The 57,486-nt window shown below is 58.9% G+C and carries 54 protein-coding genes (2 of these 54 only partly in view); 17 read left to right on the top strand and 37 right to left on the bottom strand.

The window, feature by feature from the left end; genetic code table 11:
• A protein-coding gene (locus tag MSL71_RS18770) for an alanine/glycine:cation symporter family protein (protein ID WP_180143349.1) crosses the window boundary here: on the top strand, positions 1-606 show its 3' end. 741 nt of this gene lie to the left of the window's left edge; 606 of the gene's 1,347 nt are visible here — the last part of the coding sequence; its start codon lies beyond the left edge, outside the window; it ends in the stop codon at positions 604-606.
• 89 nt (positions 607-695) lie between these two features.
• Here the strand turns inward: MSL71_RS18770 and MSL71_RS26975 are convergent, their stop codons facing one another.
• Both MSL71_RS26975 and MSL71_RS26970 read right to left on the bottom strand, forming a co-directional pair.
• Complete coding sequence (locus MSL71_RS26975; protein WP_425484441.1) at positions 696-947, bottom strand: DUF3179 domain-containing (seleno)protein; 252 nt, start codon at positions 945-947, stop codon at positions 696-698.
• Positions 948-953: 6 nt separating this feature from the next.
• Entirely contained in the window at positions 954-1,331 is a 378-nt protein-coding gene (locus MSL71_RS26970; RefSeq protein ID WP_180143345.1) for a DUF3179 domain-containing (seleno)protein, read from the bottom strand.
• Positions 1,332-1,659: 328 nt separating this feature from the next.
• On the opposite strand from MSL71_RS26970, the gene MSL71_RS18755 reads away from it, so the two are divergent.
• Entirely contained in the window at positions 1,660-2,046 is a 387-nt protein-coding gene (locus tag MSL71_RS18755) for a hypothetical protein (protein ID WP_180143343.1), read from the top strand.
• Between the two features lie 58 nt (positions 2,047-2,104).
• Here the strand turns inward: MSL71_RS18755 and MSL71_RS18750 are convergent, their stop codons facing one another.
• The 10 genes from MSL71_RS18750 to hisD (MSL71_RS18705) all read right to left on the bottom strand — a co-directional run bounded on the left by MSL71_RS18750 (position 2,105) and on the right by hisD (MSL71_RS18705) (position 12,652).
• Positions 2,105-2,728 carry an arylesterase gene (locus MSL71_RS18750; protein WP_180143341.1) on the bottom strand — a complete coding sequence of 208 codons (624 nt, stop codon included), beginning with the start codon at positions 2,726-2,728 and terminating at the stop codon, positions 2,105-2,107.
• A 217-nt stretch (positions 2,729-2,945) separates the two neighbouring features.
• Positions 2,946-3,581, bottom strand: a complete 636-nt coding sequence (locus tag MSL71_RS18745; RefSeq protein ID WP_281374535.1) for a GntR family transcriptional regulator — start codon at positions 3,579-3,581, stop codon at positions 2,946-2,948.
• A gap of 259 nt (positions 3,582-3,840) precedes the next feature.
• On the bottom strand, positions 3,841-4,593 hold the full coding sequence (gene cuyB / locus MSL71_RS18740) for a cysteate racemase (RefSeq protein WP_180143337.1): 753 nt from the start codon (positions 4,591-4,593) through the stop codon (positions 3,841-3,843).
• 175 nt (positions 4,594-4,768) lie between these two features.
• The gene (cuyA, locus tag MSL71_RS18735) at positions 4,769-5,770 is read right to left on the bottom strand and encodes a D-cysteate sulfo-lyase (RefSeq protein ID WP_180143334.1); all 1,002 of its coding nucleotides are present in this window, start codon (positions 5,768-5,770) and stop codon (positions 4,769-4,771) included.
• A gap of 108 nt (positions 5,771-5,878) precedes the next feature.
• Positions 5,879-6,259 (bottom strand): RidA family protein, encoded by a 381-nt coding sequence (locus tag MSL71_RS18730; protein ID WP_180143332.1) that lies wholly within the window; start codon positions 6,257-6,259, stop codon positions 5,879-5,881.
• Positions 6,260-6,376: 117 nt separating this feature from the next.
• Entirely contained in the window at positions 6,377-7,660 is a 1,284-nt protein-coding gene (locus tag MSL71_RS18725) for a TRAP transporter large permease (RefSeq protein WP_180143330.1), read from the bottom strand.
• A 12-nt stretch (positions 7,661-7,672) separates the two neighbouring features.
• Entirely contained in the window at positions 7,673-8,221 is a 549-nt protein-coding gene (locus MSL71_RS18720; protein WP_180143328.1) for a TRAP transporter small permease, read from the bottom strand.
• Between the two features lie 83 nt (positions 8,222-8,304).
• The gene (locus MSL71_RS18715) at positions 8,305-9,300 is read right to left on the bottom strand and encodes a TRAP transporter substrate-binding protein (RefSeq protein ID WP_180143327.1); all 996 of its coding nucleotides are present in this window, start codon (positions 9,298-9,300) and stop codon (positions 8,305-8,307) included.
• A 739-nt stretch (positions 9,301-10,039) separates the two neighbouring features.
• Positions 10,040-11,248 carry a DegT/DnrJ/EryC1/StrS family aminotransferase gene (locus MSL71_RS18710; RefSeq protein ID WP_180143325.1) on the bottom strand — a complete coding sequence of 403 codons (1,209 nt, stop codon included), beginning with the start codon at positions 11,246-11,248 and terminating at the stop codon, positions 10,040-10,042.
• Between the two features lie 93 nt (positions 11,249-11,341).
• A complete protein-coding gene (gene hisD, locus MSL71_RS18705) occupies positions 11,342-12,652 on the bottom strand; it encodes a histidinol dehydrogenase (RefSeq protein WP_180143323.1) in 1,311 nt (436 codons plus the stop codon).
• A gap of 1,106 nt (positions 12,653-13,758) precedes the next feature.
• Here hisD (MSL71_RS18705) and MSL71_RS18700 point away from each other — a divergent pair.
• The 3 genes from MSL71_RS18700 (at position 13,759) to MSL71_RS18690 (ending at position 19,106) form a co-directional block, all read left to right on the top strand.
• Positions 13,759-15,105 carry a uroporphyrinogen decarboxylase family protein gene (locus MSL71_RS18700; RefSeq protein ID WP_180143321.1) on the top strand — a complete coding sequence of 449 codons (1,347 nt, stop codon included), beginning with the start codon at positions 13,759-13,761 and terminating at the stop codon, positions 15,103-15,105.
• A 214-nt stretch (positions 15,106-15,319) separates the two neighbouring features.
• Positions 15,320-17,065 (top strand): ASKHA domain-containing protein, encoded by a 1,746-nt coding sequence (locus tag MSL71_RS18695; protein ID WP_180143319.1) that lies wholly within the window; start codon positions 15,320-15,322, stop codon positions 17,063-17,065.
• Between the two features lie 1,045 nt (positions 17,066-18,110).
• Complete coding sequence (locus tag MSL71_RS18690; protein WP_180143317.1) at positions 18,111-19,106, top strand: TRAP transporter substrate-binding protein; 996 nt, start codon at positions 18,111-18,113, stop codon at positions 19,104-19,106.
• A 395-nt stretch (positions 19,107-19,501) separates the two neighbouring features.
• On the opposite strand, the gene MSL71_RS18685 is transcribed toward MSL71_RS18690, so the two are convergent.
• A complete protein-coding gene (locus MSL71_RS18685) occupies positions 19,502-19,864 on the bottom strand; it encodes a hypothetical protein (RefSeq protein WP_180143315.1) in 363 nt (120 codons plus the stop codon).
• Here MSL71_RS18685 and MSL71_RS18680 point away from each other — a divergent pair.
• The 5 genes from MSL71_RS18680 to MSL71_RS18660 all read left to right on the top strand — a co-directional run bounded on the left by MSL71_RS18680 (position 19,847) and on the right by MSL71_RS18660 (position 26,094).
• Positions 19,847-21,244 (top strand): trimethylamine methyltransferase family protein, encoded by a 1,398-nt coding sequence (locus MSL71_RS18680; protein WP_180143313.1) that lies wholly within the window; start codon positions 19,847-19,849, stop codon positions 21,242-21,244. The genes MSL71_RS18685 and MSL71_RS18680 overlap by 18 nt on opposite strands.
• 595 nt (positions 21,245-21,839) lie before the next feature.
• Positions 21,840-23,216 (top strand): monomethylamine:corrinoid methyltransferase, encoded by a 1,377-nt coding sequence (locus tag MSL71_RS18675; protein ID WP_180143311.1) that lies wholly within the window; start codon positions 21,840-21,842, stop codon positions 23,214-23,216.
• A gap of 138 nt (positions 23,217-23,354) precedes the next feature.
• The gene (locus MSL71_RS18670; RefSeq protein WP_180143309.1) at positions 23,355-24,008 is read left to right on the top strand and encodes a cobalamin B12-binding domain-containing protein; all 654 of its coding nucleotides are present in this window, start codon (positions 23,355-23,357) and stop codon (positions 24,006-24,008) included.
• A gap of 371 nt (positions 24,009-24,379) precedes the next feature.
• Entirely contained in the window at positions 24,380-25,276 is an 897-nt protein-coding gene (locus tag MSL71_RS18665; protein WP_180143307.1) for a GTP-binding protein, read from the top strand.
• 89 nt (positions 25,277-25,365) lie between these two features.
• A complete protein-coding gene (locus tag MSL71_RS18660) occupies positions 25,366-26,094 on the top strand; it encodes a DUF1638 domain-containing protein (protein ID WP_180143305.1) in 729 nt (242 codons plus the stop codon).
• 39 nt (positions 26,095-26,133) lie between these two features.
• On the opposite strand, the gene MSL71_RS18655 is transcribed toward MSL71_RS18660, so the two are convergent.
• The 8 genes from MSL71_RS18655 to MSL71_RS18620 form a co-directional block, all read right to left on the bottom strand.
• A complete protein-coding gene (locus MSL71_RS18655) occupies positions 26,134-26,364 on the bottom strand; it encodes a VF530 family protein (RefSeq protein WP_180143303.1) in 231 nt (76 codons plus the stop codon).
• 212 nt (positions 26,365-26,576) lie between these two features.
• A complete protein-coding gene (locus MSL71_RS18650; protein WP_180143301.1) occupies positions 26,577-27,308 on the bottom strand; it encodes a type 2 periplasmic-binding domain-containing protein in 732 nt (243 codons plus the stop codon).
• 653 nt (positions 27,309-27,961) lie between these two features.
• Positions 27,962-29,272, bottom strand: a complete 1,311-nt coding sequence (hisD, locus tag MSL71_RS18645) for a histidinol dehydrogenase (RefSeq protein WP_180143299.1) — start codon at positions 29,270-29,272, stop codon at positions 27,962-27,964.
• Between the two features lie 492 nt (positions 29,273-29,764).
• Positions 29,765-29,902, bottom strand: coding sequence for a hypothetical protein (locus tag MSL71_RS18640; protein WP_175469871.1), 138 nt, complete (start codon positions 29,900-29,902; stop codon positions 29,765-29,767).
• 202 nt (positions 29,903-30,104) lie between these two features.
• Positions 30,105-30,938, bottom strand: coding sequence for a zinc transporter ZupT (gene zupT / locus MSL71_RS18635; protein ID WP_246317825.1), 834 nt, complete (start codon positions 30,936-30,938; stop codon positions 30,105-30,107).
• A gap of 76 nt (positions 30,939-31,014) precedes the next feature.
• Positions 31,015-31,692: a DUF2293 domain-containing protein gene (locus MSL71_RS18630; protein WP_180143298.1), complete on the bottom strand. Its 678-nt coding sequence runs from the start codon at positions 31,690-31,692 to the stop codon at positions 31,015-31,017.
• A gap of 65 nt (positions 31,693-31,757) precedes the next feature.
• Positions 31,758-32,606, bottom strand: a complete 849-nt coding sequence (locus MSL71_RS18625) for a hypothetical protein (protein WP_180143296.1) — start codon at positions 32,604-32,606, stop codon at positions 31,758-31,760.
• A gap of 126 nt (positions 32,607-32,732) precedes the next feature.
• Positions 32,733-33,422: a hypothetical protein gene (locus tag MSL71_RS18620; RefSeq protein ID WP_180143294.1), complete on the bottom strand. Its 690-nt coding sequence runs from the start codon at positions 33,420-33,422 to the stop codon at positions 32,733-32,735.
• A 313-nt stretch (positions 33,423-33,735) separates the two neighbouring features.
• Here MSL71_RS18620 and rapA point away from each other — a divergent pair, with 313 nt between their 5' ends.
• The 3 genes from rapA to MSL71_RS18605 all read left to right on the top strand — a co-directional run bounded on the left by rapA (position 33,736) and on the right by MSL71_RS18605 (position 37,999).
• Positions 33,736-36,510: an RNA polymerase-associated protein RapA gene (gene rapA / locus MSL71_RS18615; protein WP_180143292.1), complete on the top strand. Its 2,775-nt coding sequence runs from the start codon at positions 33,736-33,738 to the stop codon at positions 36,508-36,510.
• 175 nt (positions 36,511-36,685) lie between these two features.
• Positions 36,686-37,153 carry a hypothetical protein gene (locus MSL71_RS18610; protein WP_180143290.1) on the top strand — a complete coding sequence of 156 codons (468 nt, stop codon included), beginning with the start codon at positions 36,686-36,688 and terminating at the stop codon, positions 37,151-37,153.
• Positions 37,154-37,156: 3 nt separating this feature from the next.
• Positions 37,157-37,999 carry a DNA ligase gene (locus tag MSL71_RS18605; RefSeq protein WP_180143284.1) on the top strand — a complete coding sequence of 281 codons (843 nt, stop codon included), beginning with the start codon at positions 37,157-37,159 and terminating at the stop codon, positions 37,997-37,999.
• A gap of 9 nt (positions 38,000-38,008) precedes the next feature.
• Here the strand turns inward: MSL71_RS18605 and MSL71_RS18600 are convergent, their stop codons facing one another.
• The 5 genes from MSL71_RS18600 to MSL71_RS18580 form a co-directional block, all read right to left on the bottom strand.
• Complete coding sequence (locus MSL71_RS18600) at positions 38,009-38,593, bottom strand: manganese efflux pump MntP (protein ID WP_246317824.1); 585 nt, start codon at positions 38,591-38,593, stop codon at positions 38,009-38,011.
• 93 nt (positions 38,594-38,686) lie between these two features.
• Positions 38,687-39,304 (bottom strand): fused DSP-PTPase phosphatase/NAD kinase-like protein, encoded by a 618-nt coding sequence (locus MSL71_RS18595; protein ID WP_180143282.1) that lies wholly within the window; start codon positions 39,302-39,304, stop codon positions 38,687-38,689.
• 40 nt (positions 39,305-39,344) lie between these two features.
• Entirely contained in the window at positions 39,345-39,680 is a 336-nt protein-coding gene (locus MSL71_RS18590) for an AzlD domain-containing protein (RefSeq protein WP_180143280.1), read from the bottom strand.
• A complete protein-coding gene (locus MSL71_RS18585) occupies positions 39,677-40,384 on the bottom strand; it encodes an AzlC family ABC transporter permease (RefSeq protein WP_180143278.1) in 708 nt (235 codons plus the stop codon). Before MSL71_RS18585 ends, MSL71_RS18590 begins: the two co-directional genes overlap by 4 nt.
• Positions 40,385-40,546: 162 nt before the next feature.
• On the bottom strand, positions 40,547-41,893 hold the full coding sequence (locus MSL71_RS18580) for an OmpP1/FadL family transporter (protein ID WP_180143276.1): 1,347 nt from the start codon (positions 41,891-41,893) through the stop codon (positions 40,547-40,549).
• Between the two features lie 605 nt (positions 41,894-42,498).
• On the opposite strand from MSL71_RS18580, the gene MSL71_RS18575 reads away from it, so the two are divergent.
• From MSL71_RS18575 to MSL71_RS18565, 3 genes are all read left to right on the top strand, one after another.
• Positions 42,499-43,974 (top strand): aspartate aminotransferase family protein, encoded by a 1,476-nt coding sequence (locus MSL71_RS18575; protein WP_180143274.1) that lies wholly within the window; start codon positions 42,499-42,501, stop codon positions 43,972-43,974.
• 67 nt (positions 43,975-44,041) lie between these two features.
• Positions 44,042-44,680, top strand: a complete 639-nt coding sequence (locus MSL71_RS18570; RefSeq protein ID WP_180143272.1) for a class II aldolase/adducin family protein — start codon at positions 44,042-44,044, stop codon at positions 44,678-44,680.
• A 12-nt stretch (positions 44,681-44,692) separates the two neighbouring features.
• Positions 44,693-45,358, top strand: coding sequence for a class II aldolase/adducin family protein (locus tag MSL71_RS18565; protein WP_180143270.1), 666 nt, complete (start codon positions 44,693-44,695; stop codon positions 45,356-45,358).
• A 34-nt stretch (positions 45,359-45,392) separates the two neighbouring features.
• Here MSL71_RS18565 and MSL71_RS18560 read toward each other — a convergent pair whose 3' ends face one another.
• Together MSL71_RS18560 and MSL71_RS18555 are read right to left on the bottom strand one after the other, a co-directional pair.
• The gene (locus MSL71_RS18560) at positions 45,393-45,986 is read right to left on the bottom strand and encodes a TetR/AcrR family transcriptional regulator (RefSeq protein ID WP_180143267.1); all 594 of its coding nucleotides are present in this window, start codon (positions 45,984-45,986) and stop codon (positions 45,393-45,395) included.
• A gap of 25 nt (positions 45,987-46,011) precedes the next feature.
• The gene (locus MSL71_RS18555; protein ID WP_218951077.1) at positions 46,012-47,619 is read right to left on the bottom strand and encodes a xylulokinase; all 1,608 of its coding nucleotides are present in this window, start codon (positions 47,617-47,619) and stop codon (positions 46,012-46,014) included.
• Between the two features lie 257 nt (positions 47,620-47,876).
• Here MSL71_RS18555 and MSL71_RS18550 point away from each other — a divergent pair, with 257 nt between their 5' ends.
• Positions 47,877-48,554 carry an HAD family hydrolase gene (locus MSL71_RS18550; RefSeq protein WP_180143263.1) on the top strand — a complete coding sequence of 226 codons (678 nt, stop codon included), beginning with the start codon at positions 47,877-47,879 and terminating at the stop codon, positions 48,552-48,554.
• Between the two features lie 25 nt (positions 48,555-48,579).
• Here the strand turns inward: MSL71_RS18550 and MSL71_RS18545 are convergent, their stop codons facing one another.
• The 9 genes from MSL71_RS18545 to MSL71_RS18505 all read right to left on the bottom strand — a co-directional run.
• Positions 48,580-51,063, bottom strand: coding sequence for a diguanylate cyclase (locus MSL71_RS18545; RefSeq protein ID WP_180143261.1), 2,484 nt, complete (start codon positions 51,061-51,063; stop codon positions 48,580-48,582).
• A 339-nt stretch (positions 51,064-51,402) separates the two neighbouring features.
• On the bottom strand, positions 51,403-51,945 hold the full coding sequence (locus MSL71_RS18540; protein ID WP_180143259.1) for a hypothetical protein: 543 nt from the start codon (positions 51,943-51,945) through the stop codon (positions 51,403-51,405).
• A gap of 24 nt (positions 51,946-51,969) precedes the next feature.
• Entirely contained in the window at positions 51,970-52,920 is a 951-nt protein-coding gene (locus MSL71_RS18535; protein ID WP_180143257.1) for a UbiA family prenyltransferase, read from the bottom strand.
• Complete coding sequence (gene coxB, locus MSL71_RS18530; protein ID WP_246317823.1) at positions 52,913-53,527, bottom strand: cytochrome c oxidase subunit II; 615 nt, start codon at positions 53,525-53,527, stop codon at positions 52,913-52,915. The genes MSL71_RS18535 and coxB overlap by 8 nt, the downstream gene beginning before the upstream one ends.
• 78 nt (positions 53,528-53,605) lie before the next feature.
• Entirely contained in the window at positions 53,606-53,881 is a 276-nt protein-coding gene (locus tag MSL71_RS18525; protein ID WP_180143255.1) for a cytochrome C oxidase subunit IV family protein, read from the bottom strand.
• Between the two features lie 10 nt (positions 53,882-53,891).
• Positions 53,892-54,488: a cytochrome c oxidase subunit 3 family protein gene (locus MSL71_RS18520; protein WP_180143253.1), complete on the bottom strand. Its 597-nt coding sequence runs from the start codon at positions 54,486-54,488 to the stop codon at positions 53,892-53,894.
• Positions 54,485-56,125 carry a cytochrome c oxidase subunit I gene (locus MSL71_RS18515; protein WP_180143251.1) on the bottom strand — a complete coding sequence of 547 codons (1,641 nt, stop codon included), beginning with the start codon at positions 56,123-56,125 and terminating at the stop codon, positions 54,485-54,487. The genes MSL71_RS18520 and MSL71_RS18515 overlap by 4 nt, the downstream gene beginning before the upstream one ends.
• 141 nt (positions 56,126-56,266) lie before the next feature.
• The gene (locus MSL71_RS18510; RefSeq protein ID WP_180143249.1) at positions 56,267-57,115 is read right to left on the bottom strand and encodes an SCO family protein; all 849 of its coding nucleotides are present in this window, start codon (positions 57,113-57,115) and stop codon (positions 56,267-56,269) included.
• A protein-coding gene (locus tag MSL71_RS18505) for a DOMON domain-containing protein (RefSeq protein WP_180143247.1) crosses the window boundary here: on the bottom strand, positions 57,112-57,486 show its 3' portion. The gene runs 171 nt beyond the window's last position; 375 of the gene's 546 nt are visible here — the last part of the coding sequence; its start codon lies beyond the right edge, outside the window — the gene reads right to left on this strand; its stop codon occupies positions 57,112-57,114. Before MSL71_RS18505 ends, MSL71_RS18510 begins: the two co-directional genes overlap by 4 nt.

Genomic DNA, 57,486 nt, shown 5'->3' with positions numbered 1-57,486 from the left:
GCCTTCAACCCCACGGCCGCCACCGGCGGGTTCCTTGGCGCGGGCGTCATGCTGGCCATCCGCATGGGCGTTGCCCGCGGGGTCTTCTCCAACGAATCCGGCCTCGGCAGCGCGCCCATCGCGGCCGCCGCAGCCCAGACCAAGCATTCCGTTACCCAGGCCCTGGTCTCCATGACCCAGACCTTCATCGACACCATCATCGTCTGCTCCATGACCGGCCTGGTCCTGATCATCACCGGCACCTGGTCCAGCGGCAAAAACGGGGCCGAGCTCACCACCTTCGCTTTTCAGGGCGCCCTGCCCGGCGGGGGCCTCATTGTTACCATCGGCCTCATCCTCTTTGCCTACTCCACCATCCTCGGCTGGTGCTATTACGGCGAGAAATCCATTGAATACCTTCTCGGCGAAAAAGCCATCATGCCCTACCGCGTGATCTTCGTGATCTTTGTGGGTATCGGGGCCACCCTGAAGCTCGACCTGGTATGGACCCTGGCCGACATCTTCAACGGGCTCATGGCCTTCCCCAACCTCATCGCCCTTCTTGCCCTGACCCCCGTCATCATCAGCGAAACCCGGGACTACTTCGACAACCATTACAGGAAGTAGCCCTTAAAGGCCCCTGCAACAAAAAAACCCGTCCCCTTTCAAAGGGGACGGGTTTTTGTTTTTTGTACTGCCCGAAGACGCCATCCGACTCAATCGGCGATCCGGGTCTTTGGGTGTGCCTTTTCCCACAGGTACCATGAGGTGTCCTCATGGCCGATCTCCGGGAGCCGCTTACCGGCATGGGGCCCGTCGATGGCCAGGAGCCCCTTTCCATCGGGGTACCACAGGCTTCGGCTCTCCTTGTCATAAAGGACAAAGGTGTCCCCATAGGTCCACCCCGAAGGGGCAAGGGTCAGGGGCTCCCCGTCCAGTTCTCGGCTGTACACAGCCGACAGGTCCACGAGGGGTCAGTATGCCGCCGCAACCCAGGCATCTTTCAATTGGGTATTCAGGATCTCATGGAGCGACAGGATCCTTACCGAAACAGCCCGGGCATCCTCATCCGAACCAAAGCCGATGACCCTCTCCCGGTCCCGGACATCAGCCGGTGCCGAGGAGAAAGCCCTCTCATCCAGGGGAACGATGGCATCCTTTCCAATGCCGTATTGGAACTTGTCCGGCTCAAAGCCCAGGGTCTCGGCGTGGGTCACCTCCCACCGGTCTCCCAGGCGGTCCACGATCCACACACGGTCTCCCCTGCGCTCCACCTGTGCCGCCCATGCCGGGGCACTCCATATAAGCAGGGCCAGCACAAGGGCCCATGCACGTTTCCATCTGATGTTCATTGCAAGCCTTCCTTTGCCCGATTCCGGGCGCATCATACGACCAGTATACCATGGGGTACCCTGCCCGGTCACCTGAGGGCAAAGCTTATCAGGGTCAATGCATTTAAAAAATCAGTTGCCTCCGGCGGGTCGCTTTTTGAAAAAAGCTCCGCAAAAACGTTCCAATAAGCGCCTTAATAAAAGAAAAGGGGCTATGCCCTGCAAGGGACGCACCCTCAGAAAACAAAACCTGTTTGTCTAACTTTTCAACAGTTTGGCCACCGGAGGCTGCCATCCTAACCTGAAAAACTGCCAAGAACGCCCCTGCCTCCTGTGATACACTGAGACCATGGAAAACAAACCCACATACGAAGAGCTGGAAGCCAAGGTCCGCAGCCTCACTGCCATGCTTGAGGATGAAGGCCGCGTGGTGCAATGGGAGGTCCTGGGGCACCTGGCCCTTGCCTGGGACCGGGACGGCCCCCCGGGAATCGTCGAAAACCGGGACCTGGCAGAAGCCCTGGGCCTGGGCAAAGCGGCCATAGCCGTGGCCTTGAAACAGCTGTCCACCCTGGGTATTACCGACCACGACACCATGGGGTATGCCTCGTACCTGACCCAGGAAGGCTACGACATCGCCAAACGACACGACCGCACCGTCCCCATCGAGGAGCAGATAACAAAGGCAAAAGGGGGAAGGATCAAAGGGAGGTGGGGGAAAAAGGCTAAGGGCTAAGGGCTAAGGGCTAAGGGGATGGTGGATTTGAAAGGCGCAGCGCACAAGGGATAAAAACTCAGGGAGCGAGATAGGGTTTGAGGGCCTTGAAAAAATGGTCTGCCATGATGCCGTACCCTTTGTCGTTGGGGTGGATTCTGTCGCTCATGAGGCCGGGCTTGCCCAGAATACCCTCGAAGATGTCGGGCACCAGCACCGCGCCCATGGCGTCGGCTGTCTCCCGGTACCCCGCGCCAAAGTCGCGCCCCCAAAAAGGGATGTCGATGCCTCCCAGGATCACCATGGCCCCACTCTCTTGAAGCACCCCGATGATGGACGCCAGGTTTTGAAAGGCCTGATTCCTGTCCACCCCGTTTTTCAGGTCATTGCCCCCAAGGGTGATGAGCACGATGCCGGGATCGTATCCCACCACATCATCAAGCCGCGCCATGGCGCTTTGGGTCGTCTCCCCGGGGACACCGAGGTTGATGACCTCCCGCCCGATACGCGCCGAGAGCTGGTCAGGATAGGAACCGCCTTGCCCGGCGCCGGTCCCGGAGGTGAGGCTGTCGCCGAATGCCACGATGGTGTGATTAACGGGAGGGGCGTTGCGGATGGACCGATGCGTGCCCGGCCTGCGAAGAGACCAGACAACGGCAACAAGAATCAAAACGATGGCAATGGAGAGGATGCGTTTGTTCATGGCCGCCCTCAGTCAGGGCCGCCCCAGGGCAACCCGTTCAGCACATCTGTACAAAGGAAAATCTGGCACCGTCAGAAAAAAGCGGTTCGGCAGACACAGCGAAGACAAAAACACTCAAACGCTCTGCGCTATGCCGCCTTCTCTCAAGCGCAGCGATTCAGAAGCGGCTGCCGCCCACGAGCCCCGAACACGCGTCAGGGGCGTCCGTGATGGCAGATTAAACGGGCTTTCGAATGAGACGGGAAAAAGAGCGTTCCACCACCTCAAGGCCGCTTCGGATGTTGCTCTGGAGTACGGAGCGGACCTGCTCCTCATCCTTGGCCTTGATGGCCGCAAGGATCTGACCGTGTTCGAAGGAGAACTTGTGGCAGTCGGTGATCTCCTGACGGTAGAGGTTGAGAAAGGTCTCCACGGATTCGATGAGCTTATAAACGATGGAGCAGAGGTGGGGAAGATTGGACGCCTCGTAGATGGTCTTGTGAAACTGGCGGTCCAGGGTGTAAAAATCGGCGTCCACGCTGGCCATGCGGCTGTGAAGCTCTTCGAGTTCGGCGATCTTTTCGGGGGAGATGTTGTGCATCGCCTCCACGGCGAGCTGGGATTCAAGATCCACGCGCATATCGAAGATAATGGCAATCTCCTTGCGCGAAGGCGGGCTGGCCACCACGGCGCCCTTATAGGGAATGTTCTTCACCAGGCCAGATCGGTCAAGGCGCATCAACGCTTCCCGGATGGGCCCTCTGCCGATGCCCAACTCCGTTTCAAGGTCCGACAGCACGAGCCGGGTGCCGGGCAACTTCACACCCGTAAGAATCATATCACGAATCTTTTCATAAGCCACAAGGGACTTCATCGAAGATACATTGTTGTCCAAAGTCTTTTCTCCTGCCAGTCGGAATCTTAAAGTACGCGACGTAAGTAAAACAAATAAAAGGGGGCGCTGCCCGAAACAGGCGGCCCGGGAAAACAGGTTACTCCTCAGGGAGCAGTTTGCCCCGCCGCTGGAAACGCGGCAAACGACAAGGGTGTGTGAAAGGGTCGCAAGGGCAAGATAGATTGCGTCAAACTCTCCTTTTTAACACACCCTTGTTTATTTCGTACAGCCCTCTTTGTCAAGGCGCGGATAGCTCGGTATGGGGCATCTTCCCTTCACGGGCAACCGCCACAATCTCCCGGGCAAGAACATCGGCTGCATCCACGCTGCGGATGGGCAGCTCGCCCCCGCCGATGATGCCAAGTTCGGTGCACCCGAGGATACCGACTTCAGCGCCCTTGGACGCCAGGTGGGCACAAATGTCCGAAAAGTCCTGCCGGACTTTGTCCCCGGTCTCGCCGGCCTTGACACGACGGATCACCCCCAGGAGCTGATCCTGAACCGGTGCGTCGGGGTAAACCACATCCACGCCACGTGCGGCAAACCGGGTCTCATAGAGTTTCGTGATCAGAACGGCCGTGGAGGCAAGGACCCCCGCCTTTTTGATACCCGGGTTGCTGGTCACCACTGTCTCCACCACAAGGTCCACCAGATGGACCACGGGAATGGAGACCGCATCGGCCACATTGTAATAATAGTGATGGGCCGTGTTGCAGGGAATCACGAGAAAATCGGCTCCCCAGGCCTCGAGGCGCTTGCCCATGTCGGCCATGCAGGGCCCGGGATCTTCCCCGTCCCCGTCGATGATGGCCTTCATGCGTGAAGGCACCTTGGGGTTGTTGTCCACGATGCATCGAAGGTGATCGACATCATCCAAAGCAGGGGTCAGGGCGATGATGCGCTGCATCAGGTCAACCGTCGCTTCAGGCCCCATGCCTCCCAGGATTCCCGGAATTTTCTCCGCTCCGGGCTGCTGACACGTTTTTTCCATCTTGTCTCCCAAAGACCGGATCGGCCGATTGCCAGCCATCCGGCATCACGTCGTATGGTGTCCCATACAAACCAAAGCCCCATAAACGAAATGCCGGGACGGCCCAAAGCCGCCCCGGCAGGAAAAGCACAGGCTGCACACTGATCCTCTAAGGAGCAGTGGTCATCCTAACACGCTACGCACGGAAAGTGTCGAGGTATGCGTAGAGGGCGGGGGAACCGCCGGTGTGCAGGAACAGCACGTTGGAACCTTCGGGGAAGGCGCCTTTGCGTACGAGGTCAATGAGACCTGCGGCAACTTTACCGGTGTAGACGGGGTCGAGGAGGATAGCTTCCTCGGCAGCGAAGAGCTTCACTGCTTCTACCATGGCATCGGAGGGTACGGAGTAGCCGGGGCCAACGTACTCGCCGTAGCACTTAACAGCGTCACGCTCAACGCCGCCTTTGATGCCCAGCAGCTCAGCAGTTTCCTGGGCCAGCTTGTACACATTAGGCTCCTGATCGGCTGCAGGCTTGGATACGTCGATACCGGAAACGGGGATGTTGGCGTTGGTGCCGGTCATACCGACAACCATACCGGCGTGGGTACCAGCGGAACCGGAGGGAACAACCACGTGGTCGATCTTGAGGCCCATGGTGTTGAGCTGGTCCATCATCTCTTCGGCACATGCGGCATAACCCAGGGCGCCGATGGCGTTGGAAGCACCGCCGGGGACGATGTAGGGTTTTTTACCGGCAGCTTTGAGCTCGGCTGCGGTTTTTTCCATTTCAGCCATCATGTCGGAACCACCCTCAACAACACGCTTGGTTTTAACGCCGAGCAGTTCGAAGAGGAAGTTGTTGCCGCTGCCGTCTTCTTTGTAAGTGCCTTTTACGCGTTCTTCGAGGACGAGGTGGCACTCGAGGCCTTCTTTGGCAGCCCAGGAAGCAGTCAGACGGCAGTGGTTGGACTGGATGGCACCACAGGTAATGATGGTGTCAGCACCCTTTTCCAGAGCGTCGGCAATGCAGAAGTCAAGCTTACGGGTCTTGTTGCCGCCGGAAGCACCGGGGAGCAGGTCGTCACGCTTGACGAAAAGGTTCACTTTGCCGCCGAGGGCTTTGCTGAGGTTTTTCATGGGCTCAATGGGAGTCTGACCCTGGAGGTAACCACGACGGGGAAATTTAGTGAAATTCATTTTCGTTTAGTCCTTACTAATAAGTAATGAATATTTACCGGATCTATCTGCAAGGTCCGTCAGTCGGGCGAGATGAACACCATCGTCGCCCGAAACTCTTTTTTCGTTTTACAGTGCGATGATCGCTTCGACTTCGATATCGGCGCCCAGGGGCAGCGCAGCAACCTGGAAGGCGCTGCGAGCGGGGAAGGGCTCGGGGAAGTACTCGGCGTAGACGGCGTTTACCGCCTGGAAATCAGCGATGTTTGCCAGGTACACGGTGGTCTTCACGGTCTTGGCAAGGGTGGTGCCGGCTTCTTCAGCGATGGCGGCCAGGTTCTTGAAAGAAGCATGGGCGCGCGCTTCGATGGAGCCTTCGGGCATTTTGCCGGTGGCAGGGTCGATGGGAAGCTGGCCGGAAGTAAAGAGAAGTCCACCGGCAACCACTGCCTGGGAATAAGGACCGACTGCGGCGGGCGCATTGTCCGTATGAATTGCTTTTTTGCTCATGGTTTACTCCATGTTTCACGTGCGTCCGCATAAGTCTGCGTAAACACGTTTTGGTTGCACGTTATATATAGGCGCCGACCGAGTCGGCGCGTGTTGTCACAGAAAAGGCCCGGTGGATTAGAATCCCATGGCCCGGGGCAGCCACATCACGATGGAGGGGCAGTAGGCCATGATGAGAATCACACCGATGGTAATTGCGCAGAAGGGAAGAGCCTTCACCGAGATCTCTTCCAGCGTCACCCCTCCGATACCGGAGGCGATGAACATGTTCTCTCCCAGAGGCGGTGTGGAGAAACCAACGCCGCAGCAGCAGACCAGAACGATACCGAAGTGGATGGGGTCCACGCCGAGGCCGGTCATGATGGGCAGAAGAACGGGGGTTACCAGCATGATGATGGCCAGGGTCTCCATGAACATCCCCATGAAGAGGAGGAAGAGAACGACCAACAGCCAGATAACATGGACGTCGGAGGTCACGGAGAGCAGCAGCTCGGCAATCATGTCGGGAATGCGGTACTGAACCAGGAGGCGACCGAAGGCGTAAGCGGTGAACATGATCACAAGCACTCGACCGGTAAGCCAGCTGGTGGTTTCAAGGGACTCCATGAGTCCTTTGATGGTGAGCTCCTTGTAGATGAAGATGCCCACGAAAAGCGTGTAGAAGATGGCCACAATGGCTGACTCGGTGGGGGTAAACATACCGGAGTAAATACCGCCGAGAATAACCACGGGCGCCAGGATGGACCAGAAACCTTCCTTCACGGTTTTGCCAACGTGCCTTAAAGAGAGGCTGGGCATGCCCTGGCCGTACCCTTTGCCGCGGCAACGGAACACATGAACGATGATCAGGCCCACGGAGATGAGAAGGCCGGGCACAACGCCCGCCATGAACATCTCGGTAATGGATTCCTGGGCAGTAACGCCATAGATAACCATGGGGATACTGGGGGGAATGATGATGCCCACACCGCCGGATGCGGCGGTGGCAGCCGATGCGTAGCCGGGATCGTACCCGCGCTTGATCATGGCCGGAATCATGAGCATGCCCACAGCCGCTGTCGTGGCAGGGCCGGAGCCGGAAATCGCACCGAAAAAGATACAGGCCAGGGTGGTGGAGATGGCAAGGCCGCTGTCAAGGGACCCGACCATGGACTCGGCCACCTTCACGAGTCGACGTGAGATGCCCGCACTCTCCATCAGCGCTCCGGAGAGCACAAAGGCCGGAAGGGCCATGATGGGGAACTGGTTGACCGAAGAAAATGCAACCTGTACGAGGGTAGAAAGGTCCTGACCTACCGTAAAGAAAGCCGCCATGGCTGCCACACCGAGTGACACCATGATAGGCGCGCCCATAAAAAGCAGAGCAGCGAAAGAAATGAACAGAATACCTGCAGCCGACATGTCCTTTTCCTCCTAAGACTTTTCTGCTTCAGAGAGCATTTTTTGGGTTTCCTCAAGATCCACGGAATCAACATCCTTGATTTCGATTTTGAGAATGTACTTCATGATGTCCACCTGAATGATTCGAATGGTCATCAGGGCAAAGCTGATGGGAAAAATCCAGTAGACATAGGCCATGGACCATTCAAGGGCGGGAGAATGAAAGGGAAACTCGGTCAGATCTCGAATGACCTCGATACTCTTTTTGATCATCACCACGTTGAAACAGACCCAGATCAGGTCTGTCACGATCATCGCAACATCCTGCGCCACCTTGGGAAGCAGCTTGAACTGAATCATCACGCGGTTGTGAGCTGCCAGTCGAGCTGCATAGGCTGCGCCGAAAAAGACGAACCAGACAAACGCAAATCGGGAAATCTCTTCACTCCAGGGAATAACGTAGTTGAAGCAGACTCGAAGAGCGATCTGAAGAAAAAGAATGACAACAAAGAAGCTAAGTAAAATCTGGCATACATAGCTTTCAATATTATCTAAAAATTTAAGCAAGCGCTTTGCAAACATGGGGCCTCATCTCCTCACCCGGTTGAGCTCCGGGCGGCAAAAGGGATCGTAGAGTCCCTTTTGCCGCCTTTTCTAATCAGTTACTACTGCTTACCGAGAGCCTTGAGAACCAGGTCGACGTTCTCTTTGCCACCGATGAAGTCGTAGTACTCAGGCCATACTTTTTCGATGGCCAGTTTTTTCCACTCGGCTTCGTCTTCGAGAGTGCTGACTTCAACACCACCCTTGATCATGCCCTGCTTGGCATGCTCAGCTTCGAGAATCTGGAAAGCGATGCAGTACTGCTGCGCTTCGATACCGGCACGGGTGAGGATGTTGCGGGTTTTCTCGTCGTACTTCTTCCAGGAACGCTCGCCCACGATGAGGGGCTGCAGGGAGTACTGGTAGTGTACTTCGGTCAGGTAATCCTGAACTTCATGGAACTTGGTGGTGTAGTTTACGATGTAGGGGTTTTCCTGACCGTCGACTACACCCTGCTGGAGGCCGGTGAAGGTCTCAGACCAAGCCATGGGCACGGGGTTCGCGTCCCAGGACTTGAGGGTTGCCATGATGATTTTGTTCTGGGGGATCCTGATCTTGAGGCCCTTCACGTCTGCAAGCTTCTTGACGGGACGCTTGGAGTTGGTGATGAAGCGGAAGTTGGAGTAGGTCCAACCCAGAATACGGAAACCGCCCTTTTTGATGGCCAGCTCGTTCCAGTGAGCACCGAGACCGCCGGTGGTTGCCTGGATAGCGTCGTAGTGGCTTTCAATAAGGTAGGGCATGGTGAGGGTACCGAGCTGCTTTACGAAAGGTACGGCGTTACCGACACCGATGAAGGCCATATCAAGGGTACCGCGACGAGAGTTCTGGAGCATCTCGGTCTCGGTTCCAAGTGCGCCGTTGGGGAACAGCTGAACTTCGATTTCACCTTCGGAAAGGGACTCGACAAGCCATTTGAACTGCTTGGCCATGGCTCCCTGGTCCGATTCGATGGCATCGCCCATACCCACTCGGAAAATCTGCTTGGCGGATGCACCCTGAACGGTCATCACCATGGCGAGAACTGCGATGGCGGTGATACATAATTTCCTGAACATCACTTCCTCCTAACTTCGTTGTGTCAAAGGTTCCGCCACCCTTCCCTGGAGGCCGGAGCTCAACTTACACATATCAAATGTATACATTTGACATATACAGAGTAATCCGGTCCCTGGACCCCAATGAAGGAGACGGGTCCCCTGTTGCCAGGGGACATCTTCGCATGCGGGCCACCCCCGCACGCAAAACGTGACATGCTGAGTCTCAGCTGGCAAGCGTTTTGTTACCGTTTTTTACGCCGTGGGCTGTGCATGCTGTGGTGAATCACGCAGTGCCCTTAAAAACGGAGACGGGAAACAACCCATTCCAACTTCGCCTGCACGACCCGCCCCTTTCGGGGAGGCCGCTTTCAATTTACATGCTGCCCCCGCCCCTTGCTGAGGGATCGAGACATCATCAACCATGATGCTGCCGCATGACGGGTGCCATCTCATATGGCGCTTGCGCAATCGCCATGGTCTCTGTCGGTCTGGCCACTGACTTCGGGGCCGGGCGGCAGAAACGTGTGGACGGTACCCTTATATGAAGCTGAGGCGGCTCATTTCCCCCTAAAATCCAGGGGGCGCCGTGTGGCCCTTGAAGGGCCCCACATCTCCGCATCAGCATGCAAAAAACTCAATCACCGGATCCTCAGACATTCAACCGAGCAAGGATCACGCATCCACCCTTCTTTATTCAAAAGCAAATTTAGGACAGGAGGGGCGAAGGGGGGAGCCCTTCCTGTCCCACACTGCTGATCTAAGAGAGGGTCTCTTCGGCAACATCCCGAAGAATCTCTACAATCAGCCGACAGTCGTCCAGATCAAAGGTCAGGGGTACCCGCATGTCGCACATAACGGCGAGAACGCGGTTGGTCTCTTTGAGTTCCGGAAGATTGCCGAAGTATTTCCAGCTCCCGTAGGCGCTGGTAAATCCAACGGGTTCTGAATCACCGAACCATTTCAACTCCACACCGCGCTTCAGGGCGGCTGCCAGGAAGTTGCGGATGGTGGTCTCGTTCTGGCCCACAAGGGAGAACTGAATGGAGCTTCCCACGTAGGTCTCTTTTTCAGGACGCTTGGGACAGGTCACCCCGGGGATTGAATTGAATCCCTCTTCAAGGACCTGGTACCTCTCGTTCCAGCGCTTGCACTGGTTGTCCAGATCGCGCAGCTGGAAGCGAAGCAGGGAAGCCCGGAGGTTGTCCATGCGGCTTGAATAGTTGGGGGTGAGCTTTTTGACCTTTTCGAACACCTCCATGCCGGGACGCGAGGTGTGCTTCTCGTAAAGCATGTAGGAACCGGAATGGATGATGGCGCGGGCAATGACATCGGGATCATCGGTGGTCAGCAGACCGCCTTCCCCGGAGTTCATGTGCTTGTAGGTCTGGGTGCTGAAGCAGCCCACTTTGCCGAAGGAGCCGGACTTCTTGCCGTCCCAGTACGCTCCCATGGTGTGAGCGCAGTCCTCGATGAGAACCAGTCCGTGCTTTTCACAGATCTCCATCAGGCGATCCATGTCGGTGAGGTGACCGCGCATGTGAGAAATGAGGAACCATTTCACATCGGGATCAGCCGCTTTTTTCTCCAGATCCACAAGGTCGATGGTGTAATCGTCGGTGATCTCCACCAGGACGATTTCGGCACCGGCGTTGTGGATGGCACCGGGAACCGGAGCCAGGGTGTAAGCGTTGCAGAGGATCTTGTCTCCGGGCTCGACCCCAACGCTCTTCAATGCGAGGTACATGGCCATGCCGCAGGAGGCGCAGGAGAGGCAGTACTTTGCACCCATATAGGCTGCAAACTCCTCTTCAAGAAGAGCGGCTTCGCCCTTCTCACCGGCGCTGACATTGTAACGGTGAAGTTTGCCCGTGCGCATGATCTCCACGGCACGTTCGATGGACTCTTCACTGATGGGTTCCTGCTGAGTAAATTCCTTGGTAAACCGTTTGACGGATGCGTTTCCCATGCGACCTCCTGAATATCTCAAAATCAGGGGCGGGAAGCGAGCCGACGCTCCCCGCCCCATATCGTCTACCATCGGCGCAAAGCCGAACAGACCTTAGTACTTGGTCTGGTTGTACACTTCAAAATCCCACTCTTCGTTGGGGAAGAACTTGCGCAGACGCCAGTCGCAAGCACGGGCGTGGCCTTCCATACCTTCCACTCGGGAGAGACGGGAAGCAGCACCGCTGACAACCTTGTTGGCCTCGGGCTTGATCTCCTGGTAGGTCATGATCTTCAGGAACTTGTGTACGTTCAGGCCACCGGACATGTAACCGGCCTTCTTGGTGGGAAGGATGTGGTTGGTGCCGGAGCACTTGTCGCCCTGGGGTACGGTGGACCCTTCGCCGAGGAAGAGTGAACCGTAGTTGGTAAGACGCTGGGTCCACCAGTCGAGGTCTTCGGCCATAACCTGTACGTGCTCGGAAGCGTACTGATCGCTGACCTTGGCAACCTCTTCACGGTCTTCGCACAGAACGATCTCACCGAAATCCCTCCAGGAGGTGGCGGGGGTATCGGGGTCGGGCATGTCGGCGATGACTTTGGGCATCAGCTCGTTGACCTTTTCGGCCAGCTCGCGGCAGTCGGTGTGGAGCCATACGGGGGAGTCGAGGCCGTGCTCTGCCTGGGATACCAGGTCGATGGCAACGGTCATGGGATCGGCGGTCTTGTCGGCGATCACAGAAGACTCGGTGGGGCCGGCGAAAACGTCGATGGCGCAGCGGCCGGTACCGGCCAGGATGGCTTTGGCTTCAGCAACAAAGGCGTTGCCGGGGCCTACGAGGATGTTGGCGGGTTTGCCGGAGAAGAGACCGAAGGCCATGGTGGCGATGGCCTGAACACCACCCATCTCGATGATGATATCGGCGCCGGCAAGTTCCATGGCGTAAACCACGGCAGGGGCGATGCTCTCACCACGGGGGGGGGAGCAGGCAACAACGGTTTTTACGCCGGCAGCCTTGGCAGTGGCAACACTCATGATGGCGGAACAGGCGTGGGCGAAACGACCGCCGGGAACGTAGCAACCGGCGACTTCCATGGGGATGACCTTCTGGCCGAGGCGAACGCCTTCGAGGGTCTCTTTCTCGAATTCAACGATGCTCTCACGCTGAGCCTTGGCAAAACCGAACACCTGGTCGTAGGCAAACTGGAGGTCGTCCTTAACACGCTGGGGGACCTGGGCGATGAGGGCCTGCTTCTTCTCCTCGGAAAGGATGAAGTCACCTTCCCAGTTGTCGAATTTTTTGGCCAGTTCGCGAACCGCTTCTTCGCCGCGGGCCTCAATGTCCTTGAGGATCCCTTCAACGATGACGCGCTTCTGGTCGCTTACTTCTTCAAAGCTGAGTTCTGCTTTTTTAATGTACTCCATTGCAAAAAATCTCCGTAAGTAGATCGCTTTGTATATTGGATGTCAGAAATTTCCCGTCGGTATGAAGTAAATTAGCCAGGCCAGATGAACATTGTCAATGATTTTATAAAATCTTTTTAAAAATTTCTTTAAACTTTCGTTAAAACATTTTGATCAGCTTTAAAATCCGAACGAAATATCCGCAATAGATCCAAATAGATGCTACCGACATGCTAAACGTTCCCTCACCCGTACGGCGGTTGTCCGAACACGAAACAGCGATCCACGTTCCATTTCCGGTCCGGGCCACGTCCCATTGCCCACAGGAGCAACAGCGCTAGAGGAACATCATACCACATGGCCCACCCACCACATATATTTAATGGTATAAGAGAAGAGGCTTTCTATATTATAGAAAGCTATGCAACAAATTCCCACATTATAGAGCAGGCATCAAGGAGAGATGCTTTCCTCAACCCTTCCCTGTGGGCCGATACGCCCTTGCGGACATTTCCGGCACATTTTTTGAATATCCCATAGACAAAACATTGCCGGCCCAATTCCACGGGAAACGCAAAACGGCCCGGACATGTGAAGGGGCCCCTGGGACAAACCCACGGATAGCAAAGCCGTCCAGGGCCCATTGCCGATTCCGGCGGGGACACACCCTGCGCCCCCACGGAGCCATTCTGTCAATGCACAGCGGCAGCGGCATGGCACGCCGGCATCGAAATAGTTCGAATATTTCGAAACGCCCCTACCCTTCCACCGACAGTCGGTTGCGGGGCAGGCCCTCACCGAGGGGCCGGCGGCACATGTACTCAAACAGCCAAACAGGAGCAGATAATAAGCAGGACAAAACCGACAACAAAAAGGAGATGTTCAGTAAAACAGCCACACCCCGCGACATCAAGATGCCGCACAACCCCTTAAAGATTTGCGTAAAATATTTTATAAAAAACGTTTTAACATTTTGTTGAATTTTTTTCATAAAAGAACTTGACGACCCACATAAAAAGCTCCATAAACTTAGTCAAACGAGCCGAGGGAACATTTTCAACCACCCGCCCATCGGCATCGGATGTGACCAAAAAAAGCCAACACGTTTAGATTTCAGGAGGTGTAGTATGGACGGCAAATCTCTCATCTTAAAAGCACTCAACCACGAAGAGGTTCCCCGCACACCCTGGGTCCCTTACACAGGGGCCCAGATCGCAAACCTCAAAGGGTATGCTGCCGATGAAATTTTCAAAGATGTCGACAAACTGGTCGAATGCCTTCTGGAAGCTGAAGCGCAATACGCACCGGACGGACTGCCCGTGATGTTTGACCTGCAGGTGGAAGCCGAGATCCTCGGATGCGACCTCAAGTGGTACCCCAACACCCCTCCCACGGTCTGCAGCCATCCCCTTGCAAACGATTTTACCGTCCCCACACAGCGCCTGACCAAAGAAGACGGCCGCATCCCCATCATTATGGAGGCCACCAGGCGCCTCAAGGAAGCCAAGCCCAACATCGCCCTCTACGGCCTGGTCTGCGGCCCCTTCACCCTGGCCTCCCACCTTCGGGGCACCAACATCTTCATGGACATGTACGACCAGCCCGAAAAGGTCAAAGAGCTCATCAACTACTGTGAAGAGGTGGTCAGCGAATACGCGGGCTTTCTCATGGACGCGGGATGCGATGTCATCGGCGCCGTAGACCCCCTGGTCTCCCAGATCTCTCCGGCCTCCTTTGAGCAGTACCTGACCGAGCCCTTTTCCGCCTTCTTTGCCAAGGTCCGCGAACGCCAGGTTCCCTCCAGCTTCTTTGTCTGCGGCGATGCCACCAAAAACATCCCGGCCATGTGCAAGACCTGCCCGGACGCGGTTGCCATCGATGAGAACGTGGACATCGTGGAGGCCAAGAAGGTCACCGACGAACACGGCATCCTCATCTCCGGCAACCTTCAGCTCACAATCACCATGCTCTTCGGCACCCAGCAGGACAACCAGCAGGCCGCCATCGACCTCATGGACGCCCTGGGCACCAAAGACTTCATCCTCGCCCCGGGCTGCGACATGCCCTTTGGCGTTCCCCCGGAGAACATCGTGGGCGTGGGCATGGCTGTCCACAACAAAGAGGCGGTGCGCAAGGCCCTTTCCACCTACATCAAAAAAGACGAACTCCCGGAAGTCGAGCTGCCCGACTACGACAGCCTGGACCACGTCCTCATCGAGGTGGTCACCATCGATTCCCAGACCTGCGCCGCCTGCGGGTACATGGTGGCATCCGCCAACGCCGCCGCCGCCCCCTTCGGTGACAAGGTCAAGGTGGTGGAGCGCTCCATCATGTATCCTGAAAACGTGGCGTTCATGAGCAAGATCGGTTTGGCCAACGCACCGGCCATGCTCGTTCACGGCGAAATCAAGCACATCTCCCTGATTCCCACCAGCGAGACCTTGACCGCTGAAATCAAGGCAGCTATGAAGTAACCTGACCACGCCGCGGGAGGCCATGCGCCTCCTGCGGCGACCGCGATTGTTTCGCTTAAACCGACCGACGGGTGGCGCACCGGAAAAGCCCGAAGCCCCGCACCACCCGCACAACGCAAGGGCATTCTCCATCCCAAGCCCCACACCCTCTCCACCGTGGCCGTTTCCGACCGAGAATCCCGCCCAAGGACCTTGTGTCCCCAGGAATACGACCATGACCGTTACCATCACCGTCACCCACGATAAAAAAGAGACCGCCCTTGAGGTCCCCGAAGACAAACCCCTTGTCGCAGCCCTGCGGGAAGCCCGGCTCATCGTGGCCCCTTGCGGCATCGGCAAATGCGGAAAGTGCAAGATCATCTGCCACACCGACCCCACGGACGAAGAGCGAAGCCTCTTAACGCCCATGGAGCTGGAGGCCGGTATCCGCCTTGCCTGCTACACCTGGCCCGAAGAGGGCATGCACATCACCGTTGCGGACCGACAGAACCTCAAGGTCCTGACCCGCTTTCGAACGGAAAGCTACGACCATGTGCCCGTCCTGACCAAGCGCCCGTTCCAGGCAGAGGCCCCGGCCATCCTGGATCAGTCCCCGGACCTGGACCGCCTCATGGCCGCCGCAGGCGCCAAGGCCCACGCCCTGCCCCTGGCCCAGCTGTGCACACTCCCTGATTTTCTCCGCCGCCACGGGTTCGCCGGACAGGCCGTCCTCCACGGCGAGACCCTGGTGGGCGTCAGCGACGAAGAGAGTCACCTGGGCCTCATCGTGGATATCGGAACCACCACGGTTGCGGCCATGCTCGTGGACCTGAACACCGGAAGCACCGTGGGTGTCAGCGGATCCCACAATGCCCAGGCCCCCTTCGGCGCCGATGTGATGACCCGCATCCAGTACAGCATGGAACACGGCACCGAGCCCCTCACCACCGCCGTTACAGACCAGCTCAACACCCTTTTGGCAGGACTCCTTTCCGGGGCAGGCGTCAGGGACGTCAGCCTCATCGCCCTGGCAGGCAACACCACCATGATGCACCTGCTCTGCGGCATCTCCCCGGAGTTCATCAGCAAGGCCCCCTTTATCCCCGCCACCTTAAACGGGATGCACATGCCCGCCCGGGACCTGGGCATCCTCTCCGACGGCCGTGCCTTCCTCCTTCCGGGGGTTTCCGCCTATATCGGGGCCGACATCGTCGCCTCCCTTCTGGCCACCGGGGCCATTGGCAAGGAAAAGACCTTCCTGCTGGCCGACATCGGTACCAACGCAGAAACGGTCCTTTACGCCAACGGCATCTGCTATGCCTGCTCCGCTGCGGCCGGGCCCTGTTTTGAAGGTGCCAACTTAAGCTGCGGCATGCCGGGCCAGCCCGGCGCCATCGACTCGGCGTTCAAAACCGACCAGGGCGTCGGGGTCACCGTCATTGACGACCGCAAAGCCACAGGGATCTGTGGCTCCGGTGTCATCGACACCATCGCCCTGCTCCTGGAGGAAGGCGCCATGGACCCCACGGGACGACTTCAGGCAACAGGCCCCCTGGCCGATAGCATTGACGGAGAGAAAAACGAAATCCGCCTTCACCTCACCCCGGAGGTGGCCCTCACCCAGAGAGACATCCGGGAGGTTCAGCTGGCCAAGGCCGCGCTCCGGGCCGGCATCGAGATTCTCATGCAGGAGGCGGGCATCACCTGCGAAGACATCGATACCCTCTACCTGGCCGGCGGCTTCGGGTCGGCCATCCACCCGGAGAGCGCCGCGCGCATCGGCATGATCCCCCACGGGCTCCTCAACAAAATATCGGTGCTGGGCAACGCGGCCTCCTTCGGCGCCCTTCGCTATGTCACCGAAGCCAGGGCCGTTGAGACAGCCGATGCCATCCGAAAAAACACCCGTCACATCGAGCTGTCGGCACACAAGGGATTCAGCGGCGAGTACATGAACCGCATGGTCTTTGTCGAGGATTAGGGCTATGCCCTAAAATAATACATAACGATACTCCGCCTCAAATTCGGTATGTGTCGAAGCAGCGATCAAAAAATCATGCTGAGGACTTATGGGATGATCCCGTCATGTATAGTTTATTCTTGGCATGGCCCTTAAGTTCCCCCGGTGCACACACCCCCATCTTCCAATGCACACCAAGCGCGACCCGCTGAGCAAACCCGGCCCCTTCCAGGAGGCCGGGTTTCTTGTTTCCTTCCCAGCCCGAAACCCGTCACTGCCATGCGGCTCACCCCATGACAAAAAACGGCACGCAAAACACACCGGGCACCTCCCCCGCCATGGGTTCCCAGCATTTCCTCCCCCGGAAAGCCACCGGGTTTCAAAATGAACATAGGGGTGTTTCGAAATAGTAGAAGAATTGCTACATCAAGGATTACCGATCCTTAACCCGGCCTGGGGGCAGATTTAGAAAACCCGCGCGCCCATGGCCCCTCCTCACCACCCGGCCCACGAGGTACGCTGCGCCCGAAACCCTGTTTTGCCTCATATTCACCGTCGCCTCCCATGACCGTGGCCGGGAACTGTCAAACCCGACCTCACCCGACACACCCGTACGATGGACAAATAATGTTCCCCTGGTACGGATATTGCTCATTATCAGGCTATCCATTCAGAAGGACGCCGGGCCATTCACCTTCCGGCAACGGCCCTTTCGCTTGCGGCGCACTCAACGAAGATTCAACGCACGCAGGCGCTGATGGTCAGGTTCGGTTGGCACGCCAGCCCGATTCGCCATCGTTTTGCTGCATCCACACTGCCCGTGATGCACGCCACCACAAAACGATCTTCGAATCCGGCTGTTCAGCTTTCTGAACTTTTTCTACCCTTCCTGTGTGCGGGGCTGGCCCGCACGGGAAGACGTCCCTGGCATTCCAGGGACAGGAGGCCTTTTTCCGGAAGTCCGGACTCCCCGGCACGCACCCAGGCAAGATGCGTGAATGAGGTGCCTGGAATCAGCCGGTTCCCCGGTAAGGCAATGAGTCAACAACTACGTTAGGAGGAAGTGATGTTCAGGAAATTATGTATCGCTGCCATCGCAGTATTCGCCATGGTCATGACCGCACAGGGTGCATCCGCCAAACAGGTTATCCGGGTCGGCATGGGTGATGCCCCGGATTCGGACCAGGGGTACGGTGCCCGGTTCTTTAAGCAGGCGGTGGAGTCTGAGTCCAATGGTGAAATTGAAGTGCAGCTTTTTCCGGGGGGCCAGCTCGGCACGGAAACCGAAATGCTTCAGAACGTCCGTCGCGGGACCCTTGACCTCTGCTATGTGGGTATCGGCAACGCCGTACCCTTTGTCAAAGAGCTCGGCACCCTGACCATGCCGTACCTCATCGAGAACCACTACGATGCCATCAAGGCAACCACCGGCGGCCTTGCCACCCACTGGAACGAACTGTGTACCAAAAAAGGCGGATTCCGCATCCTGCACTGGGGATATTCCAACTTCCGTTTCATCACCAACTCCAAGCAGCCCGTCAAGAAGCTCGCGGACATCAAGGGGATGAAGATTCGAATTCCCCAGAACAAAATCCTCATGGCCACCTACAAGTCCTGGGGAGCCAACCCTGTTCCCATGGCCTGGTCTGAAACCTTCACCGCCCTGCAGCAGGGCGTTGTTGACGGCCAGGACAACCCTTACATCGTTAACTACACCTCCAAGTTCCACGAAGTTCAAAGCTACCTGACCGAGGTGCACTACCAGTACTCCCTCCAGCCCATGCTCGTGGGAGAGCGCACCTGGAAGAAGTGGGACGCCAAAACCAAAGAGCTTATCGCCCGTGCGGCCCAGGAAACCCAGCAGTACTGGATCGCCTACCAGATCCTCGAAGCAGCCAATGCCAAAGAGGGCATGATCAAAGGCGGTGTTGAAGTCAGCACCCTCGAAGACGAAGCCCAGTGGAAAAAACTGGCCATGGAAAACGTATGGCCCGAGTACTACGATTTCATCGGCGGCAAAGAGAACCTGGACATGGTCCTCAAGGCCCTCGGAAAAAAGTAACCCACTGAAGATGATGTGCGGCCGGGGCCTTGCCCGCAAGGCCGCCCTCCTGCCGCACAACCCATCCTGACCACAGGGGGGAGAGCCCATCTCCCCCCTCCCTTTTTTTCTCCTCCCCCTTTCATACGTCCCCCGAAGCGGATGCGCCTTGTCCCACCCTGCACCCGAAGCCCCTTTTATCCGCCGTTGAGCCCCCTTGGCCCTTTCCTCTTTTTCCATTGTCGCCAAGATGTTCGAACACCCATTTCTGGCATGGTTGTTGCTCATATAAAATAGTCAAACACCAAGGGAACGCCGAGCCCGTCATAAAGGAAAAGAGAGGGCTTCGGTCATCCCGGCGGCAGCAACCGGCCGAAGGCACGTAAACACTGGAAAAAACGAGCGTCGACCCCCGATCAGAGCAACACAGGGCCGGCGCAGCCCATCCAGCGAGCCACGGCGACCATGGGAGACAGATTCGAGTTTGTAGTAAAACTTCGAAACTTTTCAACTCCCCCCATACGCACCACCGGGAAGACCCTTTCGGATGAACCGGAGCCAGCAGGAGTAAGGAACAGACCGCCAACGAAGCCGGTGGTTCCCGCAGCCTGGATCCGACTGCGAACTTTTATAAAAAAGACGTTCATCAGCGCGGCAATGGCGACAACGCCCCAGAAGGCTGAAACACCCCGCGCACCACTTGAGGAGGAGGTTGTTTTTAAATGCTGAAATCCAACAGATTCAGACTTGCGGACGATGAGATGCTCGACCAGATCCACGAAGCCACCGTGGAGGTCCTTGAGACCTGCGGCGTGGACTTTGAAGATGAAACCGCCCGCCAGATCATGAAGGACGGGGGATGCGAGGTGGACGGATGGCGCATCAAGATCCCCCGCGCCATCCTTGAAAAGACCATCGACCAGGCCCCCAGCTCCTTTATGTTTCACGGCCGCAACGAAGAGAAATCCTTCCTGGTGGGTGAAGGCCAGACCCGCCCCCACACCGACCCCAGCTTCGGTGCGGTGCGCATCCACGACATCAAGACCGGCTACCGCGACTGCACCATGGACGACCTGACCAAATTCTTCACCCTCATTCAGTCCAGCGACATCTGTGATATCGGGGGCGGGTGGCCCGTGGAACCGGCGGACATTCCCGAGAAAAAGCCCCACCTGCACGTCTTCCGGGAAATGGTCCGGCACACGGACAAGCCCCTTCGCAGCTTTGTGGGAACCACCGAAGAGGTCCGGGAGTACTTTGAACTCTTTGAAATCGCCAAGGGAGAAAAGGGTTACCTGGACACCCACACCTGCATGTTTGCCAGCATCAACCCGGTAAGCCCCCTCACCTACGCCGCCTTTCCCCTGCAGACCATGATCGAGCACGCCAGGAAAAAGCAGGCCATCTGCACCCTGACCTGCGCCATGAGCGGCATCTCCGCCCCCATGAGCATCATGGGCGCGGCGGTCATGCAAAACGCCGAGATGCTGGCCGGCAACGTCCTGCTCCAGCTCGTGAACCCCGGCACCCCCTACATCATGGGCCCTGCGTCCTGCCGACCGGACATGAAGTCCGGACTCTACGCCAACGGGTCTCCGGAAGCCAACATGATCAACGGCCTCAGCATCCAGATGGCCGTGGAGCGCTACAAGATCCCCGTGCGCATCATGGCAGGCATCACCGACGCCAAGGTGGTGGACGCCCAGGCAGGCATGGAGACCATGCAGACCCTCATTCACGCCGTCATGGCCGGTGCCCACTGGATCCACGGCTGCTTCGGATCCCTGGACTCCCTGAACGCCACCTCCTTTGAAAAAATCATGCTCGGAGAGGAGGCCTTTTCCAGGGTCCTCCGCCTCCTGGAGGGCCTCAGGGAGTGGGACAAGGACACCACGGTCTCGGAGATCGTCCATGCGGGCCCGAGGGGCACCTACTTCATGGAGCCCACCACCGTGACAAACTTTCGAAACACCTGGCGCCCCACGGTTTCCACCCAGGAGGCCTACCAGAACTGGGCCGACGCCGGCGCCAAGGATTTCAGTACCATGGCCCGTGAACGCTGGGAAAAACTCCTTGCCGAGGCCCCGGAAAGCCTCCTGGACGCAGACCGGGAAAAGGCGGTCAACGCCTTTGTGGAGGGCAAGCTCAGCGAAGCATAGGGAGCCCGTCGGCAACGGGCAGCACCCATGCCCACTATCGAGCCCCCGGTGTTGGCCACCCCGACACCGGAGGGCAGGACACCCCGACGGCTGACGATATTGGGGGCCCTTGAGGGCCCCCAATATCCCCACAACAAGCAAAGAAAGATCAACGGATCAGCAATTTTTACATTGCTATTACTCATATACATAAACCGTTGATATACGGTGAGTTGCATGCTTCGAATTCCAAATTTAAAAAACAAAAAAATATCTCTTTTGAGTAACGAATTGCTTGACAAGAAAACGAGGATTATTTTATAAAATCCTTCATAAAAAACAAACCGTCCCCGAGGGGCGGCAACCCAACGCCATCACGTGAGAAGGAGCCCGGCATGGACCCTCCGGCCAGCCCCTTCGCCTTCGCGGCGCCGGACACTCCGCGACACAATGGCGGTCAGCACCGTCTCCCATCGCATTCAACAGGGGAGACACCTCGACAGGACACACCCAGCAACGACCATGCGACAGTGGAAGCGGTCCACTGCCGTAAACATCAGGCCGTACGGACACCGGCTGGATAGACTCAACACTCTCTCTGGGAGGAGACAGGCCCATGAAAATCATCGACATCTACCGACGATGCCTCAACGGCGAAGAAATGAACGAAAACGATTACGACATCAATGTTGTTTTCCCCGCCATGATGCAGATGGCCCAGAAGTACAACATCAAATACAACTCCGAAGACCCGGTCTCGTCCGATGACGACCTGGCCGACCGCGTCTTCGAGGCTGCCCTTGAGTTCTTTGTCCATGCCGGCATGTACTGTCAGGACACGGGCCGTGTGGTGAAGTTCACCAAAGAGGAGGTCCTCTATGCCATCAGCGAATCGGCCCGCCCCCGCTGCATCGGCGGTGAAAAGGAGAGCCGCAGGGAGTGGCGCTGCCGCAAGCCCGATGAAAACTCCCGACCCTGGTGCCACATCGGTTCCGGCATCTACACCAGCAACGACGACCTCTTCCTCAAGCTGGTGGAAGGGTATGCCCGCATCGACCGGGCAGACTCCATGGCCATCCCCACCCTGATGAACGACCCCGACGGCCAGGGCGACCCCAACGTCCCCTTTCACCCCTCAGAGGTCATGGCCTGCATCCACAACATGAAGCTGGCCCGCAAGGCCACCGAAAATGCCGGTCGCCCCGGTTTCCCCGTGTTCAACGTGGTCCCCGCCTCCGGCGGCCCGGTCAGCACCCTGGCGGCCAGCCACCCCAACTGCGGCACCCGGACATCCGACGGCTGGCTCTGCGCCTTCTACCCCGAGTACAAGCTGAAGATGGACACCCTGAACAAGATCTGCTTCCTCCAGGAGATCGGCGGCAACATCGCCGGTGAGGCCAGCACCCTTTTGGGCGGCTACTGCGGCGGCCCCGAAGGCATTGCCGTGGGTGTCACCGCCTACGCCATGATGTCCTGCATGCTGGGCGCCCAGTACTTCCTCAACTTCCCGGTAACCCTCAAAGGCGCCATCTCCACCTCGCGCCCGCTCCTCTGGGGTCTGGGCCTCGGTTCACAGGCCATCTCCCGCAACATCCACCTGCCCACCTACAACTCCGGCTACTCAGCCGCAGGGGCAGGCACCAAGGAGTACTTCTACCAGTCAGCCGCCTACATCCTCACCGGGGTCACCTCCGGGGTTACCACCGGTACCCCCTTCCCTGCTGCGGGCGTCAAAATGGACGGCATGACACCCCTTGAGGCCAGATTCCACACTGAAATGGCCGACGCGGCCCGCCAGCTCACCAGGGCCCAGGCCAGCCCCATCGTGGTCAAGCTCCTGGAAAAATACGAGCACACCCTGGACACCCCGGACCTGGGCATGACCTACCCCGAGCTCTTCGACCTGGACACCAACACCCCCAAGGCGTTCTACCAGAAGATGTACGAGGAGGTGAAAGCCGACCTCGTGGAGCTGGGCGTGCCCATCAAGTAAGCCCGATGCACACCCCGCAGGGGCCGGGCCGACAGTCTGGCCCCTGCACACCACAGACTGCATACCGGAATGACCAACCCCATTCCGGGCCATACATTTAGAAAACACCCGATCAGGTAAGAAACAAAGGAGTACACCATGTCCCAGACCCATTTTGACAACCTTCGCGATGCCATCACCTCCCTCAACGCAGCCGCTGCTGCCGACACCGCCACCCAGGCCATTGCCGAGGGTGTGGAGCCCGTGGACCTCATCACCAACGGCATCCGCGCCGGCCTCGACATCATGGGCGAAAAATTCACCAACGGCGACTGCTTCCTGCCCGAGCTGATGCTGGCAGGCCGTGCCGCAGACTCCGCCGTTGCCATCATCGAGCCTGCCATGCTCGCCTCCGGCAACGCCGATGAAAAACTGGGCAAGGTGGTCATGGCCACCGTCAAGGACGACCTCCACGACATCGGCAAGAACATCGTGGCCCTGATGCTGCGCTCCGCCGGTTTTGAGGTCATCGACCTGGGCTGCGACAAGTCCAAGGAGGAGATCTTTGCCGCCGCAGAAGAGAACAACGCCGACATCGTGGGCCTCTCCACCCTCATGACCACCTGCATGGCCTTTATCCCCGAGTTCGTTGAGCTCCTCAAATCCAAAGGCGTGCGTGACAACTACAAGGTCCTCGTGGGCGGCGCCCCCCTGAACCCCCAGTTTGCCGAAGAGTCCGGCTGCGACGGCTACGCCGCAGACGCCTCCAAGTGCGTGGAAATGGCCAAGCAGCTCATGGGCATCGCGGCCTAACCCGGATATTTCATGAGAAAACAAACACCCAAGATGAAAGCTACATGACTTCAGGATGTTACAACGGAAAAATCAGCTATTCCGAAAATGCAAAATGTAAATCAGGATTTGCTGTTTGATTTTCTCACCCTTCGGGCGAGACGGGTGCAATCATCTGCTGCTCTGATGCCTTGCACATGAGCGCACCCGACTCGTGAAATATCCGGGCTAAGGTATGATTCAAGGGGTTTGCCCTGCCCCATGCCTGCAAAAAAGAAAACCCGCCCCCCCACCGGAAAAATCCCGGATTTCGGGGAGCGGGTTTCCCTGTTTTCAAACACGGAGAAAACAGGTATACCGGTCACCTGACATGCATAAAAAGGAGTCTTGCCATGAAAACCCCCATTATTGTTCTCACCGGCTTTTTAGGAAGCGGAAAAACCACCCTCATGCAGTATCTCCTCCATGAGTTCCCGGACAAGAAGGTGGCCGTGCTGGTCAACGACTTCGGCGAGGTCCCCGTGGACGCCGCCCTCCTCTCCGGACGGGGCATACCCGACGACATGCTCTACGAGGTCAACGGCGGGTCCATCTTCTGCGCCTGCCTCAAAGACAACTTTGTCCTCGGCCTCAAGGCCCTCACCGAATGCAGCCCCGACCTCATCCTGGTGGAAGCCTCGGGCATGGCCGACCCCTCGGGCATCGGGCCCATGATCCGAAATGCCGGGCTGGGGGACGCCTGTGAGCTGATGTGCACCCTCTGCGTCTTTGACGCCATCAAGAGCCTCAAACTTGCCCAGAACCTGGCCACCATCGAGCGCCAGGTGGCAAACGCCCACTACATTCTCCTCAACAAAACCGACCTTGCCACCTCCGGAGAGATGGAGGCCGCGACAGCCTACATCCGCAAGATCAACAGCCGGGCCGTGATCTTCCCGACCCGCAAGTGCCGTTTCAACGTGGACCTCCTGAAAAAAGAGATGGAAAGCCCCTTTGCCATGATGCCCAGCCTCAACACCTCGGACAACCGGCCCGACGCCTTCACCGTGGAGAGCATCAACGGATCGGTGGACGCGTTTCTCGAGGCCCTGAATCGCGAAGAGGATCTCCTGCGGGTCAAGGGATGCCTTACGGAAAACGGTCGCCACTACTACATCTCCGACACCGGCGCGGAGATCGAGAAAAGGGAAGAGGCAGAAAACTTCACCCCTGTGGTGGTCATCACCATGCAGGACAAGGGCGAAGCGGTCAGGCAGCACCTTGCCGACGCAGGGTTCCTTGCCGCGTAAGCGAAGCGTTTTCACCAAGAGGCCTGCCCGGGACGGGCTGAACCGTGTCGCACAGAAAAAGGCACTGTTTTTTTCAGGGAGAACAAACGATGAAGATGGCTGTGATTGCCTGTGAGGTGATGCGATATGAGCTGGAGATGCTGTGCAGGGACGTGGAAAAGGCCCCTGCCCTCCATTTTCTAAAGCAGGGGCTCCACGACACGCCGAAGCTCTTAAAGCAGGAGGTCCGGGCCGCCATCGCCAGGGTGGAAGCGGAGGCCCCGGAGCTTACCCGCATTGTTTTGGGATATGGGTTGTGCGGCAAAGGGCTCGATGGCGTTGCCGCAGAACGCTGCGAGCTGGTCATCCCCAGGGTCCATGATTGCATACCCCTTCTTGTGGGATCGGTTTCCGCACACCGGGAAGCCCACAGCCGGGAGTGCGGCACCTACTGGTTCTCCCCGGGGTGGCTCACCTGGTCGGTAATACCCTACCTGGACAACCGGACGACTCGCCTTGCCCACTACGTGGAAAAATACGGTGAAGGCCGGGCCGAACTCCTCATGCAGATGGAGGACGGGGTCCTTGCCAACTACACCCGGGCCTGCCTCATTGAGTGGCCCGGCCTGGGAGAGGCGTACCGGGAGCAGGCCGAAGAAGCCGCCGGACGCTCCAACCTGCCCCTGGAAACCATGAAAGGTTCCCCCGCCTACCTGAAGCAGCTCCTCTCCGGCACCTGGGACGATACCCGGTTTGTCCGCATCCCCCCCGGGCACACCGTGTGCCAGAGCATGGACCCCGACGAGGTGATCACGTCGAAAAAAACCGCCCGGGGGTAGGGACCTGGCCCCGGAGACCAGCAGTCCCGGGTATTGCTTTTATGCTCGCGTTTTCTTGGGGAGGGCAAGGTAGAGCTGTTCCACTTTTTTCCGTGCCCAGGGGGTCTTTCGAAGAAATTTCAGGCTGGATTTTACCGACGGGTCGATGTTGAAGCATCGGATATTGATGCGGCTGCCCAGGGCCTCCCAGCCATAGTGGGCAACCAGGGCGGTCACGATCTGTTCCAGGGTCACCCCGTGCAGGGGGTTGTTCACTTGCGTCTCACTCATAAAGGGCAGCGCCTTCCTTCATCATAAAAAAACGTGCAGTCGGTAAGGAACTGGCCCTGCCGGTACCACAGGCTTTCGGTGGGTAAACAGATTGAGCCGGGGCATACCTGCCCGGCCTGTCCCCTTGTACACCCATCAGGGATCAATCCGCAACGCTATCTTCATCGCTACGATTCCGCTTATGCCTCCAAAGGCCATTTTAAACGAAACCGTTACTCTGACTCTTTATCTTTATTTATATTTTTATCTTTGGTGGCCGAGGCCTCTTCCAGCAACCGCCTCAACAGAGCAAGACGCGCCCTGTTCTCCGTGTCGTTTCTGAAAGCCACAACCAGTTCTCTTTTCACGACCACGGCCAAGGGCTCGATGTTGTGGATCCCTTCCCTCTCCGCCAGGAACATCATCACATTGGGATCGGTCACGGCGACCATATGGCGCCCCCTGGCCAGCTTCTTCAACAGGGACATATCGTTGGGCGCACCGTCCACATGATGGGGATAGGCAGCCATGGCATCGCTGACGGGCCGGGGGTAGACGTAGGTTTTCACCACCCCCACCACATGGGTCCTGAACAGGGCATCCAGGCCGTCATAGGAAAGTGAACCTGATGAGTTCTTCATCACCGCCACCTCGGACCAGCTCACAGGCGGAGATGCCACAAAATCAGCCCCGACCTCCTCGGGCCATGCCGGAAAATAGCCCACATACTCCCCGGACCGCGCCCGAGCCTGTGCCCTGGGCCAGGGGTAGAACTCCACCAGCAGCCGAATCCCCTCTTTCCTGAGGAGCTCCCTGAGCTTCTGGATGGCGCTCCCCTGGTGTGCCAGACAGGCCCCGGAATACGGCTCCCAGTTCAACGAGGTGATCTTCCAGACCTCCTCTGCACCGGCACACGCCGAAGAAAAGACAACAAACGCCCAAAGGGCCAACACCACAGGTTTCATATCGTCCCCCCTGATACGCGTTCACACAACATCCCCAAAGAACACCACATTCTCTCTGCAAAATCAAGATAATGGCCCATACATCCCCCTTGCCTTAAAGCGCACAACAAAAAAAAGGGCCGCACCCTGTTCGGGGGTGCGGCCCTTTTTCATCATCGTGTCTGCGTCGGGAAAACCTCGCCTTCAAGGCCTCCCCGGGAGGACATCCGCCTGCTGCATGTGGGGGCATGGAACAGGCGGCATGAAACCAGACCGAAAAAGGCCGGGGGCGTTAGGGTACCTCCGGCCTTCTTCAGAATGTAAGGAGAGAAGTCGGCAGCCCGGCAGGATATCTCCTGCACCACATGTCCAGCTTGTCGCGTGCCAACGGTCCAGTTGCACGCAGGCTGCCTCGGTAATCAAGGATTACTCATATGTAAACCCGAAAGGCAATGTGGCGTCCATCGCCTGGCGGGGTGGAAAAATATATGTAAACCCGACATGAAAATCGCATCACAGGAAGTGCCGTCTCATCCCTGTAGCATAGCACTCCCTGTGTGCGTCGGGATTATGTCTTGCTTGCACTCCCGGGCCCGGGGAAGGTAATCGGGCCCCAGGAGGGTGGAGCTTGGATGGGCATCACCGATCAGGTCGTCCGATGATGCCCCAATCCCTTAGTACTTGGTCTGCTCGTATACTTCGAAGTCCCACTCTTCGTTGGGGAAGAACTTGCGCAGACGCCAGTCACAGGCGCGGGCGTGGCCTTCCATGCCCTCCACTCGGGAGAGACGGGAAGCAGCACCGCTGACAACTTTGTTGGCCTCGGGCTTGATCTCCTGGTAGGTCATGATCTTCAGGAACTTGTGTACGTTCAGGCCACCGGACATGTAACCGGCCTTCTTGGTGGGAAGGATGTGGTTGGTGCCGGAGCACTTGTCGCCCTGGGGTACGGTGGAACCTTCGCCGAGGAAGAGTGAACCGTAGTTGGTGAGACGCTGGGTCCACCAGTCGAGGTCTTCAGCCATAACCTGTACGTGCTCGGAAGCGTACTGATCGCTGACCTTGGCAACCTCTTCACGGTCTTCGCACAGAACGATCTCACCGAAATCCCTCCAGGAGGTGGCGGGGGTGTCGGGATCGGGCATGTCGGCGATGACTTTGGGCATCAGCTCGTTGACCTTCTCGGCCAGCTCGCGGCAGTCGGTGTGGAGCCATACGGGGGAGTCGAGGCCGTGCTCTGCCTGGGAAACCAGGTCGATGGCAACGGTCATGGGATCGGCGGTCTTGTCGGCGATCACAGAAGACTCGGTGGGGCCGGCGAAAACGTCGATGGCGCAGCGGCCGGTACCGGCCAGGATGGCTTTGGCTTCAGCAACAAAGGCGTTGCCGGGGCCTACGAGGATGTTGGCGGGCTTGCCGGAGAAGAGACCGAAGGCCATGGTGGCAACGGCCTGAACACCACCCATCTCGATGATGATATCGGCGCCGGCAAGTTCCATGGCGTAAACCACGGCAGGGGCGATGCTCTCACCACGGGGGGGGGAGCAGGCAACAACGGTTTTTACGCCGGCAGCCTTGGCAGTGGCAACACTCATGATGGCGGAGCAGGCGTGGGCGAAACGACCGCCGGGAACGTAGCAACCGGCTACTTCCATGGGGATGACCTTCTGGCCGAGGCGAACGCCTTCGAGGGTCTCATTTTCGAACTCAACGATGCTCTCACGCTGAGCCTTGGCAAAACCGAACACCTGATCGTAGGCAAACTTGAGGTCGTCCTTAACACGCTGGGGGACCTGCGCGATGAGAGCCTGCTTCTTCTCTTCGGAAAGGATGAAGTCACCTTCCCAGTTGTCGAATTTTTTGGCCAGTTCGCGAACCGCCTCTTCACCTCGGGCTTCGATGTCCTTGAGGATGCCCTCGACGATCACGCGTTTCTGATCACTTACTTCTTCAAAGCTAAGCTCTGCTTTCTTGATAAATTCCATTGACACACTCCACATGTATATAAAATCAATCCAAAAAACTGCGTTTGACCCCTCACAACGTGAGGATGAATCATGTATAGCTGCGGTCAGTAATTGTGTCAATATTTTTCATAATCTTTTTTCGAATTTATTTTATAAAATATGTTCATACAATCTCACATCTTCACCACCACCCCGATAGTTCATCGAATTAATTGAAGATCAAAACAAGCCCACCTGATACATCCGTCACGGGGATCTCCGGCTGACATGCACCGTTCCCCCTGCTGAGGTCCCCTTCGGTTTCCAAAGGGACCCTTTTGCCACCCGCCCGTTGTTCCTTTATTATAAGCGTGGCCTCCACCCCTGCCCCATGACAAAACGTGCCGCACTCTGGGGGCCAAAAGGCCAGTCAGCCCCACAAAACAAGAAAGGCGCTGACTGAGCAGCGCCTTTCAAAACCAATGTGTCTTTGCCCCGGGACCTTACCCGGGGCATGGTGCGGGCATGGGCCTATCCCGCCACATCGATGCCGAGGTCACACCCGAGGGGGCCTTCGCACTCCAGGTTCGGGGTCCTGACGTCAATGTGTCCTTCCTCTCGCTCCTCATCGGTTTCAATGTAGTTGTGTTCGGTTTCGGTAAATTTCATGATATGTTGTCCTCCCGGATTTGGGATTGTTTTTTTATTGGGTTTTCAACAGGGTAAATCCTTTGTTACCTCTCAAGATAAGATCGATTGTTTTTGTGTCAAATAATTTTTTTAGCCTTGCCTAAAATTATACGCAAAAAAAACCGGTTTCATCGCCGCTCAGGCAGGAGCGGCTCTGAAACCGTTTTTTTTTGTGCCGCCCTCAGGCAAAAAGAAGAAGACTGAGGGCCATGACGGCCATTCCGGCAATGACCCCATAAATGGCATGGTGATGCTCCCCGTATTTTTCTGCGGTGGGCAGCAGGCCGTCCAGGGAAATAAACACCATGATCCCGGCAACCGAGGCAAAAAGAAGCCCGAAGACCATGTCGTTGAAATAGCGCATAAAGATAAGATACCCCACCAGGGCCCCCACCGGTTCCGACACCCCGGAGAGAAACGAATACCCGAAGGCCTTTTTCCGGCTGCCCGTGGCGAAGTAAATGGGGACGGAGACAGCGATCCCTTCCGGGATGTTGTGGATGGCGATGGCCACGGCAATGGAGATACCCAGGGTGGGATCCTGCAGGGCGCCGGTGAAGGTGGCCAGTCCTTCCGGGAAATTGTGGATCCCGATGGCAAGGGCCGAAAACATGCCCATGCGAAGGAGCGCCCCGTTTTTGGCATCCACCGCGGCGGCTCCGTTGGGTCCCAGCTCCTCGATTTTGTGATATTCATGGGGGTTTTCAAAGGAGGGTACCAATTTATCGATGATCCCGATGACGGCGATCCCCCCGAAAAAAGCCAGGGTGGTGTACCAGTAGCCCAGGGTAGGTCCCACAGCCACGGTCAGGGAGTCCCTTGCCTTGACAAAAATCTCGATCATGGAGACATAGATCATCACACCGGCGGAGAATCCCAGGGACACGGCCAGGAACTTGGTGTTGGTCTTTTTGGTGAAGAACGCCAGGGCGCTGCCGATGCCGGTGGAAAGCCCGGCAAAGGCCGTGAGCCCGAAGGCAAAAAGGACAGTGCTCATTGGGATCGCTGTGGACATGGGGGCTCCAGTACGTCGGCTGGGGTTGGAAGGGGCACACCGGAGCTTTTATTTTGAAGGAGTGTTCCCCTTTGTGTCAACGGTTTTTCGCAAGGGCCTGCTCCAGGGGAGAGGCATCCAAAACCTCTCCGCGCCGGTACGCTTCCAGCAGGGACTCGGACTCTTTGGCCAGGCGACGCCGGACCCTCCGCCGCTCTCCCTTGACGCGGGCAATTCGCAGGTTGTCGTAGGCGGTTGTCTGATGGCGCAGCCAGGCGATGACGGCGGCACTGGCCCTCTCCTCGATGGGAATGCGACGGGTACGCGCCACGGTGCCGCTCCCCACAGGGGATGCATGGGCGGTCACGGCCGTGGCCAGCTCCTCGGCAAGCCCCTGGTAGCGGGGATGAAACCGTAAAAACGCCAGCACGGCCCCCTTGAAATCCTCCACGTAGGAAACCTGCTCTTTTTCCCGGCGCGCCTTGTCCGAGGCGCGCTTCTTCTTGTAGGCCGGGGTCTCCCGTTCCCTTTCCAGGACGTCCCGAAGGGAACCAATGGTCTCGGCAGGGGCCCACACCCCTCTGGAAAAGAGCTTTCGTCCGCGTTTCTCCTGCACCTGCCAGTGGGGACCGGCCTTTTTCACGCGCCTTGTCAGCGCCGCATCGCCGGGAGGCAGCAGCTCCCACCCCTCCGGTGCTTCGAGGGTCTCTCCTTTATCACTGATCACCTGCCTTGCGGCCTTTCCCGGTCTGACGACCCGACTCTCTTCCGGCATACCCGTCCTTACGTTTGTTTCTCTGCTGTTAACACGTCTGTGCCCTGCCTGCCGACCCTGTCAGGTCACGGGGCGTTCTCCGGTACGGCAGGCGGCGCATAGAGCCACCGCAAAATCGCACCGGCCTCTTCCGACGGCTGAAAGGCCACTGCCTCATAATACGACGTGACCAGGCGGCAATAGGTGGCCCGGTCCTCTTCGTCCATAACATAGCGACCGGGGTCCGCCAGAAGGCGAAGGTCCCGGCCGTAGGTGCCGCGAAGCTCTTCCATTACGGGCGCCACAGCCCTGTCGAATGCCGCGCGGCTGGGGGCGGGGTGCCCCCCGTGGGATGCGGACTCCAGCACCTCGATGAACACACCGGTGTAGAGGGCCCGCGTCTCTCCCTTCAAAAAATGGGGCCGATTGGCCTCAGCACCCGGCGCGATCCCCATGGTCAGGCAGGCATCCTGCTGCTCCCACGCCGTATCCTGGAGCTCACGCAACATCGCCTGCATGTAGTGCACAAGGGCCGTATCCGAAGCGTGGGGAAGGTGGTCGCGAAGAGACCGGGAAAGGATTCCGTTGACCTCAAACGACGCATACGCCTGGGCCATGGAGTCAAGGTCCGAGGAGACCATGGCTGCCACCAGCTCCCGGTACCGTTGCGGGTCATGGTCTTTTAACGCCTTGCACACCGGGTCTTTTGACAGCCGGACGGCAAAACGGTCCGCAGGGGGCGGAGGGGGGCCCAGGGCAGCCACGGGAATGGGCACGAGAAAACGATCGATGAGCATGCAGCTCACGCAAAAAAGCAGGAGATAGAGGCCGCTTGAGGCCAGGACCCCGCCCCTTGTCATCTGCCTCAACTCAAGGGCCGGGGGCACACACAGAACCGCTGAGACCCCCACCAGCAACCACGGTGACACATCCATAAAACGCCTGCCAGGTCCGTTACATGATCCAAGGATAAACAAAAAAACAACGGCAACTATTCAGTGATGCCTCCGGCAGACCGCCGGAGGCAAGGTGAAGCTGGCTTGCCACAGAAACACGGGACATCAGGGAGTTTCCTCACCAGGGGTGGCTGAGCCGGTCCGACCCGACACCTGCTCCATCATCTCCTTGTAGAGTTCGGTCACCGCGGCATCCACACCGGTGCCATCCTCGGACATGGACGCCATGGCCTCCTGGATCAGCTCCCGGACATCCGGAATCTGCCCCATGGTTTCCCGGGCCTTGGCCCTGGCCAGCAGCGCCTCGTAGAAGTCCTCGTAGGACTGGGCGGAGTCGTTCTCCAAATCAGGGGAGAGCCCCTGGGGCTCGGAATCCACGCCCTCGGCGCCCCCTTCGTTCACCAGCTGCATGTAAAGCTCCAGGGCTTTTTTATACTCCGGGTTGTTTTGCAACGCACTGGATGCGGAAAAAGCATCTTCAGGCGCCACGGAGGCAAAGGGGTCGGCCTGCTCCATCACCCCCTGAATTCGCCGGTTGTAGGCATCCATCAGGGCGTCTGTGGAACTGCTGGGCTTGGTGATCTCCACGTCGGAAGGGGGAAGGTTCTCCTTTTCCCCTTCGGGGACACGGGCCTCTGAAGGCGCATCGCCAGCGGTATCGCCATACGATGCCGCCCCGACAAGCGACGGCGGGGCAGCCAGCCATGCCAGCACCATCGCAACTGCCAGGACACGCCCGGCACCTGCGATGCAGGACCTCGTCCGGGAAGTCATGCCGGTGTTTTCCTTGTTCATGCTCTCACCTCGCTTTTCTTGGCGGACCGTCGTCGCCCTCGTTCGTAAGTATCTCCGGGCCGGGAAAAGGCCACGAATCCATCATGTTTCATGATGCATAATCTCAGGACAAATTTCAACAGCGACTTCCCGTGATGCCGGGGCGGAAAAACACTCCCCCCTGCGCGCCTCGCCCGGCCGCCCCCCACAAATCCCGCAGAATAATCTGGATATTTAAAGCCGTTTGGTATATTTCATCGGGCGTTTTGCCATGGTGCCATGGCCGGGACTCAAATTCACACGACATTATCATAAGGTGAAGGAAAGAGCATTGATGAATCCATTTGTTGTGGGCCAGCGCTGGGTCAGTGAAACCGAACCGGAACTTGGACTGGGCACGGTCTGCGCCGTGGAGTCGCGGCGGGTCACCGTCCGGTTTGAAGAGAGCGACTGTACCAGGCAATACGCCGCGGCCGCCGCTCCCCTTCGCCGCGTCACCTTCCAGCCCGGAGACGCTGTCACGAGCCGCAGCAAGACCACCTTTTCCGTGGACACGGTGGAGGAAGTGGAAGGGATCCTTGTCTACTGCGGCAACGGGCTGCAACTGCCGGAGTCGGAGCTTTCCGATACCCTGGGCGTCTCCGCGCCCCTGGACCGGCTGACAGGCGGTTTTTCAGATGGGTCCGAACTCTTCGACCTCCGCGCCGAGGCCATCTCTCACCATCTGTCGGCCAAGGCCTCTCCGGTGCGTGGATTCTTAGGGGGGCGCGTGGACCTCATCGGCCACCAGTTCCACATCGCCCGGGAGGTTGCCCAGCGCCGCCTTCCCCGTGTGCTCCTGGCAGACGAGGTGGGCCTGGGAAAAACCATCGAGGCCTGCCTTATCCTCCATCGCCTCCTTCTCACCGAGCAGGTCTCCAGGGTCCTGATCCTCGTCCCGGACGCCCTGATACACCAATGGTTCGTGGAACTCCTGCGGCGCTTCAATCTCCACTTCCGCATTGCAAACGAAGAGCATCTAACGGACTCAGCCCAGCGCGACCCGGCATCCAACCCCTTTACGGACGACCAGCTGATCCTGGCCCCCATGGCTGTTCTGGAAACGAAGCAAACCATGGGCCACGCCCTGAACGCTGGCTTTGACATGGTGGTGGTGGACGAAGCCCACCACATGGCCCCCCAAGGACGCTCCTTCCAGAGTGTGGAGGCGCTGGCCCGCACCAGCCGGGGGCTGCTTCTTCTCACGGCCACACCGGAACAGATGGGGCGAAAGGCTCACTTTGCCCAGCTTCGCCTCCTGGACCCGGCCCGCTACCCCGACTTCGACGCCTACCAGAAGGAAGCCGAGGGCCACCGACGCATCGCCACCCTCGCCGGAAAGCTCCTGGACAACGAAACGCTCACCGCCTCGGAGCAAAAAGCCCTCTCCACCCTGACAACGGCTCCCCAAACCGATGGTCCGGCCATGGTGGACGACCTTCTGGACCGCCACGGCCCCGGCCGCGTCATTTTCCGAAACACACGAAAAACCATCCAGGGATTTGCAGGCCGTATTCCCAACCTCTGCAGCTTAAGCGCCCCGGAACCATCCCTTGCCCTTCACCGGGAAGAGCTGCGCCACGACACACAGCAGGACGTGCCCATGCCCGGGCTCGCCGAGGATCCCAGGATCCACTGGCTGGCACAGCAGCTCAAGGCCCACCGGAATGAAAAGTTCCTCGTCATCTGCACCTCCCGGGACAAGGCCCTGGCCATCGAATCGGCCCTTGGGCACCACCTATCCGTCAAAATCGCCCTTTTTCACGAAGAGATGCCCCTTATCCGGCGGGACCGAAACGCCGCCTGGTTCTCGGAAAAAGACGGTGCACGGCTTCTCATCTGCTCGGAGATCGGCAGCGAAGGGCGAAATTTCCAGTTCGCAAGGCACCTGGTCCTCTTTGACCTGCCCGTCAACCCGGAGAAGGTGGAGCAGCGTATCGGGCGCCTCGACCGCATCGGCCAGGAGCACAACATCACCATCCATGTCCCCTTCCTCGCCCGGAGCGCCACCGAGATTGCCGCGCGATGGTACGACGCCGTGGGACTCTTTTCACGCTGCGTTCCCGGCCTTCACACCATCGGAGCCGCCTTCAGAACCCGCCTCGACGACCTCATGACAGAGGCCACGGGCACCGGTTCCTTCCCCGAAGCAGCCCTGACCGCGCTCCTTGCCGAAACCCGCGATTTCACCCAAGAGCTTGCGGCAACCCTGGAAAAGGGGAGGGATCGCCTCCTGGAGCTTACGGCCAACCGCCCGGAACGCATCAAAGGGCTGCTGGACAAGGTCAAAGAAAGCGACAGCGACACGGCCCTTCCCCACTTTATCCTCCGCCTCTTCAGGCACCACGGCATCGAGGTGGACAGCGCAGGTGAAAAGGCTCTCCTTCTGGGGCTCAAGGAGAGCGACGAGCCCTCCCTTCCCCTTCCCCCCTTCCGGCGCAACCCGCTGGTGGCCACCTTTGACCGCGCCACCGCCCTGAAACGCGAAGAGATCGAATTCCTCACCGCTGACCACCCCATGGTGGTGGGCGCCCTGGAATCCTTTCTCGGATCCGAAACCGGCAACGCGGCCCTGGCCTGTCTCCCGGGGGCCGGGGAACACGGGCTCCTTCTGGAGCTCATCGGGGTTCCCGAGTGCGTGGCCCCTGCCCGCCTGGGTGTGGATCGGTTTCTTCCCACGGTCCCCTTTCGCATTGCCCTGAACCACCAGGGAGAGGTCGTCCCCGCCCGCCGGGTCGCCGACACCCCTGCCGAGCCCCTGGAGGACCTTCCGCCCTCCTGGCTCTCCGACCACCCTGAGCTGGCACGGGAGCTCCTCCCCGTGCTCATGGAAAAGGGAACCGCGGCAATGGATGCCGAGGGCCGCACCCTTACCCGTACGGCCACCGCAACCATGGCATCCTTCATGGACCGCGAAATCTCTCGCCTCACCGCCCTCAAGGCCACCAACCCCGACGTCACGGAGGCGGATATATCGGCCCTTGCCACTGAAAAGCAGGCCATGGCAACGGCTTTGAAAGGGTGCAGGGTCCGTCTGGACGCCCTGCGCCTGGTGCTTCTGATGCCCTGACAGCCCCCTTCCGAAAGTCTGTTACGGGCCTTTCGGGACCGGGGCGTAAACACCTTTCGCACACACAATAAACAGTGATCCGCTGTTCTATCCTTGATCATTGTCGCGATTTCGCGTATTAGTTAGGTATCCATCGTCGCCATACAACCTTACCAATCACAGATTGGAGATATGTATGCCCCAGTTTCTTTTTGCCCTGCTTCTCACCTTCGGTACGGAAAACGCCAACTTAAACACCCTTCCCGCTGAGTCCACCTGGCTCCACGGTCGGTGGCTCCACGTGGCGGTGGCGTCGGAGAGCGCCCCGGGCGAGGTGTCCAAGGCCCTCAAATGTCCACGGGAAAAACACCTCCTGCTCTTCAGCCCCGACGGCGATCTGCGAAAATACTCCCCCACCAAGGGCTGGGACCGGCTCCTGCTGGATGTGTCGGTGACGGACGACACCGTCACCCTCAAGCACCAGAACCGGGACCGGTTTTCTCTTGTGGCCCGTAAAACCGACGACGGTTACCTGAAGATGTGCACCCCCGGCCACGGCGAGTTCTACTACAAAAAACTCGACCCCAAAACCCGGCTTGAAGAGATCGACTTCGCCCGGCCCCCGGCCATGTCCCCATCCGGGCCCATGGATACCGGGAGTTGACCCATGCCCCGCCTCCCTCGGTGCCTGAGCCTGATCATTCTGGGGCTCCTCTTCCTGGCCCCCTGCCCCTCCCCGGCCTCCCCCCCGGTACTGCAGAAAGCCGCCGCTTACTCCGGCGATGAACAGGTCGCCGGATGGTTCATGAGCGAAAAGCTCGACGGAATTCGCGGCTACTGGACCGGCACTGCCCTTATCACCCGTAAGGGAAAAACCATCCATGCCCCTGCCTGGTTCACCCGGGATTTCCCCCCCTTTGAACTTGACGGCGAACTCTGGAGCGCGCGCGGAGATTTTGCCTTTATTCAGCGCACCGTCATGGATCACACCCCGTCGGAAGGATGGCGGCGAATCACCTACAACATCTTCGAGGTCCCCAACGCCCCGGGGCCCTTTCCCCACCGCCTGGACCGCGCCAGGCGCTGGTTCAAATCCCACCCCGAAACCCCGGCACGCATCATCCCGCAGATTCCCTGCAAAGGCCCCGAGCACTTAGAGCACGTCATGGCGGATATCAAGGGCAAGGGTGGCGAAGGCCTCATCGTCAAAAACCCGCACCTTGCCTATCACACCGGCAGGTCGCCCCACGTTCTCAAGGTCAAGCACGCCTCGGACATGGAGGGGACCGTCATGGGCATCAATGAGGGCAAAGGAAAATACAAGGGAATGATGGGGAGTCTTAAGGTCAGGCTGGATAACGGGGTGGAGTTCAACCTCGGCACCGGATTTTCCGATGAGGCGCGACAGAATCCTCCCCCCCGGGGAGCGGTGGTCACTTTCAGGTACCACGGCTTCACCCACACCGGAAAACCGCGGTTTGCATCCTTCATGAGGGTCCGGACAGACTGATACCGCCCGTTATCCCCCCAGACAGCCATGTTCGTAGAGGATATGAAATCCGATGAGGAAAAGCACCACGCCGCCGAAGATCTCGGCCCAGTGCCCCAGGCGGGACGAGGAGGCGAACCGGCTGCCGAGCTGCATGCCCAGAAGGGTAAAGGTTGAGGCGGTTATGCCGATGACAACGGCAGGAAACGCGATGGCCACATCCAGGACGGACATGGAAAACCCCACGGCCAGCGCATCGATACTGGTGGCGATGGAGAGAACCACGAGGCTCACGGAGCGTGTAGGGTCCTGGGCGCCCTCGGCCTCCTCGTCTTCATGGAACGCCTCCCAGATCATCTTGCCGCCCACAAAGGCAAGGAGCCCGAAGGCAATCCAGTGATCAAAGCTCTCCACAAAGGAGCGGACATTCACCCCGAGGCTCCACCCCAGCACCGGCATCATGGCCTGGAACAGGCCGAAGTGCCAGGAGAGGCGAAACATCTGTCTGGGATTCACGGTCTTGAGCCTGATGCCCACGGCAACGGCAACGGCAAAGGCATCCATGGCAAGGGCCACGGCAAGGGAGATCAAAGGAATCAGTTCCACAGCACACACGTCACAATCGGATCCTTACCCCACCCCCCGCCCCGGAGTCCTCTCCGAAGCCGTCGGCATGGTGAAAGGGTATCCATCTAAAAAATTGTCAGGTTAACACACCAGTCCGGGCATCCGCCGAAACAAAGGGCACATTACCCCCGCCTGGAAAAAATCGTCGGTGAAATCTTCTTTTAAGGCATCCACGTCAAGGTCCCGGATCCATGCAGGCAGATGAAACCAGATACTGTGGAATCCGTACCCCCCGTTTACCATCTCTTCAATGGCCGCCTCTTTGGTCCACCCCTGCACCACCACCCGGTACAAGGCCCCCATGACCCCGGTTCGATCGGCACCGTGCCAGCAATGAAACAACACGGGCCGGTTGGAGGGATCCGACACAATGGAAAAAAACTGGGCGGCCCTCTGCTCATCCGGGGCCCAGGCCTTCATGGGGACCCTCATCAGGCGAAGGCCCGTGCCCTCGGCCTCATCCGTATCCGAATGAAACAACCTCAGGTTGACCACCGTCTTGAACCCCGCAGAGTCCAGATTCTTCATGCCGAGGGCCGAAGGCTGCGCGCTTCGATAGACGCCCTCATCGATCCGATACAGGTTGGGTACCCCCTCGATGTGCACCGGGTCCCCCCAATCCGTAGGCCTGAACTGTTCCTGGCCGTAAGCCGAAGCGCCCATGGCCAGACACACCGCCAGAATCATCATGATCCGCATCGCGTGCCCCCTGCAACATAAGGTTCGAAGCAGCCCTCTCTCAGCCCCACGTCCCCGTCACCCACTGGAGGCCCCAGAGGGAGACAAGGCCGGAGGCAAGGGTCCAAAAGACACTTCGTCTCCAGAGGGCCACGGCAAGGGCAATGCCCCCGGCCAGGAGCCGAAGGTTGCCCACAGAGAGGTCCAGAGTGCCGCCGTGCATAAAGACAGAGGGTGTGACAAGGGCCGGAAGCACAGCCGCCGGAACCAGGCGAAGGGCCCTGGTAAGCTTGGGGTGAGGCTCCCTGTTCCGTTGCAAAAGGAGAAAGGCCCCCCGCTCGGAAAAAGTCACGGCACCGCAGAGCAACGCCACCAGGAAAAAAGCGTCGTGGCTCATGATACCCTCCCTTGGGCACCGGAGTCAAAGAGCATCCCTGCGCCGATGCCTGCCAGCGCCGCTGCAATGATGTTGAGCCCGCAGGGGAGACCTGCTGCAGCCACGGCCGTGACACCGGAAACCAGGGCCGCCGCAAGGGTCGGCCGATCCTGGACCGCCGGTACCAGAAGGGCCATGAAGGTCAGGGGAACCCCGAAGTCAAGGCCCCACCCCTCCGGAACGCCGGCCCCCAGAAGTACGCCCAAACCGTTGCACACATGCCAGGCCACGAAAACGGTCACCCCGGCCCCCATGGTGTAGGCAAAAGGATACCGGCACCCTTCGGGCTGGTTGAATTTTGTCAGGGACAGGGCGTACGCCTGATCGGTCAGGAGATAGGAGAGCATGGGCCGCCAGCGGCCGGGCACCGGCTTGAAGTGCGGGGCGATGGAGGCGCTGTACATCACAAAGCGAAGGTTGATCACCAGGGCAGTGAGCACCATCACCACAGCCGGAGCCCCCGCCACAAAAAGATGGGTCACGGCAAGCTGGGCCGCCCCGGCAAAAATCACCACGGGAATCACCACCGCCTGCCACACGGGAAGCCCCGCCTCCACAGAGGCGATTCCGCAAATCAAGGCAAAGGGGATCACCCCCAACATCAACGGAAGGGAGGCTCGCACCCCTTCCAGAAACACCGCCCGCTTCTCATCACACCAGCCCATCACATCCTCCGGCCATACATAAAAAATCAACGCCGACTGTCTTACAGCAATGGCAGGAGAAAAGGAAAGGGAAAGGGGAAAAAACAAAGAAAGCCCCGGCAGGACGTCATGGACCTGCCGGGGCCCGTGGCATGAACAGATCAGATAACGCTGCAAGGGGTGTTAAAAGGTAAAGTTGGCACCCAGGGCAACGGTGGTGGTTGCGTTTTCGGTCTTTATCTCGAGCCCGGTGTTCTGATCGGTAATGGTCTCATCATCCCAGATGGTCCTGGCGATGGCCGCGTTGACCTCCACCGTCTTGGTAATCTGCCAGGAGACGCCCCCGCACACCTGCCAGTTGTCCGAGTACAGCACCTCGTAGGACCCGATATTGGCCGAATAATACCCGTCGATATCGTTCCAGAGGAAATCGGTGTAGACAGTTCCGATGCTTGTGGCAAGGCCCTCGGTCCACTGGATGGTCCCTGTGATACCGCAGGACTGGGTGTCTCCGGCCATATCCGAGATATCCCTGCCCTGGGCGTCTGTTCCCCAGTCCGCATCTTCCTGAAACCAGTAGCTGTAGTTGGCTTCCAGGTAAAATCGTTTCAGGATATCCCAACCGACACCAACCCCCAGCATGGCCGGAAAATCCCGGGGGTTCTCCGCGCCATCCACATACAGGCCGAGGTTGTCCTGCTTGACATCGGCCTCAAAATCCAGCTCCACTTTGGACTGGTATTGAACCCCGATGTTCAACCGTTCCGTAAGGTTGAGATTGAGCCCCAGGATATACCCCGCGCCCTCGGCACTCTCCTCGACATCCACTTTGTTGTCACTGAACCCACCGGCAGCGATAACACCATTAAACAAGGGGTTGCCTGATTCAACTGCAACGGTCCCCTCAATGCTGTTGTCCGCATCGATATAGCGGCCCCCCAGGGCCACCGACACCATGTCGTTAAACTTGTACGTCCCGCCCAGGGTAAAGGTGAGGTACATGGATTCCGCCTCAAGGCTCTCGTTGGAGGTGGAAAGGGTCGCAAACACATCATTGCCCGTAAGCCCTCCACCGATGAAGTCAGCCACCCCTTTGGCGATATTCCCGGGAATCAGCACATTGGTGGTATAGGACCCGGTGGGGTAATCAACCACGGCACCGCCCCCGGGGATATAAAACCCGCCCCAGAGCGCCCAGTTGTCTCTGTTGTACGCCGCATAGATATTGGGAAGAAAAGGATCGTCCCCGTCCTGCTCGAAGCTTTTCTCCCCCATGCCCGCGTTATAGGAGTGCTCAGGCTCTCGCCGCATGCTCTGGTTGCCGATGTTGATGGCCACACCATCGGCCAGCTCCGTGATGCCGCCGGGGTTGTAGACCACGATATCCGCCCTGTCCGTTGCGGCATTTCGGTTGGCGGTCCGCATCCACTCCACACTCATGTTGGACAGGTTGTCGATGTTGGCCAGAAGATCCGTGGAGACAAGACAGACTGCCACCAGCACTGCACTGAAGAGAACCGATCGTTTCATACCACCCTCCCTGGTCGTGAAGATGGTTCGCCGCCCATGGAAACAAAAGGCCTGAAGACTCAGGTGACCGAGGGACGGTCCTCCCGGCAAGGCCCTGTCAACCATTCGCCTGGGTCATGGAAAGCAAAACCATCTCATGATGAATGTCGCTTCGTCCAATACGCTGACGCCCATGCAACAGGTCTGGTGACCAAACGCATTTTAATCACCAAACACATATTTCCCACACAATCACTGTTCACACACATTCAAAACAGACGTTAGCCTTGGCGACCAATGTTTGTCAACCATTAACTGACCGGTCAGTGCATGCCCTCCGTACCGCTGTCGAGAGTTAAACTGACCAGTCAGTTTTTTATTGACACCCAAAAATCCTTTTTCCTATAGTGTCTCCAGAGCACTTCGTTTTCCATGTATTTACCGAAAATTAAGCCAACCGGTATTCTCGAGGGAAGGCATCCCTCAAACGCCACAGGAACCGGGCCATGGGGAGCCCTGCATGGGGCCGCAGGCACACATTCAACCGCTCAAGCGCGTTCCCTTAGAAGACCCGTTCCCGAAACAGGCATTGGCAAAAATCAAGGAACGACGAGGCAGAGACCACCATGACAAAACCTGGATATGCCATCAGCCAGTACCACGACACCGGCAAAATCTACGAACAGCTAAGCGCCCTCATCAGCCAGCCCATCCGGACCCTCCGCAAGGATGCCCTGGAGGGATACCTGGCGTACTTCGAGGAAAAATGCCCGACCTCCAAACGCATGACGGAAGACGCGGCCAAAGTTATCCCCGGAGGGGTGCAGCACAACCTGGCCTTCAACTACCCCTTCCCCCTGGCCTTTACCAAAGCCTCAGGGGCACACCTCCAGGACGTGGACGGCAACACCTACATCGACTTTCTCCAGGCAGGAGGCCCCACGGTGCTGGGGAGCAACCCCGAACCCGTCAGGGCCAGGGTACTCGACCTGCTCAACACCTGCGGGCCTTGCACCGGCCTGTTCCACGAATATGAAATGAAGTTGGCCCGGTTCATCTGTGACCGGTTCAGCGGGGTGGAGATGTTCCGCATGCTGGGGAGCGGCACCGAAGCGTGCATGGCAGCCGTAAGGGTGGCGCGGGTGGCCACGAAGAAAAAAAACATCATCAAGCTCGGCGGGGCGTATCACGGATGGAGCGACCAGCTCTCCTACGGCAACCGCATCCCGGGGATCCGGTTCCTGGAGTCCCACGGCATCCCTATGGCCTGCTTCAAATACACCCAGGAGGTTTTCCCCAACGACATCGAGGCCCTTGAAAAACAACTCAAACGCAACAGGCTTCGGGGAGGAACCGCCGCGGTCTTTATGGAACCCATGGGCCCGGAGAGCGGCACACGCCCCCTGGACTTCGACTACAACGGCCAGGTCCGCGACCTCTGCACCGCCTACGGCGCCCTCCTTGTTTTTGATGAGGTGGTCACGGCCTTTCGCATCGGCGTGGACGGGGCACAGGGATATTTCGGGATCACACCCGACCTCACCATCTTCGGCAAGGTGGTGGCCGGGGGGTACCCGTCTGCGGGGGGCATCGGCGGCAAGGCCGACTACATGGCCTGCCTGGCCGGAGGGCTCGGCGGAAAGAAATCCAAGAAAGCCCATGTGGGGGGAACCATGGCAGCCAACCCCTTAAGCGCCGCCGCCGGCTACCACACGGTGAAAATGATCGAAGAGACCAACGCCTGTAAAACGGCAGGAAAGGCAGGGGACCGGCTTACCCAGGGGCTCCAGAAGCTCATCGAGACATACGGGCTCCCCTTTGTGGCCTACAACCAGGGCTCCATCTGTCACTTGGAGACCGTGGGCACCATGCTCTTTGACATCAACCTCTTCAGGCCATGGGAGATCCCCTCCAGGATCAAGGAGATCCACGCTCGCAAAGATGTCATGACCCACATGGGGGCAGCCTACATGGCCGAAGGCCTCGTCACCCTTGCCGGCAGCCGCCTCTATACGTCGGCTGCGGACACCGACGAGATCATCGACGACGCCCTGGCCCGGTTCGAGCGTGTTTTCAAAAACATCGAAGGGGTAACGGCATAAGCTCCAGGCACGTGTGCCGCCGGTTACCTCCCGCTTATCCCCACTTACCAGAAAACAGGACAACGTCATGGAACTCAGCCAAGCCCGCGACATCGTGTACCAGGCAGGCCTCGACCTGGTGAAAGAGGGTCTCGTGGCCCGCACCTGGGGCAACATCAGCCTGCGCCTGGACGACCACTCCTTTGTGATCACCCCCAGCGGCAGGAACTACGAAACCCTGACGGCCGAGGAGATCGTTGCGGTACGCATCAACGACCTCACCCACCAGGGGGACGTGAAGCCCTCCTCCGAGAAAGGCATGCACGCCGAGGTCTACAGGCGGCGCCCGGAGATCAACGCCGTGGTCCATACCCACCAGCGCCACGCATCCACGGTGGCTGCCGCCCGAAAAGAGGTCACAGGACTCTCCGAAGACCATGCCCGGCTCCTGGGCAAAAGCGTTCGCTGCGCCGCCTACGCCCTTCCCGGCACAAAAAAACTCATGAAAGCCGCCGGTCAGGCCCTTGAAGAGGGACGCCACGCGGCCCTTCTGGCCAACCACGGGGCCCTGTGTGTCGGAAGCACCATGGAGGCGGCCTTCCGGGTGGCCCTGGAGCTGGAAGGGGCCTGCGAATCGTTCATTGCCGAGGCCTTTGCCCGGCACTACGGTACACGGGCGTCCACCATGGAAGAGATGCATGCCTGCTACCTGACAACCGCCCCCTGAAAGGAGCGCCCCATGACCATGACGTCCGTCTCCCGAACCCTCTGCGAAAACGCCCTGGCCCTGCTTTCCGAAGGGTTGTGCACCGACACCTCCGGGTGCCTGAGCGCCCGCATGGGACATCGCCTGGTGATCACCCCCGAGGACACCGGGATCTCCGAATTGTCCCCGGACGGCCTTGCCGTGGTGGACCTTGCCACGGGCGCCCCCCTTGCAGGCCCCAGGCCGGATCGCCGGTTCCCCCTGCATGCGGCCCTCTACAAAAAACGAAAGGACCTGGGCGTCCTAGTCCACGCCGATCCCCTGAGTATCCTCACCGCCTCCAAGGCAGGGCGCGAGGTACCGCCCCTTCTGGACGACATGGCCCAGCTGGTGGGCGTTTCCGCAAAGGTTGCCCGATCCTGGCCATGCCGGGGCACCGCCCCGGTGGTGGCGGCCATGAAGGGACGAAATGCCGTGCTCCTCAAAGACAGCGGCGCCCTCTGCGGAGCCGGAACCTTTGACGATGCCCGTGCCGTGGCCCAGGTCCTGGAAAAGAACTGCAAGGCCGCCATCGAGGCCACGTTCTTAGGGGGCGGTATCCGGATCAACCGTGGGGAAGCCCTTCTCATGCGCACCGTCTACCGGCTTGCCTATGCAAAAAAACGCACACAACCCGCGCCTCGGGCGGACAGGGGGTAACGCCCCAGGGTCGTCAATGCTCACGGCCATCCATCTATTCACCGTTCAACAACCCGGTGGAGAGCATGGCATGGAGGGTGGCAACGGCCTTCTCCTCGGTGGCCTCGTCGGGGTGCTGGAGCAGATGGCTGCACACGCTGTCGATGATCCCGGCAAGGGCCACGGCTGAAAGTTTCAGGTCGATCTCCTTGATATACCCTTTTTGCTGACCCCGTTCGAGCATCTCTGCGATGAACTCGATAAACCGGGAACGGACCCGCTCGATCTCCACGAGGACCGCGTCGTCGATGCCGCTTGAAATTTCATTGAAAATGATGTGGGCCAGGTCGCTGTGCTGAAGGTAGAGCCGGACAATGGAGGTCACCAGCAGCTGAAAATGCTCGGGAAAGGGAAGATCCGACACCAGTTCGGACCGGATCTGCCTGACGATCCCTTCCATCCCTTCGGTGACGGTGGCGGCAAAGAGAAGGCTTTTGCTGGAAAAATTGTAGTACAGCGTGCCCTTGGCCACATTGGCCATGACAGCAATCTCGTCCATGCGCGCCTGGTGGAACCCCTTTTGCGAAAAAATGGTGGCTGCGGCCTCAAGTATCTGCTTGCGTTTGGTGCTGGTTTTCGCGGAATCCATGGTCCTCCGATTGATTTGTCCCGTTTTATCGTCCCTGGTTCAATGCCTTGAAAAGTGATCGGTTTTTATTATAGAGCCCCTTGAACACGTCAAACTGGCGGTCATACATGGGCTTAAATTCAGTCCGGGGCTCGTAGGTTTTTGCCACCTTAATCAACGGCTTTGCCGCGGCAAAAGTGGGCATGAGCCCCAACCCCACGGCACAAACCACGGCAGCGCCTGCCGCACCGCTGTCCTGGGGGTGTGCCAGGGTCTCAATGCGTCGCCCCGTCACATCGCTCATGATCTGGCACCACACCCCGGAGCGGGCCCCGCCTCCCACGAAACGGACCGCCTCCTGCCTTGGAATCCGCGCCTCCATGGCCTCCAGCATCCACCGTTTGTGAAAGGCCACGCCCTCAAGTACCGCCCGGATCATCTGGCGCTTGCCCGTGTTCATGCCGATATTGAAAAAAATACCCCGGGCCCGGATGTCCTCCCTGGGCGCCCGATTTCCATGGAGCCAGGGCGTAAAAAGAAGGTCCCCCGCACCGGGCGGGGTTTCGTCCACGGCCTGGTTCATGAGGGCGTAAAGCGCTGCCGGGTCCACGCGTTCCGCATCCAAGCCCTTCTCCTTGAGATAAACGCCGATGGCATCCAGGGCCAGGTGGTCCCTCACCCACTGGAGACAGGCGCCCGAGGTCTCCTGCTCTGCCACGTAACTGTAATACCCGGGGATCGCCCCTGAAATCGCCGCCATGAAGTGGGCGATATCCACATACCGTTTGCCCACGTTGGAAACCACCCAGCCGGAGGTTCCCACGTAGATATGGGTATCGTGAAGATCCAGGCACCCGGCCCCGATGGTCGTCAGTGTGACGTCCCCGCCCCCGCCGAACACAGGGGTGCCGGCACAAAGCCCCAGCTCCCGGGCCGCCCGCTCCGAAAGCCCCCCCACCACGTCCGTGGCCTCCACCACCTCAGGCAAATGGGCCATGTCCACGCCAAAGGTCCTGCAAAGGCCTTTATGCCAGCCCTCCCTGCCCTGACGCGTATCGTAGACAAAGGTAATGTGGGCGGAATCCCGGGTCATGGCATACTCGCCGGTGCATCGGAGGAGAAGGTAATCCTTGACGTCCAGCCACTTGTGGACCTTTTCAAAGAGCCCGGGCTCGTGGTCTTTCACCCAATGGTACTTCCACAGAGGGTCCTTGGCCGTGGCCGCGATGCCCCCTGTGATGCGCAGGGTGTTCAAGAGGGTCAAGGCGTTGATGCCGCTGATGCGAAGCAGCCCCTTGTGCAGGTATCGGGCGATCTGTTCCGTGGCCCGGCCGTCAAGATAGACCATGGGGTTGCGCAGGGCCTCGCCGTTTTTGTCCATCAGCACCGACCCCTGCATCTGACAGCAGAACGAGATGCCCCGAACCCCGGCAGGGGGCACCCCGCTTTTGGCAAGGACCGCCTGCGTGGATCGGCACAGGGCCTCCCACCACTCGTCCACGCGCTGCTCGGCCCCCCCGTCTTCGGTCACGTACAGGGGGTACTCGGCAACCTCGGAGCCCACCTGGGTCAGGGACTCACCAATACGGTACAGGCAGGTCTTGCAGCCTGTAGTTCCGACATCGAAGGCAAGGACATGGGTCACGGGATCCACACTCACTCCTTCACAAGGTTGAGGTAGAAAAACGGGTAGCGTCGCTGATTTTTAAAGAAAACATATCCGAGGAATTGCAATGGTGTCAACAGGATAACTGACCGGTCAGTACAATATCAGGAGCCATGGAGCCCACAAGAGGGATCAACCCATTCCCTCGTCATCCCGGAATGTTGCGTCAGCCCGCACATTGACACCCTGGGAAGGCACATGGTACATACCGTCCCGGACGCCCACCCGTCACCCCAAGGAGATCCATGAGACGCACCGCCGCATTTTTCGACTTCGACCGCACCCTCATCGCCGCAGACAGCCAGCGCATGGAGGCCCTCTCCCTGCTTCGCCACCACTGCCCGGGGCCCCTTTACCCCTTTCGCCTGCTCAAGGTGGCTCTGGCCGAGCCCTTGTACAAGCGAAAGCTCATGGACCACGACCGCTTCAACCGCATCTACCTCGCCTCATACAAGGGCATCCCCATGTCCCGCCTCCGGGCCCACGCCAGGCAGCTCTACGAAACGTGCCTGAGCCCCCTTCTCTTTCCCGAGATGATGACCTGCATGGCCGCCCACAGGAAGCAGGGGCACCTTGTCATTGTGGTCTCGGCCACCAGCGGGCACCTTCTGGCGCCCTTTGTGGACGACCATGCCCCCGACGCCTGGCTCGCCACGCCCATTGAAACCGACGGCAACGATCAATGCACCGGCCGCCCGGCTGCAAACGTCTGTGTCGGAGGAGAGAAGGCTCGGGCCATCGGCCAGCTGGCCCGGACCATGGGCATCGACCTGGCCGCATCCCACGCCTACTCCGACCACCACGCGGACCTGGCCTTCCTTGAGGCCGTGGGCCATCCCACGGCGGTAAACCCCACCCCGGACCTCAAGGCGACGGCCCTGGCACGGGGATGGGCCATTGCCCACCACACCCTCACAACCTGACAAACGTGCTGTCCCGTGGCCCGGCTCAGCAGCAGACCATTTCGGTTCGGTTGCGTCCGGCACCTTTGGCCCGGTAGAGGGCGTTGTCCGCGACTTTGTACATGCCGTCAATGTCTGTGGGGGTGTCGGAAACCACCAGGCCAAGGGAGACCGTCAGGACATCGTCGACCCTGCTGTGGGCATGCTCGATGGCCATTGCGGCGATGGCCTGCCTCGTGCTTTCCATAAACGCCAGGGCCCGCTGCGAATCGCGGGCCAGAAAAAGGATCCCGAACTCTTCCCCGCCCAGGCGAAAGCAGTAATCCGTACCCCGTTTGCACCGTTGCAGGAGAAGCGCCCCCACGCGGTTCAGGGCCTCGTCCCCCATCTGATGGCCGTAATGGTCGTTGTACTGCTTGAAAAAATCGATATCCATGATGGCAAAGGCGAGGTATCGTCCGCTGCGGCGCAGCCGACTGATCTCAAGGGGAAAGGCCTCCGCAAATTTCCGCCGGTTGTACAAGCCGGTCAAGGGATCGGTCACGGCCATCACCTTTACCCTGGACTGCTCCCGGCGCAAGGCCTCCTCCGCCGTCACCCGCACGGCAATCTCCTTTTTCAAGGCCCTGTTCAAGGCCGCCAGCCGCCGGTTCCAATACAGGGCAAGGGCCAGGACCAAGGCCGCGCCTCCCAGGCACTTCCAGAGCAACCCGTAATCAAAACCATGTTCGTAGCGCAAGGGGAGCCAGCGTTGGTAGATGGTGTCCCGCTCCGCCTGGGAAATGGACTCGATGGCCTTGGAAACCAGTCCGGCAAACAGGGGCCAGTCCTTGCGGACCCCCATGCTGATCTCCAGGGTTCTGGGGACGGTGCCGGACACCTTGAGGTGGGTAAACCGCTCCTGCTTGATGGTGTAATTTGCCACGGCCAGGTTCCCCACGTAGGCATGGGCCCTGCCCGTGGCCACGGCAGCCAGGGCCCGGGCCGTGCTGTCCGTTGCCAGGACCTTGATGTCCGGATACTCGGCAGAAAGAATGGTGTGCTCGGAGTAATCCTTGACCACGGCCACGGTCCTGCCTGAAAGGGCGGCCATGTCCTCCACGAAATCCACCTGTTCGCTGGTGATCACCACCAGGGGGAAAGACAAAAAAGGCGAGGTAAGACGCATGGCGCCCTTGTGCCGGGGTATCGCCCCGATGGCGGCGATCATATCCAGGCGATTCTCCCCCATGGCCTCCAGGGTATCTGTCCAGCTCATCCCGCGGGTGTAGATGCACCGGATCCCCAGGCGATCTTCCAGGGCCCGGACATAATCTGCCACCATGCCTTTGTATCGCCCCTCCGGTCCGATGAACTCAAACGGGGGCCAGTTGTCGTCGATCCCCAGGCGCACCGTGGGATGGTCCGCCAGCCAGCGACGCTCCTCGACGGTGAGCTCAAAGGTGTTTTTCTTGGGATAAAAGGCGTCCAGCAGGTAGGGTAGATCGAACCGGTAGAGCAGGGCCTTGTTCAGGTATTTGGAGAAGCAGGTGAAATCGACATGATCCCAGTCATCGGATAAAAAGGCCGCCACCTGCTCGACGTTGCCGCTGTCGATGGCGTGCATCCTGGTTTTGAAGACCGTGCTTTCCCGGGCAAAATCCCGGCGGTTAAGATAGTCGTGCATCAGGACAAGGGACCAGGCCCCTTCCAGCACATGACCGCCGACGCTCAAGGTGACACCACCTGTGCGAATGCTCTCAACGGCAGCCAGGCTCCAGTCAATGCCCCCCGTGACCACCATCCCCTTGTCCAGGCCCAGCTCGCCCACAGCATCCCGGGCGCCCAGGGCCATGTCGTCCCCTGCCGCCCATACGGTGTTGATGTCCGGGTGGCTGCGCAGCTCTTCCATGACCGCATCCCTTGCCCGGCCCCGGCTCCACCCCTTTCCGGCGCTGACAATGCCGTACAGCGTCACGTCGTCACGGCCTGCAACCACCGTCTTCATCCCGTCGACCCGGTCCGAGGACGATTTCTCCAAGGGGTTGCCCTCCACCGCCAGCATCCGCACCGCATTCCTCCCCGACCGCTTGGCCGCCCGGATCAACCCTTCGGCAAGGAGCGCCCCGGCCCGGGTATCATCCGGGGTCATGCTTCCGATCCAATGGGGGTACTGCCTCCTGGGGATCATCCGGGGATCGGAAAAACCCGTGTTGAAAAGAAATGCCGGTACCGCGTGGACCTGGGATATGGCCAGGATCTGGTGGCCGAGGTTTTCGTAATTCATGAAAAGAATACCGTCGGTGCCCTTGATGCAAGCGGCCTCCACCTGAGACAGCATGGTTTCGCCCCGGTTGTCGGCCGAATACACCTCCAGGTCCAGGGCCAGGTCATGGGCCGCCGCACGGGTCAACCTCACAAGGGACGCCCAGAACACCGTATCGTCCCGGGGCACAAACAAAGACACCTGAAACGCCCCCGCCGGCACGGCAACGGCCAGCACAAAGGCCCCCACCAGCATCACGCGTTTCACACCACCACATACAGCCATGCACCACATACTCCGGCAATCGTTGCCGCACCAAGGCCCGGACTCACCGGCAACCGGCCGGAACGCCCCCCTTTGCGCAACGATAAAAAAGAAACCAAAGGGCCCTTTTCATGGCCCTGCCCACCCCCATCTTTGTTTAAGCGGGAAAACATTTATGTATCACACCCTGAGACATATGAATACATCTGAGTCACTCGCCAAGGCCGGTCCCTGTAAGGAACAAGGCAAACGAAGCCAGCGCATTCGGGTACATCGAATATAGGAATAGGGGTATGCAGGGAAACATCACAAAGGAAGGGAAAAGGGTGGGGCCGAAACGGACAGGCGAGGGGTCGCCTGTCACCACTTCATCATGGGAGCGGGATCCAGGGGATGCCTGACAACCCACCTGGCCGCCCTGCGGGCAAGCTTCACATGAAATCCGGCATTGGGGAAATGGCCCCTGACCGCACGGACATAGGCGTTATCAAGCCCGAAGCGGCACAGGCCCAGAGAGACGTCCACCAGATCGCCTTTACGAAACAGCTCCACGAGGGGAAAGGCTTTTTCCCTGTACTCCCGGAGCTTGTGGTGCTCGGAGATCATGAGGGAAATCTCATGGGAGTGGGCAGAGAGGTTGCGGCCCTTCAGGCAGGCCAGGGCCGGGGGGATGGATGCGGGGATGTAGTCGAAGCTGTCGTCGATCCACAAGCCCATATCATGGAACACCCCTGCGATGCAGAGCTTTTCTCGGTCCGCGTCGGAACAGGGGGCAAGGCCAAAGCAGAAGTGAAGCATGCGGTACACATGGTTTCGGTATCCCCTGTACTCGCCCGCAAGGGATGCCTTCCAGGGCGTAAAAAGCTCCTCCACAATGGGAATCGGGTCGTGAATCGTCTGCATCTTGGCTCCGTTTTTTAGCTCGTTTCAGGGTATCATCAAGGCGATGAAATAGACCACCAGGGACAGGTTCAGAAAGTTGAAGGCAAGGCCCGGCCTCTTGAGCACAAACAGGGTATGGGCAAAAAGCGGGGTCAGAAAGCCTGCATTGGTAAAGAGAAGGAGCAGCGCCCAATCCGAAAAGGGCGCCATGAAAATAAGGTGGTACAAGGAAAGGTTATAGAGCATCACCCACATGAGGGTCACAAAGGCCAGGTCCGGATCCTTGAAAAGCTTGGTGATGGTTGGCTGATCGCTTTTTCTCAGCTCATCGGCGTGCTTGAGGTTCTGGATCATGGAATGGGGAATCTGCCACACCCCCACCACCAGGGCGGCGGAAAGCGCCCCGCGGTCCATGGGGGAGCCCCCGGCCACCATCCACCCGGCAAGAAGGGCGGCCATGCCGCACAGGGAGCCGGGAAGCAGGGCCAGGTGACTCTTCTTCTTTAGCGGGGTATACACCGCATTGTAGAAAAAAAGCCCCACCAGGACCATGGCCCCCGGCCAGAGCCCGTTACCGGCATCCACCACCAGCATGAGGCCGAGGACGGCCATGAGGCCCGCCCCCTTGAGCAGAGCAAGGACTCCGGCGGATTCCAGGGCCTCTTTGCGCCACCTTGTCCGTGGGATCTCCTGGTCCTGGAGCCGGTCCTGGATGTTGTTCACCAGGGCACCGGCCATGGCCGTCATGGTCACCCCCACCCAGGCCATGGCAGCCTGCATGGCCCCGCCGTCGGGGTGAAACAGGCACCCGGCAGCGGCTGCCAGGCCGATGTGGGCAGAGAGAAAGGCTTTGGAGAGGAGAAAAAAGGAGAGCACCCTTCCCTTCGGTTCGGTCCTGGGTGGGGGATTCGTATCTGCCACGGCCATCTCCATCTCTTGGTTGAAACCGCCGTGTCCCGTGCTTTCCGTTCGGTTGCACGTCCTGCGGTCACTCATCGTCGTCCTCCTCCTCAAGAAATGCTTCGTAGGCCTCCTTGGAGACAATGGTCAGTGTGCCGTCCATGGTGGAATGGCCTGTTCCGCAGAATTCCGTGCAATGAAACACGAACTCCCCTTCTTTGTCGGGGAAAAACCAGGCCCGCGTGTCCATGCCCTTGACGGCGTCCATCTTCACCCGGAACGATGGCAGGTAAAAGCTGTGAAGCACATCCTCGGACGTCAGGGTGATCTTCACCGGAACATTGACGGGGACCACCAGCTCGTTTTCGGTCTCCTTGTCGTTGGGGTAGACAAAGATCCAGGAAAACATCTGAGCGTAGGCTTTGATCTCCAGGGCACCGTCCGGTACGTTCCGAAGCCCGGTATACGCCTGCCAGCCGGACACAAACATGGCAATGGCAATGCCCGTGGGAATCACCGTCCAGGCAAGTTCCAGCCACACATTGCCCCGGATATCCGATGCGTAAGGGTTCCGACTCCTTCGGTACCGTATCACGAACCAGATCATCACCGCGGTAATGGCAAAAAGAAACAGGAAGGAAAACCCAATGATAAAATAGAAGGACCGGTCCACAAGAGCCACCGGATTGTTGTCCATGGGCATGATACACTCCTTGGGAAAAGGGAAAACCGTACCGGTTCAGTACTCACTATTCACTACCTGCTGCTCACTATTCACCACTCAGGGCATCCGAAACGCCACATCCCAGAAGGTAAAACCGATCATGATGGCCAGGAAAAAAATGGTGCTGAGAAACGAAGCCACCACCAGGCGTCCCTCCATGCCGATGTGCATGAAAAAAAGCAGCACCAGGGAGGCCTTGGTGGAGGCAATGGCCAGGGCAACCCAGACATTCAAGGGGCCCAGGTCCACATATGAGGCCGCCACCGTAACCCCGGTCAAGACCATGAGCGCGGCCAGGACACCCATCAACCGACCATAGGATGCAATGTGCATGGGTCTCTCCTTAAAGGACCAGGTAAAAAAGTGGGAAGATAAAGATCCAGGCAAGATCCACAAGGTGCCAGTAGAGCCCGGCGTTTTCCAGGAACACGTGATTTTCCGGCGTGATACGTTCTTTAGACACCAGCACAAAGGCCACGGTGAGAACGGTCATGCCGATGACGATATGAAGGCCGTGAAGACCGGTGATCACATAGTAGAGCCCGAAAAAGATATTACGGCCCGGCTCGCCGTAAACCAGGCTCTCGGAGCCTGGATAAATACCCTCATGGATTTTGTGCCCCCATTCGAAATACTTGTTCACCAGAAACACGAGTCCGCAGAAAATGGTGGCGCCCACAAGGATCAGCCCCACCTTTTTCTGGTCTCTCTGCACGGCGGTGATGGACGAGGCAACGGCACAGCTGCTCACCAGAAGGATAAGGGTGTTGGCCGCGCCAAAGATCCGGCTCAGGTCTTTTCCCCCGTTGACAAAATCCACGGGATACTTGGCAAGGTAGACGGCGTAGAGAACAAACAGTCCGCCGAAGAGAATGATCTCGGTATAGAGAAAAAGCCACATGCCGAGACGCTTTCCTTTGTGATCCGTGGCCTGCCTCATGACACCTCCGCGTCACCGGCCCTTGCCTTGGCGGCACCGACAGCGGTGAAGTCGTACGGGTAATCCGGGACCTCCGGGTCCCGAATGAAGTTATGCAACGGCGGCGGCGACGGCACCGTCCACTCCAGGGTGGTTCCGCCCCAGGGGTCTGCGGCAGCAATGCGACCCCGTTTGACCGACACCATGAGGTTCGCCAGCATCAGCACAAGACCCGCCAGCATAAAGGCCGCACCAAAGCCCGCCACAAAATTACCGGTCTCGTACTCGGGCAGGTAGTCGTAGTAACGCCGCGGCATGCCCTGGAGCCCTAAGACAAACATGGGCACATAGTGAAGAAGAAAACCAAAGGTCACCAGAACCGCCGCCCAGTACGCCGCCTTAAAATCATACATCCGCCCGAACATCTTGGGCCACCAGTGATGAAGGGCCGCAAAAAAGGCAAACCCGGTGCCACCGAACATGGTGAAGTGAAAATGGGCCACCACAAAGTAGGTGTCGTGGACATGGATATCGGGCCCTGCAGCACCCAGCACCAGGCCGGTGAGACCGCCCACGGAAAACAGGTAGATAAAGCAGAGCCCGAAAAAGAGCGGCGGGGTCATGAGGATGGACCCCTTGTAGAGGGTGGCCACCCAGCTGAAGACCTTGATGGCCGACGGAATGGCCACGAGAAAAGTCAGCAGGGAAAAAACAAAAACCGCCGTATCGCTCATGCCGCTGGTGTACATGTGGTGAGCCCACACCAGGGATCCCACCACGGCAATGGCCAGGCTGGAAAAGGCCATGGCCTTGTAGCCGAAAACTGGCTTTCTGGCAAAGACCGCCATCACCTCGGAGATCACCCCCATGCCGGGAAGGATCATGATGTACACAGCCGGATGGGAGTACATCCAGAAAAGATGCTGGTAAAGAATGGGGTCCCCCCCCTTGTCCGGGTCAAAGAGCCCCACCCCTAAGAAACGCTCCACCATGATCAGGAGCAGGGTGATGGAGACCACCGGCGTGGCCAGGATCTGAACCCAGCTGGTGGCATAAAGGCTCCAGGAAAACAGGGGCAGCTGCAGCCATCCCATCTTTTCGCTGCGCATGCGGTGGATGGTGGTGACAAAATTGATGCCCGTGAGCATGCTGGCCAGCCCCAGCACAAAGGCGGCAAACACAGCTGTGGAGACATTGCTGTTGGTGCCCACGCTGAAGGGCACGTAAAAGGTCCAGCCCGTGTCCGGCGGCCCGCCGATGAACAGCGTGGACAGGGCCAGGACCCCGCCGGTGACGTACAGGTACCAGGAGAGCAGGTTGAGCTTGGGGAAAAAGACGTCGTCGGTGCCGAGCTGAATGGGCAGGATAAAATTGCCGAAGATGGCCGGGATGCCGGGGATGATGAAGAGGAAAATCATGATCACCCCGTGGAGGGTAAACAGGGCGTTGTAGGACTGGGCCCCCATGAGGGTCTCCCCGCGGAACATCAGCTCCAGGCGCATCAGCCCGCCCAGGAACATGGCCACCACGAACCAGAAGAGGATCACATAGAGATACATGAGTCCGATGCGCTTGTGATCCGTGGTGATAAGCCAGGAGAGCACGCCCTTGAAGCGGGGCGGTGCCGGTGTCTCGAAAAACGAGGGAACCTGTTCCATCTCTGATCTCCGATCTCCGTTTAAATGGCAATCCACACAACATGAAAAAGGGCGATTCTCCATCCCCCCTCTCACCTCTCACCTCTCACCTATAACCTCTTACCTATGACCTCTTACCTGTTTTTCCTATGCCCTGCCGTCCTACACCCTCTCCCTTCTCCGCCCCTTGGGGCCCAGCACAAGGTAAAGGAACATGAGCCCCACAAGGGTCAGGACCAGGGTGCCCATGGACCGGTAGATATTCAGCACGTAGCCCCGGCTCTCCGGGTCGTAATCAAAACAGAAGGTCACCACCTTGCGTATGGAGACCGACGCCATGCCCCGGGCGGCCTCCTGCAATCCCATTTTGATGTCCGCCGTCAGAAAGTCGGGTCCGTAAAGGTACCGGATGATTTTCCCCCGGGGAGCCACGGCCAGGGCCACGTTGGGGTGGGCATAGGCGTTGGGGCCGTTTCGGGTGAACCGGTAGCCCATGGAATCGCAGATCCGTGCGATGCTTTCGGGGTCTCCCACCAGAAAGGTCCAGGCCTCCTCGGGATATCCGTCCCCCAGGATATTCATGTACTGGGCCTTGGCCCGTGCAGCGTCGGCAGGGGTCTCTTCCCGGGAAAAACTCAAGGTCACCACCCGGTACTCCATGGCCGGAAAAAGATCCAGGTCCCGAATTGCCGTGGCCATGGACGCAAGCAGGAGACTGCAGGATCGAGGGCAGTTGTAATAGGCGGGAATCAGGAGGGTCGGGAGATCCAGCACCTCTTCGAGATTGACGGCCTCCCCCTTTTCGTTCCAGAGCTTGCCCTCCGTATAGAGGGTATCGCCGGGCTTCTCATCCACCCCCACGTCCACGGCCACCGATGAATCCACCATGACCATGGGCGCTTCACCATGGTGCAAAGCCCCATGGTCCGTCTCATTCTGGGAGAGACCGCGGGAGGCCCCGCCCGCCACAAGGGCGAGCACACAAAGGGCCATGGCCGCTGCCCGGCTCACTTGACCTTCTCCGAGGCACCCGTGGACAGGGTTACCTGGTGCACCGACCTGAATTTATGGACGGAGCGAAAGCTGTCCCGACCGCCCCCCATGCCCAGCAGCACCGTGGTCACGCCTTCGGGGTCGAGATCCGTGTCGTTTGAGTCCTCGGACGTCAAGGGGATGGTGAAATAAATCTCCGTCACGCCGCCCTTTTCGGAACCGGCAATGTCGGTGGTGTTGTTCTTGCCACCGGATTTGGTATCGGCCTTGTGGTTGCGTTCGTTGTTCCCGATGTGATCGGTCACCTTGACTTTCCCGGACTTCACATACCCCATGATGAAATTCGCGCCCTTCATCATCTTTTCCGGGTTAAAGCCAACCCCCACCCA

It is taken from the genome of Desulfoluna butyratoxydans (assembly GCF_900699765.1).
Taxonomy (GTDB): Bacteria; Desulfobacterota; Desulfobacteria; order Desulfobacterales; family Desulfolunaceae; genus Desulfoluna; species Desulfoluna butyratoxydans.
The sequence above is the reverse complement of the archived record's forward strand: the minus strand, read 5'-3'. Positions and strand labels throughout refer to the sequence as shown.

Coding starts and splice junctions, on each gene's coding strand:
- MSL71_RS18540 (WP_180143259.1), bottom strand. CDS start 51,945: ATGCAGACGATTCACGACCCGATTCCCATTGTGGAGGAGCTTTTTACG.
- zupT (WP_246317825.1), bottom strand. CDS start 30,938: ATGTCCACAGCGATCCCAATGAGCACTGTCCTTTTTGCCTTCGGGCTC.
- MSL71_RS18605 (WP_180143284.1), top strand. CDS start 37,157: ATGCCCCGCCTCCCTCGGTGCCTGAGCCTGATCATTCTGGGGCTCCTC.
- MSL71_RS18670 (WP_180143309.1), top strand. CDS start 23,355: ATGTCCCAGACCCATTTTGACAACCTTCGCGATGCCATCACCTCCCTC.
- MSL71_RS18695 (WP_180143319.1), top strand. CDS start 15,320: ATGACCGTTACCATCACCGTCACCCACGATAAAAAAGAGACCGCCCTT.
- MSL71_RS18560 (WP_180143267.1), bottom strand. CDS start 45,986: ATGGATTCCGCGAAAACCAGCACCAAACGCAAGCAGATACTTGAGGCC.
- MSL71_RS18535 (WP_180143257.1), bottom strand. CDS start 52,920: ATGAGTGACCGCAGGACGTGCAACCGAACGGAAAGCACGGGACACGGC.
- MSL71_RS18680 (WP_180143313.1), top strand. CDS start 19,847: ATGCTCGACCAGATCCACGAAGCCACCGTGGAGGTCCTTGAGACCTGC.
- MSL71_RS18655 (WP_180143303.1), bottom strand. CDS start 26,364: ATGAGTGAGACGCAAGTGAACAACCCCCTGCACGGGGTGACCCTGGAA.
- MSL71_RS18580 (WP_180143276.1), bottom strand. CDS start 41,893: ATGAAACGATCGGTTCTCTTCAGTGCAGTGCTGGTGGCAGTCTGTCTT.
- MSL71_RS18620 (WP_180143294.1), bottom strand. CDS start 33,422: ATGAACAAGGAAAACACCGGCATGACTTCCCGGACGAGGTCCTGCATC.
- MSL71_RS18585 (WP_180143278.1), bottom strand. CDS start 40,384: ATGGGCTGGTGTGATGAGAAGCGGGCGGTGTTTCTGGAAGGGGTGCGA.
- MSL71_RS18730 (WP_180143332.1), bottom strand. CDS start 6,259: ATGAGCAAAAAAGCAATTCATACGGACAATGCGCCCGCCGCAGTCGGT.
- MSL71_RS18610 (WP_180143290.1), top strand. CDS start 36,686: ATGCCCCAGTTTCTTTTTGCCCTGCTTCTCACCTTCGGTACGGAAAAC.
- MSL71_RS18550 (WP_180143263.1), top strand. CDS start 47,877: ATGAGACGCACCGCCGCATTTTTCGACTTCGACCGCACCCTCATCGCC.
- cuyB (WP_180143337.1), bottom strand. CDS start 4,593: ATGGAAAAAACGTGTCAGCAGCCCGGAGCGGAGAAAATTCCGGGAATC.
- MSL71_RS18565 (WP_180143270.1), top strand. CDS start 44,693: ATGACCATGACGTCCGTCTCCCGAACCCTCTGCGAAAACGCCCTGGCC.
- MSL71_RS26970 (WP_180143345.1), bottom strand. CDS start 1,331: ATGAACATCAGATGGAAACGTGCATGGGCCCTTGTGCTGGCCCTGCTT.
- coxB (WP_246317823.1), bottom strand. CDS start 53,527: ATGCCCATGGACAACAATCCGGTGGCTCTTGTGGACCGGTCCTTCTAT.
- MSL71_RS18700 (WP_180143321.1), top strand. CDS start 13,759: ATGGACGGCAAATCTCTCATCTTAAAAGCACTCAACCACGAAGAGGTT.
- MSL71_RS18515 (WP_180143251.1), bottom strand. CDS start 56,125: ATGGAACAGGTTCCCTCGTTTTTCGAGACACCGGCACCGCCCCGCTTC.
- MSL71_RS18625 (WP_180143296.1), bottom strand. CDS start 32,606: ATGGATGTGTCACCGTGGTTGCTGGTGGGGGTCTCAGCGGTTCTGTGT.
- MSL71_RS18630 (WP_180143298.1), bottom strand. CDS start 31,692: ATGCCGGAAGAGAGTCGGGTCGTCAGACCGGGAAAGGCCGCAAGGCAG.
- MSL71_RS18720 (WP_180143328.1), bottom strand. CDS start 8,221: ATGTTTGCAAAGCGCTTGCTTAAATTTTTAGATAATATTGAAAGCTAT.
- hisD (WP_180143299.1), bottom strand. CDS start 29,272: ATGGAATTTATCAAGAAAGCAGAGCTTAGCTTTGAAGAAGTAAGTGAT.
- MSL71_RS18725 (WP_180143330.1), bottom strand. CDS start 7,660: ATGTCGGCTGCAGGTATTCTGTTCATTTCTTTCGCTGCTCTGCTTTTT.
- MSL71_RS18710 (WP_180143325.1), bottom strand. CDS start 11,248: ATGGGAAACGCATCCGTCAAACGGTTTACCAAGGAATTTACTCAGCAG.
- rapA (WP_180143292.1), top strand. CDS start 33,736: ATGAATCCATTTGTTGTGGGCCAGCGCTGGGTCAGTGAAACCGAACCG.
- hisD (WP_180143323.1), bottom strand. CDS start 12,652: ATGGAGTACATTAAAAAAGCAGAACTCAGCTTTGAAGAAGTAAGCGAC.
- MSL71_RS18595 (WP_180143282.1), bottom strand. CDS start 39,304: ATGCGGATCATGATGATTCTGGCGGTGTGTCTGGCCATGGGCGCTTCG.
- MSL71_RS18590 (WP_180143280.1), bottom strand. CDS start 39,680: ATGAGCCACGACGCTTTTTTCCTGGTGGCGTTGCTCTGCGGTGCCGTG.
- MSL71_RS18715 (WP_180143327.1), bottom strand. CDS start 9,300: ATGTTCAGGAAATTATGTATCACCGCCATCGCAGTTCTCGCCATGGTG.
- MSL71_RS18745 (WP_281374535.1), bottom strand. CDS start 3,581: ATGAAGTCCCTTGTGGCTTATGAAAAGATTCGTGATATGATTCTTACG.
- MSL71_RS18690 (WP_180143317.1), top strand. CDS start 18,111: ATGTTCAGGAAATTATGTATCGCTGCCATCGCAGTATTCGCCATGGTC.
- MSL71_RS18545 (WP_180143261.1), bottom strand. CDS start 51,063: ATGGCTGTATGTGGTGGTGTGAAACGCGTGATGCTGGTGGGGGCCTTT.
- MSL71_RS18570 (WP_180143272.1), top strand. CDS start 44,042: ATGGAACTCAGCCAAGCCCGCGACATCGTGTACCAGGCAGGCCTCGAC.
- MSL71_RS18525 (WP_180143255.1), bottom strand. CDS start 53,881: ATGCACATTGCATCCTATGGTCGGTTGATGGGTGTCCTGGCCGCGCTC.
- MSL71_RS18650 (WP_180143301.1), bottom strand. CDS start 27,308: ATGAAACCTGTGGTGTTGGCCCTTTGGGCGTTTGTTGTCTTTTCTTCG.
- MSL71_RS18665 (WP_180143307.1), top strand. CDS start 24,380: ATGAAAACCCCCATTATTGTTCTCACCGGCTTTTTAGGAAGCGGAAAA.
- MSL71_RS18660 (WP_180143305.1), top strand. CDS start 25,366: ATGAAGATGGCTGTGATTGCCTGTGAGGTGATGCGATATGAGCTGGAG.
- MSL71_RS18675 (WP_180143311.1), top strand. CDS start 21,840: ATGAAAATCATCGACATCTACCGACGATGCCTCAACGGCGAAGAAATG.
- MSL71_RS18755 (WP_180143343.1), top strand. CDS start 1,660: ATGGAAAACAAACCCACATACGAAGAGCTGGAAGCCAAGGTCCGCAGC.
- cuyA (WP_180143334.1), bottom strand. CDS start 5,770: ATGAATTTCACTAAATTTCCCCGTCGTGGTTACCTCCAGGGTCAGACT.
- MSL71_RS18640 (WP_175469871.1), bottom strand. CDS start 29,902: ATGAAATTTACCGAAACCGAACACAACTACATTGAAACCGATGAGGAG.
- MSL71_RS18750 (WP_180143341.1), bottom strand. CDS start 2,728: ATGAACAAACGCATCCTCTCCATTGCCATCGTTTTGATTCTTGTTGCC.
- MSL71_RS18520 (WP_180143253.1), bottom strand. CDS start 54,488: ATGAGGCAGGCCACGGATCACAAAGGAAAGCGTCTCGGCATGTGGCTT.
- MSL71_RS18575 (WP_180143274.1), top strand. CDS start 42,499: ATGACAAAACCTGGATATGCCATCAGCCAGTACCACGACACCGGCAAA.